59 protein-coding genes, 2 tRNA genes and 1 riboswitch (1 of these 62 only partly in view) are annotated in these 55405 nt (G+C 61.5%); of the genes, 34 read left to right on the top strand and 27 right to left on the bottom strand.

Annotated elements, in window-relative coordinates; all coding sequences use genetic code 11:
• Positions 1-512: 512 nt before the first annotated feature.
• The 11 genes from MUY21_RS06860 to murA form a co-directional block, all read right to left on the bottom strand.
• Complete coding sequence (locus MUY21_RS06860; protein ID WP_191286326.1) at positions 513-1034, bottom strand: hypothetical protein; 522 nt, start codon at positions 1032-1034, stop codon at positions 513-515.
• A 297-nt stretch (positions 1035-1331) separates the two neighbouring features.
• Positions 1332-1406 (bottom strand) — tRNA-Phe (locus MUY21_RS06855).
• A gap of 80 nt (positions 1407-1486) precedes the next feature.
• Positions 1487-1681, bottom strand: coding sequence for a DNA gyrase inhibitor YacG (yacG, locus tag MUY21_RS06850; RefSeq protein ID WP_248409571.1), 195 nt, complete (start codon positions 1679-1681; stop codon positions 1487-1489).
• A complete protein-coding gene (locus MUY21_RS06845) occupies positions 1678-2727 on the bottom strand; it encodes a ribonuclease E/G (protein ID WP_248409570.1) in 1050 nt (349 codons plus the stop codon). The genes yacG and MUY21_RS06845 overlap by 4 nt, the downstream gene beginning before the upstream one ends.
• Complete coding sequence (locus tag MUY21_RS06840) at positions 2724-3311, bottom strand: nucleoside triphosphate pyrophosphatase (protein WP_248409569.1); 588 nt, start codon at positions 3309-3311, stop codon at positions 2724-2726. The genes MUY21_RS06845 and MUY21_RS06840 overlap by 4 nt, the downstream gene beginning before the upstream one ends.
• A gap of 14 nt (positions 3312-3325) precedes the next feature.
• Positions 3326-3544 carry a translation initiation factor IF-1 gene (infA, locus tag MUY21_RS06835; protein WP_021101650.1) on the bottom strand — a complete coding sequence of 73 codons (219 nt, stop codon included), beginning with the start codon at positions 3542-3544 and terminating at the stop codon, positions 3326-3328.
• A gap of 93 nt (positions 3545-3637) precedes the next feature.
• A complete protein-coding gene (locus MUY21_RS06830) occupies positions 3638-4114 on the bottom strand; it encodes a low molecular weight phosphatase family protein (protein WP_248409568.1) in 477 nt (158 codons plus the stop codon).
• A 2-nt stretch (positions 4115-4116) separates the two neighbouring features.
• The gene (locus MUY21_RS06825; RefSeq protein ID WP_248409567.1) at positions 4117-4599 is read right to left on the bottom strand and encodes a UPF0262 family protein; all 483 of its coding nucleotides are present in this window, start codon (positions 4597-4599) and stop codon (positions 4117-4119) included.
• A gap of 16 nt (positions 4600-4615) precedes the next feature.
• On the bottom strand, positions 4616-5917 hold the full coding sequence (gene hisD, locus MUY21_RS06820) for a histidinol dehydrogenase (protein WP_248409566.1): 1302 nt from the start codon (positions 5915-5917) through the stop codon (positions 4616-4618).
• A 3-nt stretch (positions 5918-5920) separates the two neighbouring features.
• Positions 5921-6409, bottom strand: coding sequence for a DUF2948 family protein (locus MUY21_RS06815; protein WP_248409565.1), 489 nt, complete (start codon positions 6407-6409; stop codon positions 5921-5923).
• The gene (gene murA, locus MUY21_RS06810) at positions 6406-7671 is read right to left on the bottom strand and encodes a UDP-N-acetylglucosamine 1-carboxyvinyltransferase (protein ID WP_248409564.1); all 1266 of its coding nucleotides are present in this window, start codon (positions 7669-7671) and stop codon (positions 6406-6408) included. Before murA ends, MUY21_RS06815 begins: the two co-directional genes overlap by 4 nt.
• Positions 7672-7936: 265 nt before the next feature.
• On the opposite strand from murA, the gene MUY21_RS06805 reads away from it, so the two are divergent.
• From MUY21_RS06805 to MUY21_RS06785, 5 genes are all read left to right on the top strand, one after another.
• Positions 7937-8011 (top strand) — tRNA-Thr (locus tag MUY21_RS06805).
• Positions 8012-8116: 105 nt separating this feature from the next.
• A complete protein-coding gene (locus MUY21_RS06800) occupies positions 8117-10282 on the top strand; it encodes an FkbM family methyltransferase (protein WP_248409563.1) in 2166 nt (721 codons plus the stop codon).
• A 238-nt stretch (positions 10283-10520) separates the two neighbouring features.
• Positions 10521-11132 (top strand): autoinducer binding domain-containing protein, encoded by a 612-nt coding sequence (locus tag MUY21_RS06795; RefSeq protein ID WP_248409562.1) that lies wholly within the window; start codon positions 10521-10523, stop codon positions 11130-11132.
• A 55-nt stretch (positions 11133-11187) separates the two neighbouring features.
• A complete protein-coding gene (locus MUY21_RS06790) occupies positions 11188-11775 on the top strand; it encodes an acyl-homoserine-lactone synthase (protein ID WP_248409561.1) in 588 nt (195 codons plus the stop codon).
• Positions 11776-12012: 237 nt separating this feature from the next.
• Positions 12013-12597, top strand: coding sequence for an outer membrane beta-barrel protein (locus MUY21_RS06785; RefSeq protein WP_248409560.1), 585 nt, complete (start codon positions 12013-12015; stop codon positions 12595-12597).
• 100 nt (positions 12598-12697) lie between these two features.
• Here MUY21_RS06785 and MUY21_RS06780 read toward each other — a convergent pair whose 3' ends face one another.
• The gene (locus tag MUY21_RS06780) at positions 12698-14590 is read right to left on the bottom strand and encodes an acyl-CoA synthetase (protein ID WP_248409559.1); all 1893 of its coding nucleotides are present in this window, start codon (positions 14588-14590) and stop codon (positions 12698-12700) included.
• A 136-nt stretch (positions 14591-14726) separates the two neighbouring features.
• Positions 14727-16523, bottom strand: coding sequence for an ABC transporter transmembrane domain-containing protein (locus tag MUY21_RS06775; RefSeq protein WP_248409558.1), 1797 nt, complete (start codon positions 16521-16523; stop codon positions 14727-14729).
• A gap of 191 nt (positions 16524-16714) precedes the next feature.
• On the opposite strand from MUY21_RS06775, the gene MUY21_RS06770 reads away from it, so the two are divergent.
• On the top strand, positions 16715-17107 hold the full coding sequence (locus tag MUY21_RS06770; protein ID WP_248409557.1) for a hypothetical protein: 393 nt from the start codon (positions 16715-16717) through the stop codon (positions 17105-17107).
• Positions 17104-17598 carry a YdcF family protein gene (locus MUY21_RS06765; RefSeq protein ID WP_248409556.1) on the top strand — a complete coding sequence of 165 codons (495 nt, stop codon included), beginning with the start codon at positions 17104-17106 and terminating at the stop codon, positions 17596-17598. The genes MUY21_RS06770 and MUY21_RS06765 overlap by 4 nt, the downstream gene beginning before the upstream one ends.
• Here the strand turns inward: MUY21_RS06765 and MUY21_RS06760 are convergent.
• The 5 genes from MUY21_RS06760 to MUY21_RS06740 all read right to left on the bottom strand — a co-directional run bounded on the left by MUY21_RS06760 (position 17576) and on the right by MUY21_RS06740 (position 20096).
• A complete protein-coding gene (locus MUY21_RS06760) occupies positions 17576-17998 on the bottom strand; it encodes a hypothetical protein (protein WP_248409555.1) in 423 nt (140 codons plus the stop codon). The two genes, MUY21_RS06765 and MUY21_RS06760, sit on opposite strands and share 23 nt — an antisense overlap.
• A gap of 147 nt (positions 17999-18145) precedes the next feature.
• On the bottom strand, positions 18146-18733 hold the full coding sequence (locus MUY21_RS06755; RefSeq protein WP_248409554.1) for a rhodanese-like domain-containing protein: 588 nt from the start codon (positions 18731-18733) through the stop codon (positions 18146-18148).
• Positions 18734-18754: 21 nt separating this feature from the next.
• Positions 18755-19075, bottom strand: coding sequence for an antibiotic biosynthesis monooxygenase family protein (locus MUY21_RS06750; protein WP_191286308.1), 321 nt, complete (start codon positions 19073-19075; stop codon positions 18755-18757).
• Positions 19076-19202: 127 nt separating this feature from the next.
• On the bottom strand, positions 19203-19595 hold the full coding sequence (locus MUY21_RS06745) for a zf-TFIIB domain-containing protein (RefSeq protein WP_248409553.1): 393 nt from the start codon (positions 19593-19595) through the stop codon (positions 19203-19205).
• 93 nt (positions 19596-19688) lie between these two features.
• A complete protein-coding gene (locus MUY21_RS06740) occupies positions 19689-20096 on the bottom strand; it encodes a universal stress protein (RefSeq protein ID WP_191286306.1) in 408 nt (135 codons plus the stop codon).
• Between the two features lie 325 nt (positions 20097-20421).
• Between MUY21_RS06740 and ffh the strand changes: the two genes are divergently transcribed.
• The 22 genes from ffh (at position 20422) to MUY21_RS06630 (ending at position 37965) form a co-directional block, all read left to right on the top strand.
• Entirely contained in the window at positions 20422-21930 is a 1509-nt protein-coding gene (gene ffh / locus MUY21_RS06735) for a signal recognition particle protein (protein ID WP_248409552.1), read from the top strand.
• 1 nt (position 21931) lies between these two features.
• Complete coding sequence (locus tag MUY21_RS06730) at positions 21932-22495, top strand: GNAT family protein (protein WP_248409551.1); 564 nt, start codon at positions 21932-21934, stop codon at positions 22493-22495.
• A 29-nt stretch (positions 22496-22524) separates the two neighbouring features.
• The gene (locus MUY21_RS06725) at positions 22525-22821 is read left to right on the top strand and encodes a chorismate mutase (RefSeq protein ID WP_191286348.1); all 297 of its coding nucleotides are present in this window, start codon (positions 22525-22527) and stop codon (positions 22819-22821) included.
• 48 nt (positions 22822-22869) lie between these two features.
• A complete protein-coding gene (gene rpsP / locus MUY21_RS06720) occupies positions 22870-23271 on the top strand; it encodes a 30S ribosomal protein S16 (protein WP_191286304.1) in 402 nt (133 codons plus the stop codon).
• 24 nt (positions 23272-23295) lie between these two features.
• Positions 23296-23925 carry a 5,6-dimethylbenzimidazole synthase gene (gene bluB / locus MUY21_RS06715; protein WP_248409550.1) on the top strand — a complete coding sequence of 210 codons (630 nt, stop codon included), beginning with the start codon at positions 23296-23298 and terminating at the stop codon, positions 23923-23925.
• A 21-nt stretch (positions 23926-23946) separates the two neighbouring features.
• Positions 23947-24096, top strand: coding sequence for a hypothetical protein (locus tag MUY21_RS06710; RefSeq protein ID WP_177179290.1), 150 nt, complete (start codon positions 23947-23949; stop codon positions 24094-24096).
• Entirely contained in the window at positions 24093-24605 is a 513-nt protein-coding gene (rimM, locus tag MUY21_RS06705) for a ribosome maturation factor RimM (protein WP_248409549.1), read from the top strand. Before MUY21_RS06710 ends, rimM begins: the two co-directional genes overlap by 4 nt.
• Complete coding sequence (locus MUY21_RS06700) at positions 24602-25408, top strand: hypothetical protein (RefSeq protein WP_248409548.1); 807 nt, start codon at positions 24602-24604, stop codon at positions 25406-25408. The genes rimM and MUY21_RS06700 overlap by 4 nt, the downstream gene beginning before the upstream one ends.
• A gap of 97 nt (positions 25409-25505) precedes the next feature.
• A complete protein-coding gene (gene trmD / locus MUY21_RS06695; RefSeq protein WP_248409597.1) occupies positions 25506-26312 on the top strand; it encodes a tRNA (guanosine(37)-N1)-methyltransferase TrmD in 807 nt (268 codons plus the stop codon).
• Between the two features lie 328 nt (positions 26313-26640).
• The gene (locus tag MUY21_RS06690) at positions 26641-26808 is read left to right on the top strand and encodes a hypothetical protein (RefSeq protein WP_248409547.1); all 168 of its coding nucleotides are present in this window, start codon (positions 26641-26643) and stop codon (positions 26806-26808) included.
• A 334-nt stretch (positions 26809-27142) separates the two neighbouring features.
• Complete coding sequence (gene rplS / locus MUY21_RS06685) at positions 27143-27517, top strand: 50S ribosomal protein L19 (protein ID WP_191286298.1); 375 nt, start codon at positions 27143-27145, stop codon at positions 27515-27517.
• An 11-nt stretch (positions 27518-27528) separates the two neighbouring features.
• Positions 27529-27750, top strand: coding sequence for a 50S ribosomal protein L31 (gene rpmE, locus MUY21_RS06680; RefSeq protein ID WP_191286297.1), 222 nt, complete (start codon positions 27529-27531; stop codon positions 27748-27750).
• Positions 27751-27863: 113 nt separating this feature from the next.
• Positions 27864-28562 (top strand): DUF4336 domain-containing protein, encoded by a 699-nt coding sequence (locus MUY21_RS06675; protein ID WP_248409546.1) that lies wholly within the window; start codon positions 27864-27866, stop codon positions 28560-28562.
• 146 nt (positions 28563-28708) lie between these two features.
• Positions 28709-29521, top strand: a complete 813-nt coding sequence (locus tag MUY21_RS06670) for a division plane positioning ATPase MipZ (protein WP_191286295.1) — start codon at positions 28709-28711, stop codon at positions 29519-29521.
• 60 nt (positions 29522-29581) lie between these two features.
• A complete protein-coding gene (locus MUY21_RS06665) occupies positions 29582-30529 on the top strand; it encodes an ABC transporter permease (protein ID WP_248409545.1) in 948 nt (315 codons plus the stop codon).
• A complete protein-coding gene (locus MUY21_RS06660) occupies positions 30526-31350 on the top strand; it encodes an ABC transporter permease (protein ID WP_248409544.1) in 825 nt (274 codons plus the stop codon). Before MUY21_RS06665 ends, MUY21_RS06660 begins: the two co-directional genes overlap by 4 nt.
• On the top strand, positions 31347-32939 hold the full coding sequence (locus MUY21_RS06655) for a dipeptide ABC transporter ATP-binding protein (protein WP_248409543.1): 1593 nt from the start codon (positions 31347-31349) through the stop codon (positions 32937-32939). Before MUY21_RS06660 ends, MUY21_RS06655 begins: the two co-directional genes overlap by 4 nt.
• Position 32940: 1 nt before the next feature.
• Positions 32941-34380: an aldehyde dehydrogenase family protein gene (locus tag MUY21_RS06650; RefSeq protein WP_248409596.1), complete on the top strand. Its 1440-nt coding sequence runs from the start codon at positions 32941-32943 to the stop codon at positions 34378-34380.
• A 3-nt stretch (positions 34381-34383) separates the two neighbouring features.
• Positions 34384-35541 carry a crosslink repair DNA glycosylase YcaQ family protein gene (locus tag MUY21_RS06645; protein ID WP_248409542.1) on the top strand — a complete coding sequence of 386 codons (1158 nt, stop codon included), beginning with the start codon at positions 34384-34386 and terminating at the stop codon, positions 35539-35541.
• Between the two features lie 55 nt (positions 35542-35596).
• The gene (locus MUY21_RS06640) at positions 35597-36337 is read left to right on the top strand and encodes an SDR family oxidoreductase (RefSeq protein WP_248409541.1); all 741 of its coding nucleotides are present in this window, start codon (positions 35597-35599) and stop codon (positions 36335-36337) included.
• Between the two features lie 73 nt (positions 36338-36410).
• The gene (locus MUY21_RS06635; protein ID WP_248409540.1) at positions 36411-37397 is read left to right on the top strand and encodes a P1 family peptidase; all 987 of its coding nucleotides are present in this window, start codon (positions 36411-36413) and stop codon (positions 37395-37397) included.
• A gap of 10 nt (positions 37398-37407) precedes the next feature.
• On the top strand, positions 37408-37965 hold the full coding sequence (locus MUY21_RS06630) for a hypothetical protein (protein WP_248409539.1): 558 nt from the start codon (positions 37408-37410) through the stop codon (positions 37963-37965).
• Between the two features lie 3 nt (positions 37966-37968).
• Here the strand turns inward: MUY21_RS06630 and MUY21_RS06625 are convergent, their stop codons facing one another.
• Entirely contained in the window at positions 37969-38751 is a 783-nt protein-coding gene (locus MUY21_RS06625) for an alpha/beta hydrolase (RefSeq protein WP_248409538.1), read from the bottom strand.
• Positions 38752-38814: 63 nt separating this feature from the next.
• Here MUY21_RS06625 and MUY21_RS06620 point away from each other — a divergent pair, with 63 nt between their 5' ends.
• The 4 genes from MUY21_RS06620 to MUY21_RS06605 all read left to right on the top strand — a co-directional run bounded on the left by MUY21_RS06620 (position 38815) and on the right by MUY21_RS06605 (position 44070).
• Complete coding sequence (locus tag MUY21_RS06620) at positions 38815-40293, top strand: NAD-dependent succinate-semialdehyde dehydrogenase (RefSeq protein ID WP_248409537.1); 1479 nt, start codon at positions 38815-38817, stop codon at positions 40291-40293.
• Between the two features lie 107 nt (positions 40294-40400).
• Positions 40401-40940 (top strand): RNA polymerase sigma factor, encoded by a 540-nt coding sequence (locus MUY21_RS06615; RefSeq protein WP_248409536.1) that lies wholly within the window; start codon positions 40401-40403, stop codon positions 40938-40940.
• Positions 40937-42898, top strand: a complete 1962-nt coding sequence (locus MUY21_RS06610; RefSeq protein WP_248409535.1) for a VWA domain-containing protein — start codon at positions 40937-40939, stop codon at positions 42896-42898. Before MUY21_RS06615 ends, MUY21_RS06610 begins: the two co-directional genes overlap by 4 nt.
• Before the next feature lie 61 nt (positions 42899-42959).
• A riboswitch (FMN riboswitch) is annotated at positions 42960-43118 on the top strand.
• Positions 43119-43191: 73 nt separating this feature from the next.
• Positions 43192-44070, top strand: coding sequence for a DMT family transporter (locus MUY21_RS06605; RefSeq protein ID WP_248409534.1), 879 nt, complete (start codon positions 43192-43194; stop codon positions 44068-44070).
• 57 nt (positions 44071-44127) lie between these two features.
• Here the strand turns inward: MUY21_RS06605 and MUY21_RS06600 are convergent, their stop codons facing one another.
• From MUY21_RS06600 to MUY21_RS06580, 5 genes are all read right to left on the bottom strand, one after another.
• On the bottom strand, positions 44128-44580 hold the full coding sequence (locus tag MUY21_RS06600) for an Hsp20 family protein (protein ID WP_248409533.1): 453 nt from the start codon (positions 44578-44580) through the stop codon (positions 44128-44130).
• A 120-nt stretch (positions 44581-44700) separates the two neighbouring features.
• Entirely contained in the window at positions 44701-45528 is an 828-nt protein-coding gene (locus MUY21_RS06595; protein ID WP_248409532.1) for a trypsin-like serine protease, read from the bottom strand.
• 86 nt (positions 45529-45614) lie between these two features.
• On the bottom strand, positions 45615-46898 hold the full coding sequence (gene glcF, locus MUY21_RS06590; RefSeq protein WP_248409531.1) for a glycolate oxidase subunit GlcF: 1284 nt from the start codon (positions 46896-46898) through the stop codon (positions 45615-45617).
• Position 46899: 1 nt separating this feature from the next.
• Positions 46900-48024, bottom strand: coding sequence for a glycolate oxidase subunit GlcE (gene glcE, locus MUY21_RS06585; protein ID WP_248409530.1), 1125 nt, complete (start codon positions 48022-48024; stop codon positions 46900-46902).
• Positions 48021-49454: an FAD-linked oxidase C-terminal domain-containing protein gene (locus tag MUY21_RS06580; RefSeq protein WP_248409529.1), complete on the bottom strand. Its 1434-nt coding sequence runs from the start codon at positions 49452-49454 to the stop codon at positions 48021-48023. Before MUY21_RS06580 ends, glcE begins: the two co-directional genes overlap by 4 nt.
• A gap of 89 nt (positions 49455-49543) precedes the next feature.
• Here MUY21_RS06580 and MUY21_RS06575 point away from each other — a divergent pair, with 89 nt between their 5' ends.
• Positions 49544-50242 carry a DUF599 domain-containing protein gene (locus tag MUY21_RS06575; RefSeq protein ID WP_191286277.1) on the top strand — a complete coding sequence of 233 codons (699 nt, stop codon included), beginning with the start codon at positions 49544-49546 and terminating at the stop codon, positions 50240-50242.
• A gap of 15 nt (positions 50243-50257) precedes the next feature.
• Here MUY21_RS06575 and MUY21_RS06570 read toward each other — a convergent pair whose 3' ends face one another.
• The 3 genes in view from MUY21_RS06570 to MUY21_RS06560 are tightly spaced (each overlapping or abutting the next) and all read right to left on the bottom strand, a layout consistent with a single transcriptional unit that may run on beyond the window.
• Positions 50258-52342 carry a hypothetical protein gene (locus MUY21_RS06570; protein WP_248409528.1) on the bottom strand — a complete coding sequence of 695 codons (2085 nt, stop codon included), beginning with the start codon at positions 52340-52342 and terminating at the stop codon, positions 50258-50260.
• Positions 52339-55113 (bottom strand): DUF4159 domain-containing protein, encoded by a 2775-nt coding sequence (locus MUY21_RS06565; protein ID WP_248409527.1) that lies wholly within the window; start codon positions 55111-55113, stop codon positions 52339-52341. The genes MUY21_RS06570 and MUY21_RS06565 overlap by 4 nt, the downstream gene beginning before the upstream one ends.
• On the bottom strand, positions 55110-55405 hold the final stretch of the coding sequence (locus MUY21_RS06560) for a DUF58 domain-containing protein (protein ID WP_248409526.1). Its footprint extends 562 nt past the window's final position; the window shows 296 of its 858 coding nt (coding positions 563-858); the start codon falls outside the window, past its right edge; it ends in the stop codon at positions 55110-55112. The genes MUY21_RS06565 and MUY21_RS06560 overlap by 4 nt, the downstream gene beginning before the upstream one ends.

Raw genomic sequence — 55405 nt, 5'->3', positions numbered from 1 at the left:
CGGAACACCTCCGCCATTGCACCTTCCAGAACAGCTGTTTGTTCATCTTTAGCCATAGATACACAGACTATACTGATAGTGTACCTCTTCGCCCAACAATGTTGGACGCATGACAAGTCCGGTTCAAGAAATCAAAACACGTTTCACCAATTATATTTTATAAGAGAAAGAATGATGACCATGGAGATGTTGATAACCAGTTGTTATGCATTTTTCTCAAAAGACATGGTATAGATTTAGCAATAAACGCTCTGCGCTGCACTCGGCTTCGCCTCGACGCTTGAGCGTTTATTAGTCGACGGGAAGCTGGATTTCAACGGTCCTGCGGACCGTCTCACCGCATCCCGCCGACAGGCGCCCTTCGGGCGCAATTGAATTCGGGAACTGGGTTGATATGATTAAGTTTCTGTTTGGCAATAGAACACAATTGCCACCTATTGGTAGCTTTCAGCGCTTCTGAATAGTCAAACATGGTTTACCCTTAGCGTTGCACAGGGCTCCGGTGATTTGACCTATAGCTTAAAGTACTCCCGCGACATAACAAAAGACTCGAGATTGGGTTCAAATCCCAAAGACTTTGTTACGTATCTGGCAGCCCCATCCCTGCGACACATACCACTCCCGATCCGTTGAACATCAACGGTCCCGCTTGGAACGAGCCGGGTCCAGATGTGTTTCACATCATCTTCAAAGGACCAATCACAGACCCCCTGCCGATCTTCATCTTCTTCGATCTGTTCTGGCAACAGCTGCAAAAGCAAATGCCAATGAGGATTTACATCTGCTTTTTCCGGAAACGCTATCCAATAAATCCGTTCGTCGACTCGCTTTTGCCATTTTGGACCAACAAGATTGCGATTCACCCGGGCATCCCAAGCTCTCAATCGCGCTGCCATATCATGACGAGTGAACATTTGGTTATTGGACGTCAGTGTGATGAAGTGCGTGAACCACATTCTGTTCAACCATTCGCGAACAGCTTCGCGTTCACTGGATCTCGGGGGACTACTACGTTGAAAGTCGGTCTTCATCATGTTCAGGATTATAGCACATCGACCAAGTTCCGAAAAGCAACTTCCCTTTTTATCAATAACTTATCCATGCCAAGTCTTTGACCGAAGGTATACTCTATAGCCAATAAGCATCTCATTCAGTGAACCCAGACCTGAAAAAACTTATTTCCGTTTTAACAACACAAATATATCAAACCTAATGACTAACATAATCAACACGGCGCAAGCCCAAGTCATAAGCACAAAACCCACAGCTCCTAAAAGCGCCGACCACTCAAGACAGCGTTTCACAACGAACTATATCTCATAGGTTTGAAATGGTGCCCGGGGGCGGAATCGAACCACCGACACGAGGATTTTCAATCCACTGCTCTACCCCTGAGCTACCCGGGCACGGGTGAACGGTTCATCGTTCGGGTGGGCGGGTTGTAGACGGGGGGGATAGTGGTGTCCAGAGGGAAAATGCAGGTTTTTCAGTGCGGGCCGTGACTTTCCGATGACGGCGTTCGGGCCAGTGCCTCTGCCGCGTTTTCCAGGTCTTCCGGGTCGCTTGACGCCACGGCATAAGTGCCATTCAGCCAGCGTCCCAGATCCACATCTGCGCAGCGGCGCGAACAGAAAAGACCATAGGTCGGATCGGTCTTTTTCTGGCAAATAGGGCAGCTCATGTCAGGTCCTTCAGACAGGCGCTCAGGCTCATCCGTTCGCGTTTGCGCTGGAGTTCGAAATTGCCCAGCGTGGTCCAGCCCACCAACGAGGTCTCGATCCCGTCGGCACGAAACGCCTTGCGCAGGGCCTGTTCGATCTGGCGGCGGTCCTTCTTGGGGCTGGGGGCGAAATCGACGACGATCTGGCCGCCCAGACCGCGGCAACGCAAGGCGCGCGGCAGGGCTTGCGCGGTGGCGATATTGGCTTTCAACCCGGCCGCCGGGCTGGTGTCGCCACCGGTGTTCACATCCACCGCCACAAATGCGCGGGTCGGTTCGACAAAGGCAAACGCGCCGCCCGACAATGGCACGCGCGCATTGGCCAGATCGGCAATCATGTCTGTAACACCGTGGCGGTCAAAGGCCCCCGCGTCCTGATCCAGCTGATCGGGCGTCGGCCATTCGCGCCAGGCCTGATGATGCGGGTCGGCGCCGTCCAGCAGCAGTTCGGTCGCCTGCCCCTGCCCATCCCCATCCGCGCGCACCGTGCGCGAGAGCTGCAACATCTGCGCGATGTCGTCGGCAATCTCGTCATCCGTACCGGTGACTGCCACGGACCGCAGGATCAGCCCTTCCTCCGCATCCTCCATCACCTCGTGGGCGATTTCAAGCAGGCGCACGCGTTCGTCATCGTCGCGAATGGCGCGGCTGACATTGATACCGGGGGCATCGGGGGTCACGATGGCGAAGCGGCTTTTGAACAACAGCTTTTGCGCCACCGGCACGGCTTTCCCATCCTCGGCAAACCCCGTGACTTGCACCAGAACGGGCTGGCCGGGTTTCAGCCCCTTGCCTTGGCGCAAAAAACCCGTCTCGCCATCAGGCAGGCGCAGCATCATGCCGCCCTGCCCCTTTAGCGGGCGGTCGCAGATCGCACGAAAGATTGCACCGGGCAGTGTTACGTCATCGGGTGGCTCGATCAACAGATCTTCCAGCCGTCCATCCACGATATGGGCGGCTGCCAATCGGCCCTTGTAGCGGTCAAGCGCGATCACACTGCCCTTCATGTGCATTCTCCATAGATCGGGTATCCTGCTGCCACCAAAAGGTTGGCAGTTTCGGCAACCGGCAGGCCGACAACGGCGGTATAGCTGCCCTGAAGCCAGGTCACGAAGGCCCCGGCCGGACCCTGGATGGCATAAGCACCAGCCTTGCCGCGCCAGTCGTCAGAGGCAAGATAGGTGTTCAGCTCCGGGTCGGACAGGCGCTTGAATTTCACGGTGGTCACGACATCGCGCGCCCAGGTCCGGCCCGCATTGCGCACAACAACCGAAGTGATGACCCGGTGCCGCCGCCCGGACAGGGCCAGCAGAAACTCCGCCGCCTGCGCTGCATCCTGGGGCTTGCCCAGAATGCGACGGCCCAGCGCCACTGTGGTATCGGCACAGAGCACGATTTCATCCGAAGCCACATCCATCGCTGCGGCCTTTGCCCCGGCGATCCGGCGACAATAGGTCAGCGGCAATTCACCCTTCTCGGGCGTTTCATCCACATCAGGCGGGCGCACGTCATCTGCAACAAGGCCGAGCTGCCCCAGCAACTCGGCCCGTCTTGGGCTGCCAGAGCCCAGAATCAGTTTCGGTCGGGTCATGCCCGGCGGACCGCTTACTTGAAGCGATAGTTGATCCGACCCTTGGTCAGATCATAGGGGGTCATTTCGACCTGTACCTTGTCGCCCGCCAGAACGCGGATGCGGTTTTTCCGCATCTTTCCTGCCGTGTGCGCGATGATCGTATGGCCGTTTTCCAGCTCGACCAGGAATGTCGCATTCGGCAGGAGATCCTTCACGACACCGGGGAATTCGAGCAGTTCTTCCTTGGCCATGTTCACTCCATTATTTACACCCACCAACTGTAGGCGCTCCTTAAATGGGGCCAAACTTTCAGTTTTTCAAGGGAAATCCGGCGTGGCGACCGTTTAGACCGTGGTTTCATCGCCTTGCGGCTGCGGTTCGCCAAAACGCTTCAGGATATGGCCGCGAATCTGGTCGCGAGTCTGGCGATATGCGGCCAGTTTTTCCTCGCGCCGTGTGCCCAGCCCGGTGGGGTCGAGGATCGGCCAGTATTCCACATCCAGATGGAACAGTCGGGTCAATTCCAGGGCACGACGCTGGCTGGCGGGGGACAGGGCCACGACCAGATCGAAGCTGGACAGGTCGTCGCCCCATTCTTCCATCTGGTCGAAGCTGCGCACGCGGTGATTGGTCAGGGCGATGTCAAGTTCGGCGCAGACCGCCACGGAAAAGCCGTCAACCTCCATATCGCTATGGACACCGGCGGATTGCACATAGATGTCATGGCCATAGAAGGCTTTCATCATCCCCTCGGCCATCGGCGATCGCACGGCATTGTGGTCGCAGCAGAACAGCACCGATTGGGGACGATCTGCGGACATGCTCAGCCCCAGTGCAGGACACAGATCAGGGTGAACAGGCGGCGCGCGGTGTCAATGTCGACATTGGCCTTGCCTTCCAGACGTTCCTGCAAAACCCGCGCACCTTCGTTGTGAATACCGCGTCGGGCCATGTCGATGGCCTCGATCTGGCTGGGCGGCAGTTTCTTCACGGCATCAAAATAACTTTCACAAATGGCAAAGTAATCTTTCACCACCTGCCGAAACGGGCCGAGAGACAAATGAAACTCCGCCGCCTGAGCGCCGTCTTCGGTCTTTGCATCCACGACCAGCCGCTTTTCACGGATCGACAGCCCCAGATGATATGGACCGTCCGGCACAGCCTGCCCATCGCGCCCGGCCAGTTCGAAACTGTTGTCTTCCAGCAGGTCGAAAATTGCGACTTTTCGTTCCTGTTCAATCGCGGGCGTGGGCGCGGCAAGCCCGCTGTCGTCGATCTGGATGTCGTTGATGCGGTTGGTTGTCATCGGGATGCTCTGTGGATCAATCGTTCAAGGCGTCAAGCCGGGCGCGCACGGACAAGCCATGCGCTTCCAGACTTTCGGAAATGGCAAGGGTTTCGGCGGCGGGGCCAATGGCCGACAGCGCCGCAGGGGTCATTCGGGCCAGCGTGGTGCGCTTCAGGAAATCCATCACCGACAGGCCGGAGCTGAACCGGGCCGAGCGCGCCGTGGGCAGAACATGGTTTGGCCCGCCGACGTAATCGCCTATGGCTTCGGGCGTCCATTGACCCAGGAAGATCGCCCCGGCATGGGTGCATTTTTCTGACAGGGCTTCGGGATCGGCCACGCAAAGCTCCAGATGCTCGGGCGCGATGCGGTTGGACAGGATCGCGGCCTCGTCCAGATGGCGCACCGTGATCACGGCACCGAAGTCGCGCCAGCTTGCGCCCGCAATCTCACGCCGCTCAAGCGTTTCGAGCCGCTTTTCAACGGCCTGCGCAACTTTGCGTCCGAACGCCTCGCTCGTGGTGATAAGGATCGACTGCGCGCTTTCGTCATGTTCAGCCTGACTGAGCAGGTCCAGCGCCAGCCAATCCGGGTCATTGTCGGGGTCGGCAATCACCAGAATCTCAGACGGCCCGGCAATCATGTCGATGCCCACCTTGCCGAACACCCGGCGTTTGGCGGCGGCGACAAAGGCGTTGCCCGGCCCGGTGATCTTGTCGACAGGCGCAATGGTTTCGGTGCCGTAGGCCAGTGCCGCAATCGCCTGCGCGCCGCCGATGCGATAGACCTCGTCCACGCCGGCAATCCGGGCTGCCAGCAGCACAAGCGGATTGACCACTCCGTCCGGCGTCGGCACAGTAATCGCCAGACGCCCCACCCCCGCCACCTTGGCCGGGATCGCGTTCATCAGGACCGATGAGGGATAGCTGGCCAGCCCCCCCGGCACGTAAAGCCCCGCTGCCGAGACCGCCGACCAGCGCCAACCCAGATCGGCCCCGGCATGGTCCGTCCACCGTTGATCTTCCGGCATTTGCTGCGCGTGATAGGCGCGGATGCGATCCGCCGCCAGTTCCAGCGCCGCGCGGTCCGTGTCCGACACCTTGGCGCATTCGGCATCAATCTCAGCCGTCGAAAACCGCAAGCGGTCAGGCGTCAGGTCCAGCCGGTCAAACTTCGATGTGAGCTCGATCACCGCCGCATCGCCACGGGCACGCACATCCGCGATGATCCCGGCGACAATGTCATCGACCTCGGGGCTGTCTTCGCGTTTCATGGACAAAAGGGCCGCAAACCGCGCTTCGAAATCAGCATCGGTCGCGTTCAGAAACTGGGGCATGGTCTATTCCGGGTGTTCAGGCGTGTGGCGGGACGGGGCGATATACGGACGGGTGACATCTTGCAGGGTGACATCCAGTGTTTCGACCTCAAGCGCAATCGCACCATCGCCAGCAAGCACCAGTTCCAGACGCCCCATGCCATCTTCTGCGGGAACAAAAGACAAGGACAAAAGCGACAAAACCAGATCCTTGTCACCCCGCTCAAAGCCTTGGCTTTGAACTTTTAGAACATCCGAAACAGACAGAACCGCCTGCACCCGCTCAACCGGCCGTTGGCGGCGTTTGGCGGCGGGCATATCTTCCCACCGGAAGCGATTGAGCAGGAGCGCAAAGCGCCGGTGGCGTGCGTCCCACGCGATTTCGGATGCCGGGAACACCGCGTCCTGCACCAGCGCGCTGATCACCTGAAGATCCTCGTCATCCATCGCCATCAGGCGCAGCGGGGCTTCTGCCCCATCCTCGAACCGGGCGTCTTGGTCTGAATTGCTCATTCTTTGATCCGTTCGATTTTGGCCCCGATCGAGGACAGTTTGCGCACGACCTTCTCGTACCCGCGGTCCAGGTGATAGACGCGGCTGACAACGGTTTCGCCTTCCGCCGCCATGCCCGCCAGTATCAGCGACACCGAGGCCCGCAAATCCGTCGCCATGACCGGAGCGCCCTTCAACTTCTCGACCCCATGAACCGTGGCTGTGCCACCATGCACTTCGATATTCGCCCCCATGCGCGTGAGTTCAGGTGCGTGCATGAAGCGGTTTTCAAAGATGGTTTCGTGCAATACCGACGTGCCATCCGCCGTGCACAGCATCGCCATCATCTGCGCTTGCAGATCGGTCGGGAAACCGGGGAACGGCTCGGTCGTGACATCCACCGCCGACACACGCCCGTTCTTGCGCGCAACTTTCAGTCCGCGCTCGGTTTCCTCAACGTGGATGCCCGCCGCGTCCAGCTTTTCAACAAAACTTTTCACCAGATCAATGCGACCGCCCAGACACTCGACCTCACCCCCCGCAATCGCCGGGGCCAGCATGTATGTGCCAAGCTCGATCCGGTCGGTGACAACCGGGTGCGTGGCGCCATGCAGGCGGTCAACGCCCTGAATGACGATCTCGGACGTACCGTCGCCCTCGATCTGCGCGCCCATCTTGCGCAGGCAGTCGGCCAGGTCGACAATCTCAGGCTCGCGCGCCGCATTCCGAATAACAGTGGTGCCCTTGGCCAGCGTCGCCGCCATCAGGATATTTTCCGTGGCCCCGACCGAGGCAAAGGCCAGTTCGATCTCGGCCCCCTTGAGGCCCCGCGGCGCCTTGGCGTGCAGATAGCCGTCTTTCAGCTCGATCTCGGCGCCCAGCTTTTCCAGCCCGAAAATATGCAAATCCATCGGCCGCGCGCCGATTGCACAGCCCCCCGGCAGCGACACCACGGCATGGCCCAGCCGCGCCAGCATCGGCCCCAGGACCAGGTTCGAAGCGCGCATCTTGCGCACGATGTCGTAATCTGCAACGTGGTTGTTGATGTCGTGCGACGACATCGCCAGCACCTGCCCGTCCTGCATCGACGTGGCCTCGGCCCCAAGGGACGCCAGCAATTCGGTCATTGTCTTGATGTCCGACAGGCGCGGTGCGTTGGTCAGGGTCAGCGGTTCTTCCGACAACAAGGTCGCCGGCATCAGGGTCAGACACGCGTTCTTCGCCCCCGCAATGGGTATTTCGCCGTGCAGTTCACCACCACCGGTCACAACTATCGAATCCATCTGCCCGCCTTTGCTATTGGTCTTTTTCTGTCTGCGACCGATTAGCCCCATGATCCGCCCGCGCCCGCGCCTGAGATTTGCGCCGCGCCATATTGGCCTTCAGCGCAGCCTTCAGCCGCTCGTCACGATCTGCCCCTTTTTTCTGGGGTTTTTGGGGTGTCTTCTTACGCTCCATATCCCCTTCTGTAACGCAGGTTCAAAAAAGGGTCCAGAATGCGCTTGCGTCGCGCACGGATTAGAGCTAATCAGCCGCCCACGACAGGACGCTGCTGTAGCTCAGAGGTAGAGCACTCCCTTGGTAAGGGAGAGGTCGAGAGTTCAATTCTCTCCAGCAGCACCATGTTTCCATCTGAAAAACAATGATCTAGCCTTCAGTCACGGGTTAATGGCCTCGGGCTATCCACTGATGCTTTAAAAATTCTGCCTGTGAATGCTGCGCTCATACATGCGCCAAACTCCCGGCGTTCGCTGCGTTTTCTATCGAATCCTCGCCTCTTTAAGCCCAAACCCATCACCACCGTCCATCTGCGCTTATTGCGCCAGGCACCGCCCTGGCTTTAGACAAAGTGCAGCACCACCTCTGTTTACTCATGTTAGGCGACCCGCTAGTTTTCGGCACCGGCTTCGATCTGCAGAAGTCATTACGATACTGAGCGAGTTTTTCATGGTTGATGCCCCCTTGATCCAAACAAAATCCGATGATCCACACCCGAAAGTGGTCGCGACGATCAAGGGGGTTGATGTCCTTGAGGCACCTCATCTCAAGCCTGCGATCCTGCGTCGGATCCGCAATGGCGATTATGAACGCCCAGAGGTCGAGTTCGGGCTTGCCAATCTGAGGCCAGGTGATCGAATCCTCGAAATGGGTGCGGGCGCGGGCATTGTTGGGTCCGTGTTCGCCAAGAACATCCGGGACATTGAACTGCGTTCCTTTGAAGCCAATCCGGACCTGATCGAACATATTCGCATGATCTATGCGCATAATCAGTTGGATGCGGTCGCATCGGTCACGAACAGGATCGTAGTGACCGGACAGGACCAGCCGGACCATATGGATTTTCACGTTCGGACCAATTTCCTGGGATCACGCTTGTCCGGGGAAAACAACGAACCCGAAGCGCGTCGGATCAGGGTCGCGACCTCGCACTATGACGACATAACAAAAGACTTCCCCCATAACGTCCTGATCATGGACATCGAGGGAGGTGAGTTGGATTTCCTGACTGGAGCCGACCTTTCTGATGTCGAGCTGGTCATGCTTGAACTGCACCCGAACGTCTATGGCGCGGAAGGTCGCGAACAGATTTTCACGCTGATGCAAGCCAAGGGATTTGAGCTGGATCGCACGACATCCAAAGGGCAAGTGGCATCATTCAAACGGCCCGAAAGGTTGAAGTTCCAACCTGATTATTCACAGATCAGCAGTGGTCCAACTCAGCAGCAAAGCTATGACCTCGACCCCCACCGGGCTCTGGCAGAAGGTATTGTTACGAAAAAGAACGCCGTGCTTGCCAAGACGCCGCGAAGTCAGGGGCATCAGATTGCTGCGTCGGTTTTTGATCAACATCGCAATCAGGTGCCTGAAGCGATCTGCTGGTTGACTCACCAAAAGCCGGCCACGACCTTGCGTTCACATCCACGTCGCAACAGGATCAGGACACTGGAGGGAACCTGGTTGTTTGGTGGGCGCTTCAACCCGCATTTCGGGCATTTTCTGACGGAAACCATCGCTCGGCTGTGGGCGCTGGACCACATTTCGCAACCGCTTGATGGCGTGCTTTTCTTCCCGACCTACAATGATCACGAAGACAGCGCGGCCGATATGTTTTCGAACCTGTCAAAAGTGTTGGATGTCGACATCAAGTTCAAGATTTGCGACGAATTCTATCGCGTGGACAAACTTGTCATCCCGCCGCAGGGAAACGGGCTGGGGCGGCTTATGCTGTCTTGCCCCGAGATGCGCGCTTTCATCAAACGGCATATCAGACGCGATTTCGAGCCGACGCCGCATAGAAAACTCTACATCTCTCGGTCTGGTCAATTTGACAAGCTGGGCCGCATTTTCCTGGGGGAACACTCCCTGGAAACGCTTTTGCGCAACGAAGGGTATTCGATCTTCCATCCTCAAGATCATTCCTGGGAGGATCAGTTGAGACACTACCTGTCGGCAACGCATATCCTTGGCCCGGATGGAAGCCCGTTTCATTTGGTCAACTTCACGGGGCGTTCTGATCTTTCCGTTGGAATTATCCAACGTCGTCCGGGGCATGATTCCAAGCAAATGGCGCAACAAGGGCGGCTTTATGGGGTGACCGACACCGTGGCACTCTCGCATCTTGGACGGTTCTGGGCACGGTCCGGCGATCGTCGTGCAGGCCTCACGTTGGTCAGTGAGGTTCAGTTGGCGCCATTATGTGAAGACCTGAAATCACGTGGCTTCATCAGCCCCAAAGCTGATTGGCAAAACCTGAGTGACGCCGAGTTGCAAGCGTCGCTGCAATTCATCGCCGATGCGACGCGGGCAGACTTCAGACCTGTTTCAAATGCGAACGAGTCTTTGGCGGGCTTTCCTCAACTTGCCATACCCGATCAACCCACCGTGTTCATGTGACCTGCAAAGGGCATCTGATGCTGTGCTATGCGTGCCGTGTGGCGGCATTGTTCGCAAAGGAATGACAATCAGCAACCATAGGTTGATTGTCCTGACCAGGTCGTTGTTAAGACTTGCATCCGCTTTTGATCGGTGAGAGCTTAGCGCGCCAAGGTTTTGCGACACATTTACAGATTGTTTCGCAATCCTTTGCACAATTTAGGGTTGTTTTTCTCATCGGTGTAACCAAGATTTAACCATGAGCCGGAATCAAGCGATCGACTCGCTGTTGAACGAATTGGGACCAATGGCCTCGGCGGGGTATTTCGTCGGGCTGCATATTCGTTTTGCCGCACCTCTCTTGACCTTCCAGACCTACCCGCAATCCTGGTCCGATCATTACACGCGCAATGCATTTGCGTTGCGCGACCCAATGATCGCCTGGGGCATATCGCGCACCGGTGCCACCCGCTGGAGCGATATTGACCTGCCCGACCCGTTCGGCATTTTGCAAGATGCCGCGCGCCACGGGCTGGTCTATGGCGTCTGCGTGTCCTGTGGCGAGATTTCGTCGCGGACGGTCGCAGGTTTGGCCCGGTCAGACCGGGAGTTCACGGATGAAGAGATCGCCGCCATCAGCGGTGTCGTGCTTCGGCTTCACCATGTTTCACAACCCCCTGACACCCTGACCAAAGCCGAGATCGAGGCGCTTCAGGTGCTGGCATCCGGCGAACGCTATGCGGCCGGCGCGGTTGTGCTGGGCATCTCGGAAAGCGCGTTGAAGGCGCGCCTGTCCTCTGCCCGCAAGAAGTTATTTGCACGCACCTCGGCCGAGGCCATTCAGAGAGCCAAGGATTATCGACTGATCTAGACCCGGCTGTCGCCTGGGCGTGCTTCCCGTTTTCTTAACCAAACTGGAGGATGTCATGCAGACGACCACACTTTCTTTCGCCAATCTACACAACCATGGCGAGTTATTTGCAAATTTACTTCGCGCTAGGAGGCAAAGCTTCATCGTGCAGAACCGCTGGGATCTGCCCGAAGCCCTGGGGATGGAGTTCGACCAGTACGACACCCCGGCCAGCCGCTGGGTCGCGGTTCACGAATTTGGCCGGGTTCTGGCAGGCATTCGGCTGACACCCACCACCGCGCGGTGCGGGGTCTATACTTATATGATCCGCGATGCGCAGTTGGGCTTGTTGGATTCGATCCCCTCGGACCTTCTGTATGATGAAGCCCCGGTGGCGGAAAACATCTGGGAAAGCAGCCGCGTGTTCGTGGCCCATGACACCCCGCAGCGCGCGCGGCGTCTGGTCCATGCGCATCTGATCTCGGAAATGACGAAATCCGCCCGTGATCTGGGCGCAACGCAGGTTCTGGGATTGATCCCAGCCAGTTGGCCACGCTGGTCCAAACGCGTCGGTCTTGACACCACCGCCGCCGGCCGGGTGATGGAGATTGACGGCATCGACAATCAGGTCGTGTCCATCGACCTGTCGGGCAAGCTGCACTGATCGGGTCATTCACACCGGTTTCACTGCTACAAATTTCTGTGATCAGGGCGCGAAAACCGCGCCCTTTTCGCCTTATCGGCAAAGATCGACCGACCGTTCAGGTCGCTGGGCAAAACCTCGCCACGAGGGCGTGACAGGCGGCCACACCCCCTTCCATCCGTACCTTTTGAACCTAAATATGAACCAGAAGGACCTAAGCCTCGTATTAGGGCCATATCAAACGAGAGGATGGAACAAATGTTGAAGACGTTTTCCTACACTGCAGCGGCAATAGCGATGACGGCGACGACCGCCCTTGCTGGCAGCTTGTCCGAGCCCACGCCCGAGCCGACCATTGCCTATACCCCTGCCCCTGCCGCCACACCGGATTGGACCGGTGCCTATGTTGGTGGCCAGATCGGGTTTGCCGATGTTGGCACCACTGCCGCAGGCATTGAAGGTGACGGCGTGATCGGCGGTCTGACCGCAGGTTACGATTTCGATATGGGCAACTGGGTTGCCGGTGTCGGAATTGACTATGACTGGGCCGATGTCGATCTGGCCGGCGCCGCGACGCTTGAAAACGTTCTGCGCGTGAAGGCGCGCGGCGGTTACAAGATGGGTGATGGTCTGCTTTACGCGACCGCAGGCTACGCCAATGCCTATACTGACACACTGGGTGACAGCGACGGCTATTTTGTCGGCGCAGGCTATGAGCAGCGGGTGACCAGTTCGTTCAACATCGGTGCCGAAGTTCTGTATCACGAGTTCTCCGATTTCAACGGCAGCGGCATTGACGTCGACGCCACCACGATTCAGTTGCGCGGCACCTTCCGCTTCTGATCCTTGGTGCATCTCAGAACAACAATGGCGCGCCCGTTCGGCGCGCCATTCTTTTTTCAGGTCGTGCCCTTGCCTGAACCGCAGGGCCGGTCTGATATGATCAGTCCATCCACTCGAACGGGCGGGTAAACTCGCCCAGGCAGTGTGCCACGGCTTCGTGATCCACATCGCCCGTGGCTCGCAACCGCGCGACCAGACCGCGTTTCTTGTCGTCGATCACCTCGACCACATGGGCGGCATGGCCTGCATCGGCCAGCGCCTTGTCATAGACGCGGGTGATCGCTGATTTGCGCAGGTCTGGCTTGAACACCTTGCCAACGGCAGTTTTGGGCAATTCGTCCAAGATCTCGATATGTTTCGGCAGGGCGGCTTTTTCGTGGATGTGCTTCTTGGCATAGGCCATCAGTTCGTCCACCGTGACCTGCGCACCGCCCACGAGTTCGACATAGGCGCAAGGCAGCTCCCCGGAATAGCTGTCGGGTTGCCCGATGGCCCCGACCATCGCCACCGCATCGTGCCCGGCCAGAACCTCTTCGATCTCGGCCGGATCAATATTGTGCCCGCCCCGGATGATCAGATCCTTCGCGCGGCCGGTGATCCACAGATACCCATCTTCATCAAGCCGACCCAGATCGCCCGTGCGCAGATGGCTGCCATCGGCAAACAGCCCCTGGTTCTTGGCCTCTTCCGTATAGGTGTTGCCCGCAAACACACCGGGATTGGACAGGCAGATCTCTCCGACCTCGTCCACGTCATGTTCCTTCAGGACATTTCCGCTATCGTCACAGGTCAGGATCTTCACGTCTGTGTAGGGGAACGGCACGCCCACAGACCCGACCTTCTTGTCCCCCGTCGGCGGGTTGCAGGATACAAGGCAGGTGGCTTCGGTCAGTCCATAGCCTTCGACGATGGTCACCCCGGTGGCGGCGACAAAGCGGTTGTAAAGCTCGATCGGCAGCGGGGCCGAGCCGGAAAACGCGGTTTTCAACGACGAGACATCGGCATCCACCGGGCGCTGCATCAGGGCCGAGATTGCCGTCGGCACGGTGATCATGAAACTGACCTTGTAGCGCTCGATCAACTTCCAGAAATTGTCAAACACCCCGTCGCCGCGATAGCCCGCAGGGGTTGGATGCACGAAATGGCTGCCTGCCATCAGAACCGACATCCAGATCACATGTACGGCAAAGACGTGGAACAGCGGCAGGGGGCAGATGATCACATCGTTTTCATCGAACAGCAGGCTCGACCCGAGCCAACCGTTGTAAACCATGCCCGAATATTTGTGCTGCGCCACCTTGGGCGTGCCCGTTGTGCCGCCCGTGTGGAAATAGGCCGCCACGCGATCTTCGGGCGTGTCCGTGAAGTCGAGCGTTTTATTCTGGCGCGACATCTCGGCCACGAAATCCAGCACACGCGCCTTGTGCGTCACCGGGTTCTTGGGGCGAAGCAGCGGCACCAGCCAGCTTTTCGGCGGGCTGAGATAGCGGTTCAGGTCGATCTCAAGCACCGTATGGACATCAGGGGCCATCGCGACGGATTTCGCCGCCAGTTGCGCCACCTCGGATTTCGGGAAGGATTTCAGCGTCACCAGAACCTTCGCCCCGGTTTCACGCAGGATGCCCGAGACCTGTTCGGCATCCAGCAGCGGGTTGATCGGATTGATGATCCCGGCAATCCCCCCGCCCATCAGGGTATAGATCGTTTCGTTGCAATTGGGCAGCAGGAAGGCCACCACGTCCTTTTCCCCGATGCCCAGCGACCGAAACAGGTTCGCCGCCTGGCAGGTCCGTTCCAGCATCTCGCGCCAGGTCACGGTTTCCTTGGCATCCGTCGGGCCAGAGGTCAGCTGATAGGACGCTGCCGGTCGGTCCGGAAACTTCTTCGCCGTCCGCTCCAGCATCTGATACAGCGTGACGGGTTTGTCTCGGGCGTCCCAGTCCATCTCGGCCTCGACCGCATTGCGGTCTTTCATCGAGCCAAAATCATACATTCATCATCCTCCCCTGCGCCCGGTCAGACGGGCGGTCATTTGATCACAAGAATGCGGTCAAATCCCGCCCCCCCGCAAGTGTGACGTGACGTGGCGAATTTGGGTGACGCTGGGGGAGGTTAGCGGGCGCCGACCCTCAGGCCATACCTTCGGTAAACTGCAAGCGGGCCAGACGGGCGTAAAGACCGTCCTGCGCCACCAGTTCGTCATGCGTGCCCTGTGCGACAATGCGGCCCTCGTCAAAAACGACGATCCGATCAGCCTTTTTCACCGTGGCCAGACGGTGCGCCACGATCAGCGTGGTGCGTCCCTGCGCCAGTTCGTCAACGGCTTGCTGCACCAAACGTTCGCTTTCGGCGTCCAGCGCCGATGTCGCCTCGTCCAGAAGCAGGATGGGTGCGTCACGCAGGATCGCGCGGGCGATGGCAATGCGCTGTTTCTGCCCCCCTGACAGCATCACACCACGTTCGCCCACATAGGTGTCATAGCCTTCGGGCAGACGTTCCAGAAACTCGTGCGCAGCGGCGGCGCGGGCGGCGGCTTCAACCTCGGCATCCGTCGCGTCGGGGCGGCCAAAGCGGATGTTTTCGCGCGCCGAGGCGGCAAAGATCACCGCGTCCTGCGGCACCAGCGCCACGTATTTGCGGAACTCGTCCCGGCGCATCTGGCGCAGATCGACTCCATCCAGCAACACCGCCCCGTCTTCGGGATCATAGAAGCGTTGGATCAGTTGAATGATGGTCGACTTGCCCGCGCCGGACGGTCCGACCAGCGCCACGGTTTCACCCGGTGATACGGTCAGCGATACCCCCTCCAGCGCCGCCTGATTGGGGCGCGCGGGATAGTGGAAGGTCACATTATCGAACTCGATCGCGCCTTTCGGCCGTTCGGTGATGGCAATCGGGTTGACCGGATCCTTGACCGCGTCTTCGGCGTTCAAAAGCTCGACCAGTCGTTCGGTGGCGCCTGCGGCGCGTTGCAGTTCGCTCCAGATTTCCGACAGGGCCCCGACGGCGCCGGCGACCATCACAGAATAGATCACGAACTGCACCAGCGCGCCGATCGAGATATTGCCTGCGGTCACATCGCGCATCCCGATCCACAAAACCCCCACGACGCCCGAAAAGATCAGCGAAATGACAATCACCGTCATCACCGCACGGGTGCCGATCCGGCGCTTGGCCGAGATGAAACTTTCCTCGGTCAGCCCGGAGAACTCGCCGCGGCTCAGGTCTTCGTGGGTGAACGCCTGCACGGTTTGGACCGACAGTAACGCCTCGGACGCATTGCCCGAGCTCTTGGCGATCCATTCCTGGTTCTCGCGACCCAACACCCGCAAACGCCGCCCCAGCACGATGATCGGCACGATCACGATCGGCACGATCAGCAGCACCAGCCCCGTCAGCTTGGCTGATGTCAGCAGCATCAGGACCAAACCACCCAGGAAGATAAACACATTGCGCAGCGCGACCGACACGGACGAGCCGATCACCGACAGGATCAACGTCGTGTCCGTGGTGATGCGGCTCAGCACTTCGCCGGTCATGATGTTTTCATAGAAAGCAGGGCTCATCCCGACGACACGGTCAAAGACCGCCTTGCGGATGTCGGCCACGACCCGTTCGCCCAGCCGCGTCACAAGATAGTAACGCAACCCGGTGCCAAGGGCGAGCAAGCTGGCCACCACCAGCGCCGCCAGGAAGTATTTATCAAGCAGTTGCGTGGTGGCTTCGCCAAACCCGTCCACAACCCGGCGCACCGCAATCGGCAGGATCAGCGAGATGCCAGCGGTGAACACCAACGCACAGAACGCCGCCAGTATCCACAACCGATAGGGCTGCATGAAGGGCCACAGCCCAGCCAATGCACCAATGCGTTTGGATTTCTCGCGTTCGTCCATTTCGACGCTGGACGCCCCTGCCTGTCTTGCCATATGACCCGCTCCTTTCGGGCAGAGATAGCTGGGCGCGACGCGACGCACAAGCCGAACTGCGGTTCGGGAATGTCGCAGAGTGGACAAGGTGACCCGGGGTCACCGAAATGTGCGGGTCACGGGTCTTTCATAAAACCGCCCCCGAATGCTATCATCCGGAGCAGAAGCAGGCCGATGAAGGACCGCGTATCATGTTTGTTTTCAATCGTATCCCCACGCTGACCGGCCTTGCGCTCGTGCTGGGCCTGGCCTCTTGTGCGACGCCGCAACAACGCTGCATCGCCGGGGCAAGTGCTGACGTGAGAACGCTCCAGTCCCAGATCGAAACGGCCGAGGCCAACATCGCACGCGGCTATGCGCTGCACCGGCAGTCGATTCCCATTACGAACACGCGGGTGTGTTACGATGCCAAGAAGCGGCCCTATACCTGTCATCGCACCGCGTATCGCCAGATTGAAACCCCGGTCACGATCGACATCGGCAATGAAAAGGCCAAGTTGGCCAGCCTGAAGGCGAAACTTGGCCAGGCGCAGCGCAAGGCTGCCGCCGGGATCAGGGCCTGTCGCCAGACCTATCCGGAATGACCCGTGTCGCCATCGTTCTGGGGGCGGCTGTGCGGCCGGACGGATCAGCCTCGCCCGCCCTTGCGCGGCGGGCACGGGCGGCGGCAGATCTGTATCAGCGTGGACAGGTCGACCAGATCATCGCATCCGGCGGCGTGCCCCGCGCGGGCCATAGCGAAGCCAGCGTCATCGCCCAGATCTGCGTGCAGGCCGGGGTGCCCGCAGCGGCCATCCAGATCGAGGATCAATCCGCCAACACGCTGGAAAACATCCGAAATTCCAAGACCCTTCTGCCGCCCGACGCACAGGTCGTGCTGGTCACGGATCGCTATCACGCCTTTCGCGCGCGCCTGACCGCCCGCGAGTTCGGCTTGTCGCCGGTCAGCGAGTCGCCCTCATTGATGCCCAACAAGGTGCACCGGATCATCCGGGGATATGGCCGCGAGGCGGCGGCGCTGTTGCTTTATGTCCTGCGCCGGGTGGGACGGATCATTTCGCAACCGTCACGGTAAGTGATGTGCCGGTGTTGCCGCTGCCATAGATGCGCACGAACACGGTGGCCCCGCCCTGTACCAGACGTTTCGCGGCCTGCGGATCAATGGATCCGTTCATCACCATGCGCTCCATGATCGCGCGATTGTCAATCGACCCGAAAAACGGATCGAACTCGTCCCCCGGCTGGCTGATGCCGTAGCGGTGGAAATTGGCCCGATCCTGACGCAGAATCTGCCAAGGCTGGCTCAGCCGCGCGCCCTTGGAGTTGAACAGGTCGGGCTGACCGATATAGGCCACATAGGATCCGATCAGGTCTTGCGCCTGTGCGGGGGTGCTGTTCAGGCCAGACAGGGCCAATCCTGCCGCAACCGCGGCAAAGGCCATGCCAAACCGTCGTCTTTGGGTTGTTCGCGCCATAGTCTCACCCTCTGTTCAATGCGTTCAACTTGGGGGGCCTGCGGCGTCGGGTCAATGGGCGGGGCATTTCTTCGCCGGACTGCCCCTATTGTGCAACGCACGGTGGCCGCGCGACACGGGCAGACCACCCGCACCGCGCCACCCGCTTCACTGAGGGTCCGTCACGGTCAGCCCCAACAGGCGCCAGGCTTGCATACCACCGCGATAATAATGGATCTTGTCCGCGGGATACCCTGCTTCGATCATCCGGCGCGCCGCCGTCGGGGACTGGCCACACCAGTTGCCGTTGCAGAACAGGGCCACGGTTTTGGCACCGTCGCAATCGAACCCGTCGAAATCAATCTCGCACCCCAGTTCGTCCAGACGATCCGGTGCCTCGTTATAGGGGATCGAGATGGCACCGGGGATCGTGCCGCCCGCGTGATCGGCCGGCACGCGGCTATCGACCACGATCACCTCGGGGTCTTGCAGCATGTCCAGAAGCTCCAACTCGCCAATCGGGGTCACACCGGGCGCGGGCACCATGGGTTGGACACAGAAATTCGGACACGGGCGCGAGGTCTGCGCCCATTCTCCGGTGATCTGGTTGTCCGGATCGGGAATTCGCGAAATCTCGACCGGGCCAGAAGATGTCTCGACGGTGACCGAGGCGACATCCGGGCGGATGTTCACCCCATCGGCCAGCGCGGGTGTGGCCAGCAACACAGTGGCCAGAACAGCAATCTTGATTTTCATGGGCGTCCCTTTCCACATCGCTCAGTCAAAGGTTTCGAACACGTCATACATGACAGGCTCAAAGCTCTTGCACAGGGTCGCGATGACCCGGTTGCGTTCGCGCATCTCGTCGGTGCGCAGCATGGCCTGAAAGTCCTCGCGCCGTTTCCATTGGGAATAGTTGGCAATCCGCGTCTGCGCGTCGTTGACATGCAGACCGGCGGCGACGAAACCCGGCTGCTTCGAAATGAACTGCTGATAGGCATCCGTCAGTGCATCCAGCAGATCCTGACAGGTGCCGGGCGTCATTTCAAACGTGGTGATAACGGTTTGATAATCGGGGGCTTTGCTGATCTTTGGCATGGCTTCCTCCTGTTGATGGGGAAAGCCTAATGCCTTTCGCGTGACAGATGAACATCAGAATTGAGGGTGGGCGGAAATGGCTCACCCTCAACTCCTGTCGCCAGCCCGTTCGGGTCCCGACTGCGGATCAGTCGAAGTCGAAAATTTCCGACAGGATCGACTTGCCGCGCTTGCGCTTATAGCGTTTCGCATGGCGGTAATCGTCGTCATAATCGTCGTCATCGTCATCATAGCGATACCGATCCTTGCGCGACGGCTTCCGGTGCCGGCGATCTTCGCGATCATCGCTTCGGGCGCTGCGCGGCGCATCTGAGGTGATCGGTCCCGGCAGGTCGCGCGGATCGGCAGGCGCGGGGGCTGGATCGGGATCCGGCAGCACCACGGCGGGGGTCGCCTTTTCAATGATCTTGTCCAATTCTCCGCGGTCCAGCCAGACCCCGCGGCAGTCGGGGCAATAGTCGATCTCGACCCCGTGGCGTTCCGTCATCAAAAGCTCTGTTCCATCAATCGGACATTTCATGTGCTGGCTCCTCCTGCCTTATCGATCAATGATGTAGGCACGAAAAAACGGGCCGCAAGAGCCCGTTTTCCCAACAATCCCGTAATGCGCGGACTATCGCGACACATGCACCGCGCAAGGCGCATGGCGCACGACGCGGGCGGCGGTCGATCCCAGAAAGAAATCGGTCAGGCCGGGCCGGTGCGAGGCAACGACGATGCAATCCACGCCGTGACGCTTTGCATAATCGACAATGGCGTGACCGGCATGGCCCGACACGACCTTGATGGCGATGTTGTCCTCGCCCTTCAGTTCTTCGGCCATGCGACGTTCCAGTTCGTGCACATTGTCTTCCAATTGGCCTTCGGGCAGGTATTGGGCGACGTAAGCCGGCACCTCTTCCATCACATGCAGGGCCGTGATGCTGGCCCCTTTTTCGGCGATGGCCTTGGCGATGCTCAACGCTTCCTTTGTATCCCGCTCATGATCCAGTGCGATCGGCACGAGGACATTCTTGTACATCTCGGCGCTCCTGTGTTTCGAGTGTTCCGTTTCCCATATTGCATATGCCAACCCGCTATGCGCAACCATGATACAGGTCAATTCACGCCGGGCATCGAACAGAGGTGCGGCATTCCTTGACAGCAAGGGTCAAGCGGGCTATCCCCGCCCCAACTCCGGGAGTCGCTAAGCTTCCGGTCCCATGGCTTTTGCCGGGATCGCCCCCTGTCAGCGCGTTGCGCCCACAGGGGCGTTCATCGTTTGGTCGGTTGGCTTGGCTTGGTCCTTGGGAAATGCGCAGCCTGCCCCTATCTGGGGATTAACGGAACGGCAAAGGAGCCGAGATATGTTCGAAAGCCTGTCAGACCGCCTGTCCGGTGTCTTTGACCGCCTGACGAAACAGGGTGCGCTGTCTGAAGATGACGTGAAAACGGCCCTGCGCGAAGTCCGCGTGGCATTGCTTGAGGCCGACGTCTCGCTGCCCGTGGCGCGTGATTTCATCAAGAAGGTGCAGGAACAAGCCACAGGTCAGGCCGTCACCAAATCCGTGACCCCCGGCCAGCAGGTTGTGAAAATCGTCCACGATGCATTGGTCGAGGTTTTGACCGGCGAAGGTGAACCGGGTGCGCTGAAGATCGACAGCCCCCCTGCCCCGATCCTGATGGTCGGCCTGCAAGGGGGCGGTAAAACGACGACGACCGCCAAGCTGGCCAAGCGTCTGAAGGAGAAAGACGGCAAGCGTGTGCTGATGGCCTCGCTTGACGTGTATCGCCCGGCGGCGATGGACCAGCTGGCCATTCTGGGCACGCAGGTGGGCGTTGACACGCTGCCCATTGTACCGGGCCAGAAACCCGTCGACATCGCCAAGCGCGCCAAGCAACAGGCGACGATGGGCGGCTATGACGTCTATATGCTGGACACCGCAGGCCGGTTGCACATCGACGAAGTCCTGATGGACGAGGTCGAGCAGGTCTCGGCCGTGGTCAACCCCCGCGAAACGCTTCTGGTTGTCGATGGCCTGACCGGTCAGGTCGCGGTCGAGGTTGCACAGGAATTTGACGACAAGGTCGGCATTTCGGGCGTGGTTCTGACCCGGATGGATGGCGACGGGCGCGGTGGTGCCGCCCTGTCGATGCGCGCCGTGACCGGCAAGCCGATCAAATATGTCGGCCTTGGCGAAAAGATGGACGCGCTGGAAACCTTCGAGCCTGAGCGCATCGCGGGCCGCATTCTGGGCATGGGCGATATTGTTTCGCTGGTCGAAAAAGCGCAGGAAACCATCGAGGCCGAACAGGCCGAGCGCATGATGAAGCGGTTCCAGAAAGGTCAGTTCAACATGAACGACCTGAAGATGCAGCTGGAACAGATGATCAAGATGGGCGGGATGCAAGGGATCATGGGGATGATGCCGGGCATGAAGAAGATGGCCAAACAGGCCGAGGCCGCCGGCATGGACGACAAGGTGCTGAAACAGCAGATCGCGCTGATCCAGTCGATGACCAAACGCGAACGCGCAAACCCTCAGATCCTGCAAGCCAGCCGCAAGAAACGCATCGCCAAAGGGGCGGGTATGGAAGTGTCCGACCTGAACAAACTTCTGAAAATGCAGCGCCAGATGGGCGACATGATGAAGAAGATGGGCAAGATGGGCAAAGGCAAGATGCTGAAACAGGCCATGTCCGGCATGTTCGGCAAAGGCGGCGGAATGCCGGATATGGGCGGCATGGACCCGTCGTCGATGGACCCCAAGGCGCTGGAAGCCGCCGCGAAGGCGATGGGCGCCAAGGGTGGCCTGCCCGGTCTGGGCGGTGGCGGATTGCCCCCCGGCCTGTCTGGTTTCGGGAAGAAGAAATAAGATGATCGCCCCCGTGACTGTTCCCTGCCCCGGTGCTGCGATCGCCGAAGCTGCCAGATCGGCCCTACCCGTTCTGCGCACCAAGCGGCTTGTGTTGCGGGCACCTGTTCTATCGGATTTCGACGTATTCGAGCGGCTGTTCTCGTCGCCGTCTGCGAAGTTCGTGGGGCAAGAACCGGATGCCGAGGCGATCTGGGCGCAGTTCACCAATTATTCAGCCGGTTGGGTTCTGCGCGGCGATGGCATGTTCACCGTTTGCCACGGCGACACGATTGTCGGCTTCGTCTTTGCGGGTGTCGAACCGGGCGATCAAGCCATCGAGCTTGGCTTCTTCATTGCCCCCGAGGCACAGCGGCAAGGCTTCGCGTTTGAGGCCGCTGAGGCCGCACTGGCCCATCTGCGCAGCCTTGGATCCGAGCGAATCGTCAGCTATGTCGACCCCGCAAATACGGCAAGTCAGGCTTTGGTTGCCAAGCTTGGGGGTGAACAGACTGGCACCTTGGACGGCACGCTGATCTTTGCCTATCCCATGGACGACGATGGCGGGCCGGAGGCTTATTCATGACCGACACACCCAAAAACCGGCCCCCTGCCATGACCGATGATGTGACCCGCGCCGCAGCACTTTTGAAAGATCATCGCCAGTCGATCGACCGGCTGGATGCGATCCTGGTCTACACGCTGGGCGAACGGTTCAAACACACGCAGGCGGTGGGCAAGCTGAAAGCCGAACACGACCTGCCGCCATCGGACCCCGACCGCGAAGCCAAGCAGATCGAACGTCTGGAAGACCTGTCGCGCCGTGCCAATCTGGACCCGGAATTCGCCAAGAAATTCCTGAACTTCATCATTGATGAGGTGATCAGGCATCACAAGAAACATCAGGAATGATTGGGGCAGTGCCCCGCTCAAATAGCTAGAAAAACAGGAGAAACTCTTATGGCTATGAAAATTCGTCTCGCCCGTGGCGGCTCGAAAAAACGTCCCTTCTATCGTGTGGTTGCCACCGACTCGCGCATGCCGCGCGATGGCCGCTTCATCGAAAAGCTGGGTACCTATAACCCGCTTCTGCCGAAAGACTCGGAAGAGCGTGTGAAACTGGACATGGAACGCGTGCAATACTGGCTGGACCAGGGCGCACAGCCGTCCGACCGCGTGTCGCGCTTCCTGGAAGCCGCTGGCGTTCTGGAAAAGAAAGAGCGTGCAAACCTGAAGAAGGGTGAGCCGGGCAAGAAAGCTCAGGAGCGTCTGCAGGAAAAAGCCGACAAGGCTGCCGCTGCTGCCGAGGCTGCTGCCGCCCCGGCCGAAGAGCCTGCCGAAGAAGCCGCTTCGGAAGAATAGACTCCGGCGCGGAGCAGGTCTGACATGCACAGCTTTTCACGTGCGTTCCAGTCGGATCTTGAAGATCTGATGCGTTGGCGGCGCGATGTGCGCCGCTTTCGCAGCGATCCTGTGGACGAGGCACTCCTGCAAGAGTGCCTCGACGCGTTTCTGCTGGCGCCATCGGTGGGGCTGTCCGAACCCTGGCGGGTGATCCGTGTGGAAAGCGATGCGGCGCGTGCCGCGGCGCTGGACAACTTCACAGAAGCAAATGACGATGCCTTGCAGGGCTATTCCGGCGACAAGGCCCGACTGTATGCCGGGCTGAAACTGTCCGGGATGCAGGACGCGCCGGTGCAACTGGCCGTTTTCAGCGACGAGGGGACGGCGAAAGGCGCCGGCCTTGGTGCAGCCACCATGCCCGAGATGCGCCGCTATTCCGTGGTCTCGGCGATCATGCTGTTCTGGCTGGCGGTGCGCGCCCGCGGGCTTGGTCTGGGCTGGGTGTCGATCCTTGACCCGGCGCGGCTGAGCCGTGATCTTGATGTTCCGGCCAACTGGGAACTGGTCGGCTATTTCTGTCTGGGATGGCCGGAAACGGTGGACGACAGCCCGGAACTTGAACATGCGGGCTGGGAGGCGCGGCGCGGGTCGTTGCCCATCGAAACCCGCTGACACCGACGCAGGAGCAGTGACATGGGTTTGCTATTTCGTCCCTTTCGGTTGATCCTGATTGTCGGGGCCGGGTTTCTGGCCGGGTTGCTGTTTGAACGAAATTCGATGACGGACCGCTGTCTTGACCGGGGTGGAGCCGTTGATCGGGGCATTTGCGTAGGTGTGGAATGAGCGAAGATCGGATTTGCGTGGGCGCGATTGCCGGGGCTTATGGCGTGAAGGGCGAGTTGCGGGTGAAAAGCTTCTGTGCCGAACCGGACGCGATCGGCGACTACAGCCCGCTCTGGTCCGAGGATGGCAGCCGCCAGTTTGCCCTGACGCTGGATCGCCCGATCAAGAATGGATTTGCGGCCCGGATCGACGGTGTGCACACGAAGGAAGACGCCGATGCACTGCGCGGCACCCGGCTGTTTGCCGATCGAAGCGCATTGCCCAACCTGCCGGATGACGAATATTACCACGCGGATCTGATCGGTCTGGTGGTGCTGGACACGGGCGGGCGTGAGTTGGGGCGCGTGTCTGCGGTGCACAATCACGGCGCCAGTGACGTGCTGGAGGTGCAGGGACCCGGCCTGAAAACAGGCGCACTTTTGCCCTTCACGCTTGAGGCCGTGCCGACCGTCGACCTTGCGGCAGGACGGATTATCGCCGACCCGCCAAAAGGCGTCTTTCCGGAATGACGCATGTGATCGTCCATGCCGGGTTTCACAAGACTGGCACGACAAGCCTTCAGGATTTCCTTGCCCATAACCGCACAGCCCTTGCACCGTGGCTCGATTACTACGGTCAGCGGGATTTCATGAACGCAGGCGCTGCCGCCCGCCTCTATGCTCAGCGCCCGTTTCCGCATCGCCTTTATGTGTTTCGAAGGGCGTTTCGCACGTTTCTGGCCGCGATCCCCGATCACGACACGATCATCCTGTCGCGCGAAAGTTTCTCGGGCGGAATGCCCGGACACCGGATGTTGGGCGGGCGAATGATCACGTCCTATCTGCCGGCGGCGCGCAGATTGGCGCGCTCTATCGTGAAAGAGCTGCGCCTGCGCTTTGGCCCGGATGTGACGATCACGTTCTTCTACACGACCCGCGAACGCGAGGCGTGGCTGCGCTCCGTCCATGGGCATCTGTTGCGCTCAATCCGTCTGACCGATGATTACGACACCTTTCGCGGGCGGTTCCCGATGGACATAACCCCGATTGAACAGGCGCGGCAGATGGCAGACGCGCTGTCCCCCATCCCGGTCGCCACCGCCGCGCTGGAGGATCATGCCGACGACCCGCATGGCCTGGCCAGCGCGTTGCTGGATCTGGCAGATGTGCCTGCGGCGGTGCGTGCAGACCTCGCCCCTGCCCCGCACAGGAACCGTGGACAGGGTGAAAATCTGCGCGCGACATTTCTGGCTTTGAACCGGCAGCGCCTATCGAAGCAGGAACTGAAAGCGCAGAAAGAACGTCTGCTGGCGCCGCATCGTCGCACGCCCTGACTTCCCCCCCCAACCGAAACCCGGTATGGGAAACGCCATGACGGACAAACCAAAGCGCCCTGAACCAGACACACCCACAAGCCCCAGGGCCCGCGGGATGAAATCGCATGGCAAGATCGCGGTTTCAGCCTCGATCAAACCGCGTGCGTTGATGACTGACACGCCGCGCTATGCCGGGGTCTGGACGGCGAAGGTGATCACCTTGTTCCCAGATGCTTTTCCCGGCGTGCTGGGCGAAAGCCTGACGGGGCGGGCCTTGAAGGACGGGCTGTGGGCGCTGGAGCCCATTGACCTGCGCCCGTTTGGCGAGGGCAGGCATCGCAACGTCGACGATACCCCGGCAGGCGGCGGTGCGGGCATGGTGCTGCGTGCGGATGTGTTGGGCCAGGCCATTGACACGGCCCAATCAGGCGTAACCAGGGATCGCGCCAAGTGGCCCATCCTCTACATGTCGCCGCGTGGGCGTCCGTTGGATCAGGCCATGGCCCGCAAGTTTGCCGCCTGCGACGGAATGACCATCCTGTGCGGGCGGTTTGAAGGCGTCGATGAACGGGTGCTGGAAGAATACGAGGTTGAAGAGGTCAGCCTGGGCGATTTCGTTCTGACCGGAGGCGAGATTGCCGCCCAGGCCCTGCTGGACGCCACGGTGCGGCTTCTGCCCGGCGTCCTGGGCAACGAAGCTTCGGCCGAAGAGGAAAGTTTTTCCGCCGGGCTTCTGGAACACCCGCAATACACCCGCCCCGCAACGTGGCGCGGACGCCCCATCCCCGAGGTTCTGATGTCTGGCCATCACGGCAAGATCGCGGATTGGCGGCGCGAGAAGAGCGAACAACTTACGCGCGAGCGGCGGCCCGATCTGTGGGAATCATTGCGGCGAAACCGCGACGAGGACGGGGCGAACTGACCCGGTTCGTCGCATTTCAATCAAGGCTTTTTTGTGGCTTTGTTTCGAAAAGTGCAACTGTTCGCGATCGGCGCCCAAAACTGTTTCGAAAATCCTTAAAATAAAACGGGTTATATCCTTTTGCACTCGCCATTTATGGGGAACCGAGAAAGGTGAATTTGTGTCATTTTCTGGGCGTGTAACGTTGAATTAACGATAGACCGACCCACCATTGCAAGAGATACCGCAAACCACCACGCGACCATCTTTCTTAGTCTCTTTTCGATTGAAAACAGTTTGTGAACTTCGAACTCTGAACGACCGGATAACGGCAGGAAAGGTAAACGACATGGAACTCTTGATCACCGCCAAGCAGAACCGCATCAACGCGCTGAACGCCCTTGCACAGAAAAAGCGTGCAGCTTGCACCCCGCGTCCAACAGCGGAATTGAAGCGTCGCATCCCGATGTTTCGCACGGCGCGCACCGGGTTTTCGGCCCCCCTCGTCCTAGCTTGACGAACACCACTCACGGACGCCGAAACACAGGAAGCTGCGCCAGGCACAGGGCGCAGCTTCCTCTTTTTTTTGGGGGGCTGCGCACCTTCATTCTGTCCTTGATCCGGGGGGGCAATGCCCCTATACACCGCTCGTCTGCCACTCGTTCGAGTCGCGCGGGCGTTTTTCATTTGGGGTGGTGCGTTCTTCTGCATCCAAAGACCCGGCTGAAAAACAGACAAGAAACGACGGACGACCTCCTGCGGGCGCGATGGCGGACCCGGTGAAGACAAGGAGCTCTTGGACGGCAGCTAACTTTGCGGACCAACCGCAAGCACAGATAGGAGATGGTCAGATGAACCTGATCGCAGAGCTTGAGGCGGAACAGATTGCCGCCCTGGGAAAGGATATTCCCGATTTCAAAGCCGGTGACACCATTCGCGTCGGCTTCAAGGTGACCGAAGGGTCGCGCACCCGTGTGCAGAACTATGAAGGCGTGTGCATCAGCCGCAAGAACGGGTCGGGCATTGCCGGATCGTTCACCGTGCGCAAGATTTCCTTCGGCGAAGGCGTGGAGCGTGTGTTCCCGCTGCACTCGACCAACATCGACTCGATCACCGTGGTGCGTCGTGGTCGCGTGCGTCGCGCCAAGATGTATTACCTGCGCAGCCGCCGTGGTAAATCGGCTCGTATCGCAGAAGATGCCAACTACAAAGCCAAGAAAGCATAAGGAGCGTCGTTATGAAAAAGGATATTCATCCCGACTATCACATGATCGACGTCAAGATGACCGACGGCACGATCGTTCAGATGCGCTCGACCTGGGGCAAGGAAGGCGACACGCTGGCGCTGGACATCGACCCCTCGGCGCACCCGGCCTGGACCGGTGGCGGCACCCGCCTGCTGGACACTGGCGGACGCGTGTCGAAATTCAAATCGAAATACGAAGGGTTCGGCTTCTAAGCCCAACCTTTTTTCAAGACAGAAACGCCGTCCCAACCGGGGCGGCGTTTTTCGTTGCGGGTCGTGACAAGCCCCCCTAGCCTTGGCGACGAACCATCGGCAGGGGGCGCAGGATGATCTCACAATTTGGGCCAGAGATCTGGCTGGCTGACGGCCCCTCGATCAAAGCCGCCGCTGGCTTTCACTATCCGACGCGCATGGTGGTGATCCGGTTGCCGGGCAACGACCTGTTCGTCTGGTCCCCCATCGCACTGACGGACGCACTGAGGCACGAGGTGTCCGCCCTTGGCCGGGTGAAATACCTGATCGCCCCGAACACGCTGCATCACGTTTTCATGTCTGATTGGATCGCGGCTTTCCCAGACGCGGCCCCCTTTGCCGCGCCGGGACTGCCTGCGAAAAGAAGCGACATCGCCTTTGCCGGCACATTGTCCGATACGCCGGAAACCGTCTGGGCCGGTGCCATCGACCAGATCGCCTTTGCCGGAAACGCCATCACCACCGAAATCGTGTTTTTTTACCGCCCCAGTGGCACGATCCTGTTCACCGACCTGCTTCAGCAACTGCCCAAGGGCTGGTTTTCCGGCTGGCGGGCCGTCATAGCGCGCCTTGACCTGATGACCGAGCCTGAACCTGCGGTGCCCCGGAAATTTCGGATCGCCTTTCGGGACAAAGCCGCCCTGCGACGGGCTGTGCACCGGGTGAAATCATGGGAACCGCAAGCGGTCATCATGGCGCATGGATCACCGGTGACGGATAACGCGCGCGCCTTTCTTGACCGCGCCTTCGCATGGGTTCCCGGTGTCGATTAGCATCCAACGCGACAGGGCCGCCGCACCCCACCTATGGCACTGAGGACTCAACCCCGATTTCAATGCGCGCAGCATCTTCCCCCCGTTGGGCTTCGTATCTATAGTCCCCGCACATAAGAAGCTGCACAACAGTCGGGGATACAGGCGTGGCGCATATTATTGTGGTCGGAAACGAAAAGGGCGGGGCTGGCAAATCCACCGTGTCCATGCATGTGGCAACGGCGCTGGCGCGGCTGGGCCACAAGGTCGGGGTGCTTGATCTGGACCTGCGCCAGAAGACATTTGGCCGCTTTGTCGAAAACCGCAAGGCCACCATGGCGCGCGAAGGCGTCGATCTGGCGACCCCTGAATACCATGACTTGCCCGAGGTCGATCCCGCCACATTGAAACCCGGCGAAAACCCCTATGACCGGCGCCTGTCCATGGCCGTCGCAGCACTTGAGGCGGATCGCGATTTCATCATCATTGACTGCCCCGGATCGCATACCCGCCTCAGCCAGGTGGCCCATTCGCTGGCCGACACGCTGATCACGCCGCTCAATGACAGTTTCGTCGATTTCGACCTGCTGGCACATATCGACCCGGACACGAACAAGGTCAAAGGCCCGTCTGTCTATTCCGAGATGGTGTGGAACGCGCGGCAGTTGCGCGCCAAGGCCGGGCTGAAACCGATCGACTGGGTCGTTGTGCGCAACCGTCTGGGCGCGCAAATGATGCACAACAAGAAAAAGATGGGCGATGCGGTCGAAGACCTGTCCAAGCGCATCGGCTTTCGCGTGGCGCCGGGCTTCAACGAACGGGTGATCTTCCGCGAACTGTTCCCGCGCGGCCTGACCTTGCTTGACCTGCGCGACGTGGGTGTTGTGGGGCAGATGAACATCTCGAACGTGGCGGCCCGTCAGGAATTGCGCGAGCTGATGAAGGCGTTGAACCTGCCCGGTGTCGAGGTGAAGATCTAACCGGCCCCCGCCGCGTTTTCCCCCTTTCCGAAGGGCGTGGCCCCGACTACGCTCGCCCTCATGTTGCGTTTCGTCCTGACCCGCGCCTTGTCGCTTGGCCTGAGCCTTGTGGTTGCCTCGCTGGTGATCTTCGCGATGATCGAGGTTATTCCGGGCGACCCCGCGTCTTTCATGCTGGGCCTGAATGCGCAGCCTGAAACGGTGGCGGCACTGCGCAAGGACCTTGGATTGGATGGATCACTGCCCGCCCGCTATCTGGGCTGGGTCGGCGGCATGATCACAGGGGATTTCGGCCTGTCCTATACCTATCGTGTGCCGGTGTCCGAACTGGTGATGGAGCGGCTTCAGGTCTCGTTGCCGCTCGCGCTTTTTGCGCTGTGCCTGTCCACCCTGATCGCCATCCCGGTTGGCCTCGTCGCCGCGGCCCGGCGCGGCAATCCCGCCGATTACACCATCATGGGGGCGACGCAACTGGGCATCGCGGTGCCGAACTTCTGGTTTGCCATGTTGTTGGTGATGGTCTTTGCGGTGCAGCTTCGCTGGTTTTCCGCAGGCGGCTTTCCCGGTTGGGACGAAGGCGTCTGGCCCGCGATGAAGGCGCTGACGCTGCCTGCGGTGGCCTTGGCCCTGCCGCAGGCGTCCATTCTGGCGCGGGTCATGCGGTCGTCGCTGCTGGACGTGCTGCATCAGGACTATATGCGCACCGCCCGCGCCAAGGGGCTGACCATGGCCCAAGCCACCCGCCGCCACGCCCTGCGCAACGCGCTGATCCCGGTTCTGACCATTATCGGTTTGCAATTCAGCTTCCTGCTGGCGGGCGCGATCATCATCGAGAACGTCTTTTTCCTGCCCGGCCTTGGGCGGCTGATCTTTCAGGCGATCACGCAGCGCGATCTTGTGGTCGTCGAAAGTGTGGTGATGCTGTTGGTCTTTGCGGTGATCCTTGTGACCTTTCTGGTCGATGTGGCCTATGCGCTGGTCGACCCCCGTTTGCGGAGGCGCCGATGACCCGCCTGCCCGCCCAGCTTTGGATCGGCGCGGTGCTGAGCACCGTGTTGCTGTCCGCGGCACTTCTGTCCTTCCTCTGGACCCCTTACGACGTGACCGCGCTCAACATCGGTGCCAAGTTGCGCGCGCCTTCTGCCGATTATCTGCTGGGCACCGACCATTTCGGGCGCGACCTTCTGTCCATGCTGATGGAGGGCGGGCGCATTTCCATCGCCGTCGCCGTTCTGGCCGTCGGCATCGGAATGGTGATCGGCGTGCCGCTTGGGCTGATGGCTGCCGCCAACCGGGGTGGCTGGCTGGACGAGGTGATCATGCGCGGAAATGATCTGATCTTTGCCTTCCCCTCGCTGGTTATCGCCATCCTGATCACCGCAACCTTCGGCCCTTCGGCCACCAATGCGATCATCGCCATCGGCATATTCAACATCCCCGTTTTCGCCCGCGTGGCGCGTGGCGGCGCGCTGACGATCTGGACGCAGGATTTCATCATGGCCGCGCGGGTGGCGGGCAAGGGCAAGGCGCGCATCAGCGTCGAGCATATTCTGCCCAACATCGCCAACCTGCTGATCGTTCAGGGCACCATCCAGTTTTCACTGGGTATTCTGGCCGAGGCGGGGTTGAGCTATGTGGGACTTGGCGCACAACCCCCGACCGCCAGCTGGGGGCGGATGCTGGCGGATGCGCAGACCATGATCTATTCCCACCCGCGCCTGGCCATCGCGCCGGGCCTGGCCATTGTCGCGATGGTGCTGGGCCTGAACCTGATGGGCGACGGTCTGCGCGATCTGCTGGACCCCCGGATCAGAAGGGCGCGCCTATGATCCGTGTCGCCGACCTGTCGCTGTCCATTCATGGCGCCCCGATCCTGCACGATGTGGACCTGTCCATCGCGCCCGGGCAGGTGGTCGGGCTGGTTGGCGAAAGCGGGTCGGGCAAGTCGATGACGGCGCTGGCCCTGATGGGGCTTCTGCCGCGCGGCATGACCCGAACAGGGCAGATATGGCTGGACAACACTGACCTTGCCGCGCTGGACGAAGGGGCGATGTGCGACATTCGCGGGCGTCGTATCTCGATGATTTTTCAGGAACCGATGACCGCGCTGAACCCGGTGAAAACCATCGGCGATCAGGTGGCAGAGGCGTTGTTGATCCACGGGCGCGCCAATCGCGACGATGCCCTGCGCATCGCCGCTGAGAAACTGGCACGCGTGGGCCTGCCGCAAGACCGTTTCCCGCTGGATCGTTATCCGCACGAGCTGTCAGGTGGGCAGCGGCAGCGTGTCTGCATTGCCATGGCCATCGCCCTGCATCCCGACCTTTTGATTGCAGACGAACCGACCACGGCGCTGGACGTTACCACACAGGCGCAAATTCTGGACCTGTTGAAAGAACTGGTCGCCGAGGACGGCATGGGGCTTCTGCTGATCACCCATGATCTGGCCGTGGTCGCAGGCATGGCCGATCACGTCGCCGTCATGCGCAAGGGCGAGATCGTTGAGCAGGGTGAAACCGAACCCCTGTTTCGCACCATGTCGCACCCCTATACTCGCCAGCTGCTTGAGGCCTCGGGCCATGTGCCGGATGGTCAGGCCATTCCTCAAGATACCCCGCTGCTTGAGGTCCGCAGCGCGGTGCGTGACTACCCCTTGCCGCGCACGTCCCTGTTCGGCCCAGCCCCGCAATTTCGTGCCGTGGACGGCGTCAGCTTCACGCTGAACAAAGGTGAAAGCCTTGGGCTGGTTGGCGAAAGCGGCTGCGGGAAGTCCACGCTCAGCCGCGCCATTCTGGGGTTGGAGCCGTTGCAGGGCGGGGAAGTCCTGCTCAATGGCACCCCGGTCGCCCCTGACATGCCGCACGCCCGCCGTGCCGGGCTGCAGGTGGTGTTTCAAGACCCTTACGGCAGCTTCAATCCGCGATGGACCGTGGAACGATTGGTCGCCGAGCCGTTTCACCTGCTGGGCAGCCGCCCCCATGACTGGCGCGACCGCGTGCGCGATGCGCTGGCCGAGGTCGGCTTGGACACTGACACCATGACCCGCTATCCGCACGAGTTTTCCGGCGGCCAACGCCAACGCATCGCCATCGCGCGTGCCCTGATCTTGCGACCCGAGCTAATCATCCTCGACGAAGCTGTGTCGGCGCTCGATGTCTCCATCCGCGCCGGTATCCTCGACCTGCTGGCAGACCTGCAGGCGCGTCACGGGATGGGCTATCTGTTCATCAGCCATGACCTTGGCGTCGTGCGCTCGATCACGGATCGGGTTCTGGTGATGAAGGCCGGCCAGATCGTCGAGGACGGCGCCACGGACGCGGTCTTTGCCACGCCCCGACACGCCTATACGCAAACCCTGATCAACGCGGCACCCGCCATCCCGTCCGCGTGGAAGGAGGCCCAGATCAATGAAACATGAGATGAAAGAGCTTTGGTTCGACTCGACGGAAATCCTGATTGGCGGGGACTGGCGCAAGACCGCGCATACGCTGCCCGTCGCAGACCCCTCAACGGGCCAGACCTTCGCGCAGATCGCGCGCGGAGCCGCACCCGAGATCGACGCCGCCGTGTCCGCCGCCAAAGCCGCGTTGGATGGCGACTGGGGCCGCATGACGGCCACCGAACGCGGGCGCATCCTGACGCGGATCGGGCAGTTGGTGGAAACGCGGGTGGAGGAGTTGACCGCGCTTGAGGCGCGCGACGTGGGCAAGCCCCTGACCCAAGCGAAGAACGACGCCGTGGCTCTGGCGCGATACATGGAATTCTATGGGGGTGCCGCCGACAAGGTGATGGGTGAAACGATCCCCTATCTGGACGGCTATACCGTCTATACCCTGCGTGAACCGCATGGCGTCACGGGACATATCGTGCCTTGGAACTACCCGATGCAGATCATCGGACGCTCGGTCGGGGCGGCACTGGCGATGGGCAATGCCTGCGTGTTGAAACCCGCCGAAGAGGCCTGCCTGACCGCGCTGGCTTTCGCGCGACTGGCCGAAGAGGCCGGGTTGCCCAAAGGCGCGCTGAATGTCGTCACCGGGCTGGGCGAGGAAGCGGGTGCGGCCCTGTCCTCCCATCCCGGTGTTCAGCATATCAGCTTCACCGGATCGGTGCCGGTGGGTGGGCTGGTGCAGGCCGCCGCCGCACAGAACGTGGTGCCGGTGACGCTGGAGCTTGGGGGCAAGTCACCTCAGTTGGTGTTCGACGATGCCGACCTTGATGCCGCACTGCCCTTTCTTGTCGGCGCGTGTATCCAGAACGCGGGCCAGACCTGTTCGGCCAGTTCGCGGGTGCTGGTGCAGCGCGCCGTCTATGATGACGTGGTGGCGCGGATGGGTGCGGCCTATGACGCCTTGCAAGTGGGGCCTGCGACTTCCGACCTGAATGTTGGCCCCTTGATCTCGGCACGTCAGAAAGAGATTGTCGAAGGGTTTCTGACACAAGGCGGCGATCTGCGTATCGCGGGACGGGGACAAATCACAGACGCGCCCGAGGGTGGGCATTACGTGGCCCCGACCCTTTTTGCCGATGTAGCGCCCGATCACCCGCTGGCGCGGGACGAGGTGTTCGGCCCGGTGCAAGTCGTCATCCCCTTCGAGACCGAGGGCGAAGCTGTCCAGATCGCAAACGCCACCGATTACGGGCTGGTGGCGAGCATCTGGACCGCCGATGGCGCACGTCAGATGCGGCTGGCCAAACGCCTGCGCGCGGGGCAGGTGTTCATCAACAATTACGGCGCGGGCGGCGGGGTTGAACTGCCCTTCGGGGGTGTCGGCAAATCCGGGCATGGACGCGAAAAGGGGTTCGAGGCGCTTTACGGATTCTCGCAGTTGAAAACCGTCGCGGCGAAACACGGCTAGGGCATGGGCGCGCGGCTGAAACTCTCGAACAAGCAGGCGCGGCATTTATGGCTGTGGACCAACGCCCTGTCGGACACGCCTACCGGCCCGCTGGATCTTGACGCGATCATCTGGCGGCTGGGGTTTGTGCAGATCGACACCATCCGCAACGTGACCCGCGCGCACAATCATATCCTCTGGAGCCGCAATCAGAACGTCCGCGAAGGGATGATCTGGGACCGGCTGGCCAAGCGAGATGTGTTTGAACATTTCACCCATGATGCCAGCCTGATCGACCGGCGCGTTCTGCCCTTTTGGCGGCGGCAATTCGACCGGCTGGGCGCGCGGGCTGGACGGCACGCTTGGTATCAATCGGGGTTGGGGCGGGCCCAGATCGCCGAGATCCGGCGACGCATCACCGATGAAGGTGCCCTGTCCACACATGCCTTTGACACCAAGGCGGAAAGTCGCGAAATGTGGGCGCGGCCACCCCACAAGAAAGCTCTGGACCAGATGTGGTATGCGGGCGAGCTTGCGACCTGCCACCGCAAGAATTTCGTGAAGTTCTATGATCTTGGTGAACGAGTGTTTCCAGCGTATGATCCGGTCGAGGATTCCAAGGCGGTCGACTGGCTGTGCTCTGCCGCAATTGACCGGCTGAGTTTCGGCACAACCGGCGAGGTTGGCCGCTTTTGGGACGCAATGAGTGCGCGCGAGGCGAAACACTGGTGTGACACCGCCGATCTGGTGCCCATCGAGGTTGAAACCGCCGACAAGGGCTGCTTCACCGGGCTGGCCCACCCGGATATCGAAACCCGGCTGGACACTATGCCCACCCCGACCAGCCGCTTGCGTATCCTGAACCCATTTGACCCGGCCATCCGCGACCGCGCCCGGCTGGAGCGCCTGTTCGGTTTTGAGTATCGCAACGAGATGTTCGTGCCAAAACCCAAGCGACGCTGGGGGTATTACGTCTATCCGCTGCTGGAAGGCGACCGCTTCGTCGGGCGGATCGAACTGAAGGCAGATCGCAAGGCAGGGGTGTTGAGCATCGTCGGGTTCTGGCCTGAGCCAAGGGTGCAATGGCCAGTGGCTCGTCACGCAAAGCTTGAGGCCGAGCTTCAGAGATTTGCACGCTTTGCAGGACTGAAGCAGGTGGTGTGGCATACCACGCCGGGTTGACTTGCACCGCCGTTCAAATCGGCGCAAGCTCGGCCCAACAACCAAGGGGGACTGGATGCGGCTTCAAGGGAAAACAGCCATCGTGACCGGAGGCGCGTCGGGGTTCGGGGCGGGAATCGTGCGCAAATTCGCAGCCGAAGGCGCGCGTGTGATGGTCGCCGATGTGAATGACGATCTGGCCCGCGAGATGGCCGCCGAGGTGGACGGTGTGGCCCATCACGTCGATGTCTCAAGCAGCGACAGCGTGGCCCAGATGGCGCGCGCCGCGCATGAGCTTTGGGGACAGATGGATATCATCGTCAACAATGCAGGGATCACCCATCTGCCCAAACCGATGGAAGAGGTGGACGAAGGCGAATTCGACCGTGTGTTTGCCGTCAACGCCAAATCGGTTTACCTGATGGCGCGCTTTTTCGTGCCGGCGATGAAGGCGGCGGGCAAAGGCGCGATCCTCAACGTGGCCTCGACCGCTGGCCTCAGCCCGCGCCCGAACCTGAACTGGTACAACGCATCAAAAGGCTGGATGATCACTGCCACCAAAACCATGGCGGTCGAGCTGGCTCCGCATGGCGTGCGGGTCAATGCGATCTGTCCGGTGGCGGGCGAAACCCCGCTTCTGTCCAGCTTCATGGGCGAGGACACGCCCGAGATGCGGGCGAAGTTCCTGGCGACCATCCCGCTGGGCCGGTTTTCGACCCCTGAAGATATGGGGAATGCGGCATGTTTTCTTTGCTCGGACGAAGCATCGATGGTCACGGGCGTGGCGATGGAAGTCGATGGCGGGCGGTGCATCTGACGGGATGTCAGAACCGGGGGTTTCACACCCCCGGGCCCCCGTGGGATATTTGAGACAAGAAAAAGAGAGTGCGATGAAACCCGGAGCCAGAAATCTGATCACCGATGTCGCCGGTCTTTATGTTGGCAATGCCGGGGATGAGGTTATCAAAACCGGCGCGACCGTGATGGTGGGCGATGCGCCGTTCACGGCGGGCGTTCACATCATGGGTAGCGCGCCGGGCACACGCGAAACCGCACTGCTGGCCCCTGACAAGCTGGTGCAAGAGGTGAATGCGCTGGTGTTGTCGGGGGGATCGGCCTTCGGACTGGATGCGGCATCCGGTGTGGCGGATGGGTTGCGGGCGCAGAGGCGCGGGTTTCTGGTGGGCGATCAGCGGGTGCCGATCGTGCCGGGCGCGATCCTGTTTGATCTTCTGAATGGCGGCGACAAGGCGTGGGCCGAAAACCCTTACAAGGCGTTGGGACGCGCTGCGCTGGAGGCGGCGGGGTCTGAGTTTGCCCTGGGCACGGTTGGTGCGGGCACAGGGGCAACGGTTGACGGGTTGAAGGGGGGGCTTGGGTCGGCCTCGCTGGTGTTGGAGTGCGGGATCACGGTCGGGGCATTGGTGGCCGTGAACGCCTTGGGTGCGGTGACGATGGGTGACGGCCCCGCCTTCTGGGCCGCCCCGTGGGAGATGAATGACGAGTTCGGCGGGTGCGGCATCGGCACCCACGACCCGACCTTCGAACCGCGCCCCGAGGCCCGTCTGGGCGAAAACACCACCATTGCCATCATTGCAACAGATGCGGTGTTGACCCAAGCGCAGGCCACCCGTCTGGCCACCGCCGCCCATGACGGGATGGCGCGCGCGATCCATCCCAGCCACACACCGTTCGACGGCGATCTGGTCTTTGCCGCCGCCACTGGCGCCCGCGCCCTGCCTGACGCAGGTTTTGATGCACTGCGCCTGGGTCATGCCGCCGCCACCTGTCTGGCGCGCGCCATTGCACGCGGCGTTTATGCGGCAATACCCTCGCCAGAAGACACAATGCCCACATGGGCCGAGAAATTTAGCTGAGGAGAGTTTCATGAAGCATCTTATCAAAGCAACCGCTTTGGCGACCCTGATCGCACCCCTCCCTGTCTTTGCCGATGAAGTGACGGACACGCTGAACAGTGCCCTCAAGGCTTATGAAGAGGGCGACATCAAATACACGCTGGAAGAGCTGGAATATGCCAAGCAACTGCTACAGGCGATGAAAACTGCCGATCTTGCCAAGTTCCTGCCCGATGCGCCCGACGGCTGGACGCGCGAGGTGTCGACCGAGATGAATGCGGGACTGGCAATGCTGGGTGGCGGCGCGGGGGCCGAGGCCACCTATTCCAACGGTCCGGATGCGTTTTCGATCACGATCATGGCCAACAATCCGATGGTCGGGGCGTTGTCGGGTATGCTGTCGAACGCCGCGCTGATGGGGATGAAGCTGGAACGGGTGGGGCGGATGAAATACCTGAACCAGGATGGGGAGTTGTCGGGCATCGTGGATGGCCGGATCCTGATACAGGCTGAAGGCGCGGATGTTGCGGTAATGATCCCGGTCCTGGAAACCATCGACCACCGCGCGTTGGAAGATTTCGGACGCTGACGGTCAACCCAACAGATCAGCCACCATGTCGCTGTCCGGATCGCTGAGCGGTTCGATCACATCGAAATGGTGGCGGCCCGGCGCGATGACCAGTTCGGCCTCGGACCAGGCCAGTGCCAGATCACGCGCCTGATCCAGAAAGGCGGGGCGTTCATCTGCCCCCACCCAGATTGTCGTGGGGATGCCCGCGCGCGCGTCGTTCAAGGCGGGGCTTTCGACCTGCGCCTCGGCCGCGTCAATCCGCAGCGTGTCGTTCATTGTGGTCTGCATCAGCGGGTGAAGATCCCCCAGCGGCGAAATGGGAAGGATCCGGGCGATCCGGTCCCGGCATGTCAAATCGACATCAAGGCAGTTCATTCGCGCCACCAGATGCCCCCCTGCAGAGTGACCGACCAGCCGGATCGGGCCGTCTACATATGCGGCCGCCGCCTCGATGGCGCGGGCGACTGTGCGGGTGATCTGGCCAATGCGGGCGTCCGGCGCGAGCGGATAGGACGGCAGCGCCACCGCATAGCCGTGTGCCACGGCCCCAGCTGCCAGGTGGGTCCAGTCGCGTCGTCCGAATGCTTTCCAGTAACCGCCATGCACGAACACCACCAAGCCGTTTGGTGTCGCCTCGGGCAGCACCAGATCAAAGGCATTCGAAGCATCTTCGCCGTAAGGCAGGTCCAGACGAAGATTCTTGTGCGCAGCGCGGAAGTCGCTTGCTGATTTCTTCCATTTCGCCGGGAAATCGTTTCCATTCGGGATGAAATCCGCGTTCGCATAGGCTATGTCGAAATTCATATCAGATGTCCTGTGATTGCTTCGGGTCACCCCCGAACGACACATGAGCTATGGGAGAGTAAAATGGCCGCCAACGCAACCGAGCTGAAGAGCTTGCTGAAAGACCCGTCACTGTTTGAGACCCGCGCCTATGTGAATGGCGAATGGATCGACGCCGATAATGGGGCCACCTTTGATGTGACAAACCCCGCCCGGGGAGACGTGATCGCCAAAGTGGCCGACTTGTCACGCAACGAGGTCGCCCGCGCCATCGACGCCGCCGACAAGGCAGGCCGCGAATGGGCCAAGCGCACCGCGAAAGAGCGTGCCAACATCATGCGCAAATGGTTCAACCTGATGATGGAGAACCAAGGCGACCTTGCCACCATTCTGACCGTAGAAATGGGCAAACCGCTGGCCGAAGCCACGGGTGAAATCGCCTATGGTGCAAGCTTCATTGAATGGTTCGGGGAGGAGGCCAAACGCATCTATGGCGAAACCATTCCCGGCCACCAGCCAGACAAACGCCTGATGGTGATCCGTCAGCCGATCGGGGTCGTTGCCTCGATCACCCCGTGGAACTTCCCCAATGCGATGATCACCCGCAAATGCGGCCCGGCCGTGGCCGCTGGCTGTGGCTTCGTGGGTCGTCCGGCGGCTGAAACCCCGCTGTCCGCCACCGCGCTGGCCGTTCTGGCCGATCGCGCAGGCATCCCGGCGGGCGTGTTCAACATCGTGCCCAGCTCGCGCAGCTCGGACATCGGCAAGGAGTTCTGCGAAAACCCCTTGGTGCGCAAGCTGACCTTCACAGGCTCGACCAATGTTGGCCGCATCCTGCTGCGTCAGGCTGCCGATCAGGTGCTGAAATGCTCAATGGAGCTGGGCGGCAACGCACCCTTCATTGTGTTTGACGACGCCGATCTGGATGCTGCTGTCGAGGGCGCCATCGCCTGCAAATTCCGCAACAACGGCCAGACCTGCGTCTGTGCCAACCGGATTTATGTGCAGGAAGGCGTCTATGACGATTTTGCCAAACGCTTCGCCAAGGCCGTGTCCGCCCTGCCCGTCGGTGACGGCTTGAATGAAGGCATCGCCCTTGGCCCGTTGATCTCGCAAGACGCGGTGGACAAGGTGCGCGAGCACGTGGCCGACGCGACATCGAAAGGCGGCGAAGTGATCCTTGGCGGCAAGGAGCACGAGAAAGGCGGGTTGTTTTTCGAACCCACGATCATCAAGAACGCCACGCGTGATATGGAGGTCGCCACGGACGAAACTTTCGGCCCCATGGCGCCCTTGTTCAAGTTCAAGGACGAAGATGACGTGATCGCACAGGCCAATGACACGATCTTCGGGTTGGCGTCGTATTTCTATGCCAACAACCTCAGCCGCGTTTACAAAGTGGCCGAGGCGCTGGAATACGGAATCGTTGGCGTGAACACCGGCATCATCTCGACCGAGACCGCACCGTTTGGCGGCGTGAAACAATCGGGCCTTGGCCGCGAGGGCTCGCGCCACGGGATCGAGGATTTCCTTGAGATGAAATACATCTGCATGTCGGTGTAAACGCGTGAAAACCGAATGAATTGAAGGCGGTGGGGCAACCTGCCGCCTTTTTTCGTTTTTCCGCCAAGGATTGACCTCTGGGCCGCGTCTTACTCTATGTGAAGATGATGACCGATCAGGACGAGGAACTGGCCGCAGCGGCGGCGACAGGAGACAGGACCGCCTTCGCGGCCCTGCTGTCGCGTCATTATGATCGGCTGTTTGCCTTCACGTTCCGCCTGACCGGGAACCGGGCTGACGCCGAGGATTTGACGCAGGACATATGCGCCGCCCTTCCCGCGAAACTGGCGGGGTTTCGGGCGGATGCGCGGTTCACAACGTGGCTCTACCGCGTGGCTGTGAACGCCGCGCATGACCGCCGCCGACGCGCCGCAACCCGCGCGAAAGCTGCAGATGGTTGGGGTGACTGGGAAGTGAACCGGCGCGAAGCGATCCGTGAGGAAGCCGCGGCGCAAGACTGGCTGGCCCAAGCCATGACCGCTCTGCCCGACGAATTACGCGACACCGTGGCGCTGGTACTGGGCGAGGAATTGACGCAGGCGCAAGCCGGCGACGTTCTGGGCCTGTCCGAGGGCACAATCGCCTGGCGGATGTCCGAAGTGAAGAAACGCCTGCGTGCAATGCGGGCAGAGGAGGACGCGATATGACCGACGATCTTGACGATCTGAAGGCCGCCCTGCGCTCGGCCCCGCCTGCGCCGGACCCTTCGAAAAAGGATGCCGATCTGGCGCTTGCGATGAAAAATTTCGATGACCTCCAAGGATCGCGACCTGACGCGCGTCCTATGTCTGACGCTCCGAAATTCGGGGTGATTGGAAAAGGAGTATCGAAAATGTTGAACGCTTTGAACACACGCGGCGGGTTGGCTGCGACGACGGCAATGGTTGCTGTCGGGTTTGCCGTGCTTGTCGTGATGCCGAATGTGGATCAGGTGGAATTGCCGGGGGTAACGGTGATACCAACGCCAAGCGTCGATGACACGCCAATGGAACGCGAGACCATCGTTGCACGTCCTGCCCCCGCCCCATCTGATAAGATCAAACAGCATACTGCGCGGACGCGCTCTCAAGCGCAGGAAGTGTTGCGCGTGCAGTCGGGTCAGGTTGCGCCATCGGTCGCGTCGGACCCGATGATGGAGGCCGATATATCTTCGTTCTCGGACAACGAGAACCGCATCGCTGTTGACGACATGCCCGGCATCTTGCCGATGCCACCCGAAGCCCGGAGCGAAGAATATGCGAACGCCGCCCCCTCGCCCTTGAAAATCACATCCGAAGACCCGGTTTCGACCTTCTCGATCGACGTGGACACGGCCAGCTATGCGGTGGTGCGGCGCGATCTGAAGTTGGGCCGTCTGCCCAACCCGGACGCGGTGCGGGTTGAGGAGATGGTGAATTATTTCCCCTACACCTACCCCACGCCCGAAGGTCCACACCCCTTCGCGCCGACAGTCACCACAATGCAGACCCCGTGGAACGCGGGCACTCAGTTGGTGCAGATCGGCATTCAGGGCGAGATGATCACGGACCGCCCGCCGCTGAACCTCGTGTTCCTGATCGACACATCCGGGTCTATGTCCGATCCCGACAAGCTGCCGCTGTTAAAGCAAAGCCTGCGGCTGATGCTGTCCGAATTGGAGCCCGAGGACGAGGTCGCCATCGTCACCTATGCCGGCAGCGCGGGCGAGGTTCTGGAACCGACCAAAGCCGCCGACCGCGCCACCATTCTGTCAGCACTCGACCGTCTGGATGCTGGCGGATCAACCGCCGGGGCGCAAGGGATCGAGCTGGCCTATCAGGTCGCCGAGCGCATGTATGACGACGGCGAGGTTGGCCGCGTGCTGCTGGCCACGGATGGCGATTTCAACGTGGGCATCCACGACCCGGATCAGCTGAAAGATCTCATCGCCAAGAAACGCGACAGCGGCACCTATTTGTCAATCCTCGGCTTCGGGCGCGGCAATCTGGACGACGCGACCATGCAGGCCTTGGCGCAGAACGGCAACGGACAAGCCGCTTACATCGACACGTTGAGCGAAGCGCGAAAAGTGCTGGTTGATCAGCTTTCCGGTGCCCTTTACCCCGTTGCCGATGACGTCAAAGTGCAAATTGAGTTCAACCCCACACAGATCGCCGAATACCGTCTGATCGGCTATGAAACCCGCGCCTTGGCACGCGAGGACTTCAATAACGACAAGGTGGACGCAGGCGAGATTGGTGCGGGCCATCAGGTCACGGCGATCTATGAGGTGACGCCGGTTGGCTCGGATGCTGTCCTGACAGACGCACTGCGTTACGCTCCCGCCCCCGAAACGGACGGGTCGGACGAGCTTGGATACCTCAAGCTGCGCTACAAGCGGTCCGGCGAAGACAGCAGCACGCTGATCGAGGCACCGATCATCACCGCGCAAACGGCCGGGACCGAACAACGGTTCGCCGCCGCCATCGCGGGCTTCGCCCAGCTTCTGCGCGAGGATAAATATCTTGGCGACTGGACCTATTCGGACGCCATCGCGCTGGCCAACGGGGCGAAGGGCGCCGACCCTTACGGCTATCGCGCCGAGGCGGTCACGTTGATGCGTTTGGCTGAAAGCCTGTCGAACTAAGGCCGCTTGACCGCGCCTCATCCCAACCCTATCTTCCCTGTCGCTGCCCCTGCCGGGGTGGCGACATTCTCAGGGCGGGGTGAAATTCCCCACCGGCGGTAAAGAGGCACGGCCATCGGCGGCGTCTCAAGCCCGCGAGCGGCCTCTTGCGAAAGGGGTGTCAGCAGACCCGGCGAAATTCCGGGGCCGACGGTTACAGTCCGGATGGAAGAGGATGGTCTGAGGTGCGCAGATAACGCGCGCCTTGTCCTTCTGCCTTGGGTCAACGCGTAAGGAAGAAAGGACACTGCGCAATGACTCATCAATTGACTCTGACCACGCCTGTGAAGGCGGCGGGTCTGATGGTTCTGGCAGGCGCGAGTTTCGCTGTCGTGAACACGGCCCTGCAAGGGGCCACCATGAAGCTGGGGGCGTCCGCACCGTCGGTCACCTTTTGGCAATATCTGATCGCATTGGGGTTTTATCTGCCATGGGTGTTTCGCCACCTGGCGGCGGTGATGAAAACCGGGCAGGTCTGGCTGCATGTGTTGCGCGTCGCCTTGGCGGCGGGCGGTGTGCAGCTTTGGACGCTGGGGCTGGCCCATGTGCCGATCTGGCAAGCGATTGCACTGATCCTGCTGTCGCCGTTTTTCGTGACGTTGGGCGCGGGGCTGGTCTTGCGCGAAACCGTATCCGTCCATCGCTGGGGCGCGGTCGTTCTGGGCATCATTGGCGGTGCGGTGATCCTTGAACCATGGTCGGACCGGTTCGAAGTGGTTGCCCTCCTGCCGGTTGGCGCGGCCGCCCTTTGGGCTGCCAGTTCGGTTGTGACAAAGCTTCTGACGCGCGCGGACGGTCCGGAAACGGTAACGATCTATCTGCTGGTCCTGCTCAGCCCGATCAACGCCGGCCTGGCGCTCGGGTCGGGGTTCAGCCTGCCCATGGGGGCGATCTGGCTGGTCGTGGGTGCGGGCCTTCTGACCGCCTTGGCGCAACATGTGCTGGTGCGCGCCTACTCACTGGCAGACGCGGCCTTTCTGCAACCGTTCGATCACCTGAAACTGGTGTTCAACGTGGTGCTGGGCTTTGTGGTGTTCGGCTTCCTGCCCACCGGGTCGATGTGGCTGGGAACGGCGATTATCCTTGCCGCCAGCTTTTACCTGCTGGAACAGGAGCGGCGCCAGCCGGTGTAAAACAAAAGCGCGGAGGTTGCCCTCCGCGCCCATCTTACCGGGTGATCACACCTGTGGTCAGGCTTCGATCGCCTTCTGTTCCACGTCCTTGGATTTTGCAATCTCGATCCGACGCGGTTTCAGGGCCTCGGGCACCTCGCGCACAAGGTCGATATGCAACATGCCATGTTCGTGGGCAGCCCCGGTCACGCGCACATGATCGGCCAGGTGGAAGCGGCGTTCAAACGCACGGGTGGCAATGCCACGGTGCAGATAGGTCCGCTCGTCTTCGTCCGCCTTCTTGGCCGAGATGACCAGCGCGTTTTCACGGACTTCCACGGCAAGCTCGTCTTCGGTAAAGCCCGCCACGGCCACCGAAATGCGCCAACCGTCGTCGGCGATCTTTTCGATGTTGTAGGGCGGATAGCTTTCGCGGCTCACGTCATTGGTCAGCACCCGGTCCATCAGGTCGGCAATCTGATCGAAACCGACGGTGGCACGATACAGGGGCGAAAGGTCAAAGTTACGCATTGTGTCCTCCTAAAAGCGACAGGTTTGGGCCTTCCCTTCACTGGGACAGGCAGGTTTGCGGGCCCGATCCTTCGGCGCCCGTGTCACAGATTTATGGAGGATTCCCGCCCCTTCAAGAGGTCAGGGGCGCAGAAATTTCGCACCGCCCGGCCCGGCAGCCCCTGTCCCGAATGTGCCGACCGGTGGGCGCGATACGGGTTGGGTGCGGGTGAATACCCCATTGCCATCGGTCAACATCTGCATCAGCTCTGCCAGAGGCTGTTCAAGGCTCGTGCCCAGTGACACCGGGATGTCCCGCACCATTGCTTTTGCTGATATCACCGAAACGATGGCGGGTTTTCCGTCCTGCACCACGAACACCGGCGCGCCGGATGATCCGAAATCAACCGAGCAACTCATCACCAAGGCTCCGCTTTGCCGCGCCAGCACCTGACACATTTCCTGAAGCGCCGGGCTGTCGGCGCGATTATGGGCATAGGACACGACCCCGATCTCGGCCCCCTTGCGCGGGCGGGAATGGACGGCAAACGGCCGGACCGAGCTTTTGCGAATGGGTTGATCCAGTTCCAGCAGCGCCAGGTCGTTGACGACCCGCGCAGCCTTATCCCCAGCGGCAAACGAGAAATCGGGATGCACCACGGCCCGCCGCACCCCGCGATAGGCCGAGGCCCGTCCGTTGCGCCACCCCGCCAGAAACTCGATCTCCTTCGGTGGCACCCGCGCACCGGTGGATTGTTCGAACAAGCAGTGGGCGGCGGTCAACACCAGGCTCTCGCTGATCATCGCGCCGGTGCACAATCCGCCCCTGCCGATATTCAACCGCCCGACCCCTTCCCATCCCCGGCTTTCATCCCCCGTCATCAGGGTGCGCAGCGGTGATGGGTCGGATGCGACCAAGGGGCTGGCAAGCCACAAGCCCACCGCCATCATTGCAATCAATTTCTTCATATCTCTGCCTTTGGTGGGGCGGTTCTTCCACCCTCTGAACATATGTTTAGGGCGAAAATGGGGGCAGAAAAAAGAAAAAACGCTCATCAACGGGTCAATTTGCGCGGCTGTGGCCCGCCGGTGGCCCAATCCAGAAGCTCGACCGTATGGACCACGGGAATGCCGGTGCCGGACCCGATCTGCATCATGCAGCCTATATTGCCCGCCGCAATGATCTCGGGCGTTTTGGCTTCCAGATTGGCGACTTTGCGGCGTTTCAGCTCCTGCGAGATGGCAGGCTGCATCAGGTTATAGGTTCCCGCCGACCCGCAGCACAGATGGGCATCGACAGGTTCGATCACCTCGAACCCCGCCTTTTTCAACAGGGTTTTGGGGTGGGTCTTGACCTGCTGGCCATGTTGCAGGCTACAGGCCGAATGATACGCGACCCGCTTGTTCATCCGGCCTTCGGGCAGGTCGAGCTTCATCAGAACTTCGCTGACATCCATCGCCATCGCCGACACCTCGGCGGCATCGTCAGCCAAAGCGTCATTGCGAAACATGTGGCCGTAATCCTTGACCGTCGTGCCGCAACCCGAGGTGTTGATGACGATCGCATCCAGCCCGTCCACCCGTTTCTCGGTCATCCAGGCGTTGATATTGGCCGCTGCCTGGACGTGGCTTTCATCAATCTTGCCCATGTGATGGGTCAGCGCCCCGCAACAGCCCATGCCCTTGGCCACCACAACTTCGCAGCCCAGCCGGGTCAGCAGGCGGATGGTCGCATCGTTGATGTCCGTGTCCAGCGCCTTTTGTGCGCAGCCCGTCAGCAGCGCCACCCGCATCTTGCGGGCGCCTTTCGCCGGGAAGGTCTGCGGCTTGTCGTTTGCGCTGGGGCGCGGCAGCTTGGGCGGGGCCATTTCCAGCATCGCCTCCAGCCGCGGGTCCGGCATGAACTTGCGCAGCGGTCGCCCCAGCCGGGCAGCTTGCATGGCCAGTCGGAACCGCCCCGGATAGGGGATGATCCGCGCCAGCGTCCAGCGCAGCAGCCGGTCAAACAACGGGCGCTTGTAGGTCTGTTCGATATGCGCGCGGGCGTGGTCCACCAGATGCATGTAATGCACACCCGACGGGCAGGTGGTCATACAGGCAAGGCACGACAGGCATTTGTCGATATGCTCGACAGTTTTCTTGTCGGCAGGCCGACCGGCCTCGAGCATATCCTTGATCAGATAGATGCGCCCGCGCGGGCTGTCCAATTCATCGCCCAGCACCTGATAGCTCGGGCAGGTCGCCGTGCAGAACCCGCAATGCACGCAGGAGCGCAAGATCTCGTTGGCACGTTGGATCGCCGGGTCTTTCAACTGCTTGTCGGTGAAGTTCGTCTGCATGTCAGGCTCCCATCAGGCCGGGGTTCAGAATGCCGCGCGGGTCGAACTTCGCGCGCAGCCCGCGGGAAAGCGCCGCAAGCGGCGCGGGTTCCGGGTGAAACACCGGCACGGCGGCGCGGGTCGCGGCGCTGGCCCGCACAAGGGTCGCATGGCCGCCCATATGGGACAGATCGTTGCGGATCATCTGCGCCCCTGCATCCTCTTCATCGGCTATGCGCAGCCAGACCAACCCGCCCCCCCAGTCAAAGATCGCCTCGGGCGACAGCGCGCCCAGTTCCCTCACCAAAGCCGGTCCGTCAGACGGCTTGACCGAGATGCGCCAGACTGCCCCTTCCTTGCCCGCAAAAGGGGTCAGATCGCGCAGGTCGGCCCACATCCTGGCCGACGCTGCTCCTTCGACAATGTCGAACCCCTGCAAGACACCGTCCTGCAAGGCTTTCGCGCGGTAGGCGACGGATTGTTCCAGTCCTTCGACCCGGATCATCGTTTGCCCGTTCATCATCGCCGCGCCTGTGACATCGAAGGGCGACCCAAGGGCGGCGGCCATGGACGCGACCGCCGTTTCCGCGCTTTTATCGGCGCAGACCAGCGTGGCTTCGGTTTCCGGGATGGCCAACACCTTCAGGCTGACCTCGGTCATCACGCCCAGCGTGCCCCAGCTTCCGGTCATCAGCTTCACAAGGTCATAGCCGGTCACGTTCTTCATCACGCGACCGCCGTTTTTCAACACCTGCCCCTGACCGTCCACGAAGCGAACCCCAAGGCAGAAATCACGCGCGGCCCCGGCCTGTATCCGGCGCGGGCCAGAAGCATTGGTGGCGATCACGCCGCCGATGGTCGGGGTGCCTTCGGTGCCCAGAAGCGCACGCATGTCACCGGGTTCAAAGGCCAGCCGCTGTCCTTCGGCGGCGAGCAGTGCTTCAACCTCGTCCAACGGAGTGCCCGCCTGCACAACCAGCGTCAGCGCGCCGGGTTCGTAAAGCGTGACGCCCGTCAGCCCTGCGGTCGTCAGCGTGGCGCCATCCACCGGCGCGCCGATGTCGCGGGTGCCACCGCCCCGTATGCGCAAGGGACCGTTGGCCGCAGCAATCGCTTCGGCCAGCTCTGTTTCTGTGGTCGGGGTCATGACGCGCGCCTTGTTTCCGTGGTGGAGAGGGGGAACACCTTTGCCGGGTTCAGAAGCCACTCGGGATCGAACACGTCTTTCACGGCCAACTGAATCTCAAGATCACTTTGATTGTATTGTGAAACCATCAAGTCTCTTTTTTCCACTCCAACCCCGTGTTCACCGGTCAGACAGCCGCCGACTTCGACACACAGTTTCAGGATATCCGCCCCAAACGCCTCGCATTTCTCAAGATCGCCGGGTTTGTTGGCGTCAAACAGGATCAAAGGGTGCATGTTGCCGTCGCCCGCATGGAAGACATTGCCAACGTCCAACCCATACTCTTTTGACATTTCACCAATCCGCCGCAGCACCAAGGGCAGTTCCGACACCGGAATCGTGCCATCAAGGCACATATAGTCGTTGATTTGCCCCATCGCACCAAAGGCCGATTTGCGCCCCAACCAGATCTTCGCGCTTTCCTCGGCGGATGTGCTTTCGCGCAGCTCGACCGGGTTATGAGTGCGCGCGATCCTGATGATGCGCGACAGTTGATCGTCAATCTCGGCGTCCGAGCCTTCGACTTCGATGATCAACAGCGCCTCGCAATCGGGATAGCCCGCGCCTGCGAAAGCCTCGGTCGCGCGGATGCAAGGGCGGTCCATGAACTCGATCGCGACGGGCAGGATGCCGGATTTGATGATGTCGGACACGCAAGCGCCCGCGACCTCGTTCGAATCGAACCCGATCAGGACGGGCCGCGCGCCTTCGGGTTTGGCAAGGATGCGCAAGGTGGCTTCGGTCACGATGCCCAACTGGCCTTCGGAGCCGCAGATCAGGCCCAAAAGGTCCAGCCCGCCCGCATCCAGATGCGCGCCGCCTATGTCCACGACCTCGCCATCCGCCATGACCATGGTCACACCCAGCAGGTTGTTGGTGGTCACACCATATTTCAGGCAATGCGCACCGCCCGAATTCATTGCAATGTTTCCCGCAATCGCGCAGGCCAGTTGGCTGGACGGGTCGGGAGCATAGAAAAAGCCTTCGTCCTCGACCGCGCCGGTGACGGACAGGTTTGTGCGGCCCGCCTGCACCCGGATGATCCGGTTGGCAAAATCGGTTTCCAGCACGTCGTTCAACCGGGCCACCCCCAGGATCACGCTGTCCGCCGTGGGCAGCGCCCCACCCGCAAGCGAGGTGCCCGCCCCACGTGGGACGACCGGCACGCCTTCTTCATGGCAGATGCGCATGACCGCCGACACCTCAGCCGTCGAGGCGGGCAGCACCGCGCAGAGCGGCGGGCATTTATAGGCGGTCAGTGCGTCGCATTCATAGGCGCGTGTTTCAAACGGATCATGTACCACGGCGCCCTCGGGCAACACGGATTGCAGACGTTTCACGATCTGATCCTTGCGGGCAAGGATGGCGGCGTTGGGGGTCGGCATCTGCATCTTGGGCCCTCCGGCTTTGGCAATTGGTAAAAAGATATTACCAATTTTTCGATTTGGCAACCGAAAGGAATCGTCTAAGCGTGCGGACCATGACCCTGACCGAACGCCTGTCGCTGTTTTCCCCACTGGATGGGATCGCCGTCTGCCTGATCATTCTGGCCTGGGCCATGATCGGCTGGCGGATCGAATATGCCTCAAGCTCGAAGCCTTCGGTATCGGGGTTGGTGGCGCAATACCGGCGCGACTGGATGGTGCAGTTCGTCGCCCGAGACCCGCGCATCTTCGACAGTGCCATCCTGTCGACCCTGCGCCAGGGGGCAAGCTTCTTTGCCTCGGCTTCGATGATCGCGATCGGGGGTGGCATGGCGCTTCTGGGCAATACTGAACGGTTGCGCGGGGTGGCACAAGACCTGACCCAAAGCAGCGCCCCCGAACTGGTGTGGGAGGTCAAGATCCTGCTGGTCGTTCTGTTTCTGGCCAATGCCTTTCTGAAATTCGTCTGGTCACATCGCCTGTTCGGCTATTGCGCCGTGGTCATGGCATCGGTGCCAAACGACCCAAGCGATCCCACCGCCCTGCCCCGCGCCGGCAAGGCCGGAGAACTCAATATCTCGGCGGCGCGCAGCTTCAATCGCGGCCTGCGGTCGGTCTATTTCGCGATGGGATCGCTGGCATGGTTGCTTGGACCCGTCAGCCTGATCGTTGCAACCGTTCTGACCGTATTGGTCCTGTATCGGCGCGAATTTGCGTCGCAGTCCCGGGCGGTGCTGATGAAACCGGACGCCTGATCCGGCACCGGGCAATCAACCTTCCTTGCGCCGCGCCCCACCGCGCCCCTCGATCAGCCAGGCCCCGATCAGGGACAGCGCGGCGATGGCCAGCATCAGCCAGGCCGGCGCCAGCGGAATGACCCGGATGGCTTGTGTGACATAGGCATTGCGCGGCGTGTATCCGATCCAGCCGCGCCCATGAGCCAGTTGCCCCATTCGCACCGGGCGCAGACCGGGAAGTCCGTCTTCGATCCGCGTTACCGTGCCGTTGGTGGCACGTCCAAGGGGGGTCAGGGGGGCGGCGTCCGCGACGGGCTGTTCGAACTCGCGCAAGGCCGCAAGTCCGCGCACCACCACCGTGGCCAGATCACCCTGTGTCACGCGATACAATCCCTGCTCCGGGGCCGCGATTTCACCGTCAAACAGGCCCGGCGTGCGGTTTGACAGACCCAGGACGGTTTCGGTGCCGTCCGGGAAGGTCACAGTGGCCTCGGGCGTCGTGTCCTCCATCGTGCGACGTTCGATCCGCAACCCCGTCTCGGTGGCGGTGGCGGACAGGGCTTCTTCCTCAAGTTCGGGTTCGCGCATCAGCCAGTGCGCCAGACGGCGCAGCAGCTCCAGCTGTGGTCCGCCCCCTTCAAAGCCCCGCGCCCAGAGCCAGGCATGATCCGACCCCAGCAGCGCGACACGCCCGTCACCGACACGATCAAGGGTCAGCAGCGCCGCGTCATCGGGTCCGTTCAGGATGGTGTGGCCGCTGGTCGGCTCAAGCTCGACCCTTCGCAGCCACGGGCCCCAGCCGCCTTCGGGCGCGAAATCCTCCAGATCGCGCGAGATGGGATGGCGCCGGCCGGCATCGCTTATGGCAGGTCGAAAGGCACCTTCGATCAGCCGACCGGACGGGAAAGCCGGCAGCATCGCGGCCAAGCCGGAGCGCGCGATGCTTTCCGCCCCGGCCAGTGCCGGGCCTGCGGCAATCAGCACCGCACCGCCCCGTTCGACATAGGCCCGGACACTGTCCAGATAGCCGCCGGGCAGGATCCCCCGCAGCCGGTAGCGGTCAAAGATGATCAGGTCGAACTCGTCGATCTTGTCGACAAACAGCTCTTGGGTCGGGAAGGCGATCAGGCTGAGTTCATTGACCGGCACACCGTCCTGCTTTTCCGGTGGGCGCAGGATGGTGAAATGCACAAGGTCTACCGCGCCATCGGATTTCAACAGGTTGCGCCAGGTGCGGGTGCCGGGATGTGGCGTGCCCGAGACGAGCAGCACCCGCAACCGGTCGCGCACGCCGTTTACCTCGATCACCGCGGCATTGTTGCGGTCGGTCAGTTCGCCTTCGGCAGCGGGCAGCGTGATATGGATCAGATTGCGACCCGCATGGGTAAGTGTCAGGGGCAGAACGATGTCCGTCCCCACCCGGGCCAGGGCAACCTCGGGCATGGCACCATCGCGGGACACGGACAGTTCGATGATGTCACCGTCGGCACGGGGCGCACCAAGGGCATCGACCCGCAGACGAATCTCGGTCTGCTCGCCAAGGATGGCAAAGGCGGGGGCGTCGATGACCGACAGGCGCAGATCCCAATCAGGCGCGCGCCCGGTCAGAAGAGCCTGAAAGGGGGCGGGCAGGTTTGGTGCAAGCTCGGTATCGTGCACAACGCCATCGGTGATTGCCACGACACCGGCCACGCGGTCGCGCGGCAGATCGGCCAACGCCGCCGTGACCGCGCGCATCATGTGGGTGCCGTCCGGCGTTGCGGGGTCGGCAAACTCGGACAGGCGGCGGATTGTCAGGTCCAGCCCTGTTCGACTGGCGACCTGCGCCTCAAGCGAAGCCAGCGCCGCAGCGTTCTGATCCGGGCGGTCCGACAGGGTTTGCGAGGCGCTGTCATCCACGATCGCCAGCAGAATGTCGGTCAGCGGATCGCGCTCCTCCTGCTGCAAGGACGGGCCTGCAAGTGCCACCAATACCGCCAGCGCCGCCACCGCCCTGAGCGCCCAGCCCGACAAGCCGCGCCACAGCGCCACCAGAAGCGCCACCAGCGCGAGCGCGGCCAGGATCGCAATCACCGGCCATGGCAGACCGGGCGAGAAGATCAGGTCGGACGCATTCATTCCCCCAACCTTTCCAGCAAGGCAGGCACATGCACCTGATCGGATTTGTAGTTGCCCGTCAGCACATGCATCACCAGGTTCACGCCAAACCGGACCGCCATTTCACGTTGCCGCTCGCCCGCCTGACCGCGCCCCACCGGAAACATCGGCGAACCGTCAGACCGGATCGCCCAGGCCCCGGCCCAGTCATTGCCGCCGATGATCACCGGGCTGACCCCGTCGTTCAGGTTGCGAAAGGGCATCCCTTCGGCACGTTCTGCATTCGGGGGGGCGGCCTCGACCCAGGCGGGGCCTCGGGCGCGCCCGGGAAACTCCTCCAGCAAATAAAAGGCGCGGGTCAGAACGTGGTCGTGCGGCACCTGCTCAAGCGGTGGCAGGCCCAGCGGCAAGGCAATGGCGCGCAACCGGCGCGACGGGGCGCCCTCGCCGCCAAAGCCCGCATCGCGGGTGTCAAACAGGATGAACCCGCCCGTCGCCAGATAGGTTTTCAGCCGGGCATAGGCGGCGGGGCTGGGTTGCGGGGTCGTGTCGCTGATCGGCCAATACAGGATCGGGTAAACCGACAATTCATCGCGTTCGACATCCACGCCCACAGGGGGGGCAGGTTCGACCGAGGTGCGGGAAAACAATTGGTCCGACAAGCCCATCAGCCCGGCATTGGCAACTTCGTCCGTGGCGGCGTCACCTGACAGCACATGCGCCAGCGTCACCGTGCTGGCCGCCGCGATCACCGCCTCGGGGGTGTCTGCGTCCTGCGCGCGCCCGTAGCCCGGCACGATCATCAGCGCCAGCAGGACCAATGCCCCCGCCCGCGCGGCACCAGCAACCACCCGTTTGCGCAGCCGCCCGGAAATCCAAAGACTGGCCACAATGTCCAGCTCGCCCAGAATCAGCGCCGCCGCCAACAGGTACGGGGCAAGGCTGCGGCTCGCGCTTTCATCCTGCCATCTTGGGGTGATGCGGACAGGCCAGGCGGCCGGGGCCAGTTGCGCATCCTGCCCCAGCGTATTCACCGCTAGGCGACGATCACCATCGGCATACAGACCTGGCGGCACTGCGGCGCGGGCACCGTCCAGAAGGTCGGGGCCATCGACACCCGCCTGCGCCCCTGCCGGGCCAAGCTGACCGAAAGCATCCAGCACGCGTTCAGCGACCCATTGGGTGCCGTCCAACGACTGCGCCTCGACCTGACCGGGCCGGGTCGATACCGCCAGACGCTCCAGCATCTGCACAAACAGCCCGGACAGCGCCAGCGATGACCATTCGGCATTGGCCGAGATGTGAAACAACACAACTTGCCCCTGCCCCAGCGCCTTGCGGGTCACAAGCGGCGTGCCATCTGCCAACGACGCCAAGGTGCGGTCGGCCAGGTCCGGGCTGGGTTCGGCCAGGATTTGCGCCCGCACCAGCACGTCATCCGGCACCGGCAGCCCGAAGAAGGGCGAGGTTTCGGGAAACGGGGCCAATGCACGCGGGGCGCCCCAGCTCATCGCGCCACCCACCACACGCCCGCCTGATCGCAGACGCACGGGCAGCAAGATGTCTTCCACGCCACGCCCGGTATCGGTCGCTGCCAGACGCGGCCCGGCAAAGCGCAGAAGCATCCCGCCCTGCGCCACCCATTCAGCCAGCGCCCGTTGGTCCGGTTCGGCCAGACTGGGCACATCGGGCAGGATCAGCACCTCAGGCCCGGCTTCGATCAATGTGTCGATGGCGGCATCCTCGATCACCTCGGCAGAGGGCACCAGAGCCTCGCGCAGGTAGTGCAGGGGCGACAACAGCTCCAGCCCCTCGCGCGATTGGGTGCCGGTCAGAAGCGCCACGCGACGGCGGCGCAGGCTGTCATCGGCCAGCGTCACCGCCCCGGCGGCACGCATGTCCCGCAACTGAAACCGGGTGATCCTGTTGCGTAATTCGGGTGGCAACGGCATGTGCACCTGAGCGCGGGGGGCGCCTGCCGAGAAATCGAACGTGGCGGACGCCAACACCCGTTCGACCCCCGACGGATCAGGGCCGATGCCTTGCACCATAAGCTCTGCCCCCGCCGTCACGCCGCTGCGCAGCGCCTCAAGCACCAGTGCACCATCTTCGGCCCGCGCGGGCAACAGGCCATATCGCGGCCATGTAGGTTGCAACACGTCGACGCGGCCTTTCGCCTCGAACGCGGCCAGCAGGTCAAGCCGTCCGGCGCGCGCCAACCCGTCCGAGATCCAGATCGTGTCGGCATCCTGAAGCCCGGCAGCCCAGTCCGATGCCTCACCATAAGGCACCTCCCACGCGACCGGGGCAAGGCCGGGAAGCCGTTCCCGCCAATCACCCGCGCTTTGCCATTGGGGGGCAGCGGCGCCGATTTCGGCCACCTCATGCGACAGGGCAATGGCAACGGGTCGCCCGGCTTGCGCCGCGGCGTCCAGCTGATCCTTGATTGCACCCATGCGCTGCGGCCAGTCCGATGCAGCCGTCCACCCGGCATCGACGAAGATCAGAAGCGGGCCACGCCCCGCCTGACGTTGTTCAGGGTTCAGGATCGGCCCCGCAAAGCCAAGGATCAGCGCCGCCACTGCCAAGAGCCTGAGAACCAGCAACCACCAGGGCGTGCGGTCGCTTTCCGCATCACGGTCTTCCAACCCCAAAAGCAGCACCACCGCCGGAAACCTCTGGCGCAAAGGCGCGGGGGGGATGGCGCGCAACAGCCACCACAGGACCGGAAGCGCCACCAACCCGGCCAGCAGCCAGGGGGTCGTGAAGGCGATGGGCAGGCCAAACATCATCTGTGCCCCTCGATCGCGTGGTACAACCACAGCAGAGCGGCACTGTCGGCGTCCCCGCTGTGATGGGTGTGAAACTGCCAGCCAGTGCGTCGCGCCAGTTCGGCAAGTTCGGACTTGCGGGCGGCAAGCCGGTCAAGATACCGGTCGCGCAGATCATGCGCCTCGGTCGTGTCATGTTCCAGATAACCGGTCATATCCTCGAAGATCATGCGGCCACGGAACGGAAACGCCTCTTCAACCGGGTCGAGCACCTGGAACAGCACACCCGTGACGCCCCGGTCGGCCGCGCGGG

This window comes from Aliiroseovarius sp. S2029 (assembly GCF_023195575.1).
In the GTDB taxonomy this organism is placed as follows: Bacteria; Pseudomonadota; Alphaproteobacteria; order Rhodobacterales; family Rhodobacteraceae; genus Aliiroseovarius; species Aliiroseovarius zhejiangensis.
The sequence above is the reverse complement of the archived record's forward strand: the minus strand, read 5'-3'. Positions and strand labels throughout refer to the sequence as shown.

What these genes read in the sequence shown, in the direction of transcription:
- glcF (WP_248409531.1), bottom strand. Translation starts at nt 46,898, where the DNA reads ATGCAGACGAACTTCACCGACAAGCAGTTGAAAGACCCGGCGATCCAA.
- MUY21_RS06630 (WP_248409539.1), top strand. Translation starts at nt 37,408, where the DNA reads ATGAAGCATCTTATCAAAGCAACCGCTTTGGCGACCCTGATCGCACCC.
- MUY21_RS06655 (WP_248409543.1), top strand. Translation starts at nt 31,347, where the DNA reads ATGATCCGTGTCGCCGACCTGTCGCTGTCCATTCATGGCGCCCCGATC.
- MUY21_RS06765 (WP_248409556.1), top strand. Translation starts at nt 17,104, where the DNA reads ATGACCCGTGTCGCCATCGTTCTGGGGGCGGCTGTGCGGCCGGACGGA.
- trmD (WP_248409597.1), top strand. Translation starts at nt 25,506, where the DNA reads ATGAAATCGCATGGCAAGATCGCGGTTTCAGCCTCGATCAAACCGCGT.
- MUY21_RS06730 (WP_248409551.1), top strand. Translation starts at nt 21,932, where the DNA reads ATGATCGCCCCCGTGACTGTTCCCTGCCCCGGTGCTGCGATCGCCGAA.
- MUY21_RS06580 (WP_248409529.1), bottom strand. Translation starts at nt 49,454, where the DNA reads ATGCAGATGCCGACCCCCAACGCCGCCATCCTTGCCCGCAAGGATCAG.
- murA (WP_248409564.1), bottom strand. Translation starts at nt 7,671, where the DNA reads ATGGATTCGATAGTTGTGACCGGTGGTGGTGAACTGCACGGCGAAATA.
- MUY21_RS06860 (WP_191286326.1), bottom strand. Translation starts at nt 1,034, where the DNA reads ATGATGAAGACCGACTTTCAACGTAGTAGTCCCCCGAGATCCAGTGAA.
- yacG (WP_248409571.1), bottom strand. Translation starts at nt 1,681, where the DNA reads ATGAGCTGCCCTATTTGCCAGAAAAAGACCGATCCGACCTATGGTCTT.
- MUY21_RS06755 (WP_248409554.1), bottom strand. Translation starts at nt 18,733, where the DNA reads ATGAAAATCAAGATTGCTGTTCTGGCCACTGTGTTGCTGGCCACACCC.
- rpmE (WP_191286297.1), top strand. Translation starts at nt 27,529, where the DNA reads ATGAAAAAGGATATTCATCCCGACTATCACATGATCGACGTCAAGATG.
- MUY21_RS06605 (WP_248409534.1), top strand. Translation starts at nt 43,192, where the DNA reads ATGACTCATCAATTGACTCTGACCACGCCTGTGAAGGCGGCGGGTCTG.
- rplS (WP_191286298.1), top strand. Translation starts at nt 27,143, where the DNA reads ATGAACCTGATCGCAGAGCTTGAGGCGGAACAGATTGCCGCCCTGGGA.
- MUY21_RS06620 (WP_248409537.1), top strand. Translation starts at nt 38,815, where the DNA reads ATGGCCGCCAACGCAACCGAGCTGAAGAGCTTGCTGAAAGACCCGTCA.
- MUY21_RS06675 (WP_248409546.1), top strand. Translation starts at nt 27,864, where the DNA reads ATGATCTCACAATTTGGGCCAGAGATCTGGCTGGCTGACGGCCCCTCG.
- bluB (WP_248409550.1), top strand. Translation starts at nt 23,296, where the DNA reads ATGCACAGCTTTTCACGTGCGTTCCAGTCGGATCTTGAAGATCTGATG.
- MUY21_RS06825 (WP_248409567.1), bottom strand. Translation starts at nt 4,599, where the DNA reads ATGACAACCAACCGCATCAACGACATCCAGATCGACGACAGCGGGCTT.
- rimM (WP_248409549.1), top strand. Translation starts at nt 24,093, where the DNA reads ATGAGCGAAGATCGGATTTGCGTGGGCGCGATTGCCGGGGCTTATGGC.
- MUY21_RS06650 (WP_248409596.1), top strand. Translation starts at nt 32,941, where the DNA reads ATGAAAGAGCTTTGGTTCGACTCGACGGAAATCCTGATTGGCGGGGAC.
- MUY21_RS06775 (WP_248409558.1), bottom strand. Translation starts at nt 16,523, where the DNA reads ATGGCAAGACAGGCAGGGGCGTCCAGCGTCGAAATGGACGAACGCGAG.
- glcE (WP_248409530.1), bottom strand. Translation starts at nt 48,024, where the DNA reads ATGACCCCGACCACAGAAACAGAGCTGGCCGAAGCGATTGCTGCGGCC.
- MUY21_RS06750 (WP_191286308.1), bottom strand. Translation starts at nt 19,075, where the DNA reads ATGCCAAAGATCAGCAAAGCCCCCGATTATCAAACCGTTATCACCACG.
- MUY21_RS06690 (WP_248409547.1), top strand. Translation starts at nt 26,641, where the DNA reads ATGGAACTCTTGATCACCGCCAAGCAGAACCGCATCAACGCGCTGAAC.
- MUY21_RS06570 (WP_248409528.1), bottom strand. Translation starts at nt 52,342, where the DNA reads ATGAATGCGTCCGACCTGATCTTCTCGCCCGGTCTGCCATGGCCGGTG.
- MUY21_RS06640 (WP_248409541.1), top strand. Translation starts at nt 35,597, where the DNA reads ATGCGGCTTCAAGGGAAAACAGCCATCGTGACCGGAGGCGCGTCGGGG.
- MUY21_RS06770 (WP_248409557.1), top strand. Translation starts at nt 16,715, where the DNA reads ATGTTTGTTTTCAATCGTATCCCCACGCTGACCGGCCTTGCGCTCGTG.
- MUY21_RS06760 (WP_248409555.1), bottom strand. Translation starts at nt 17,998, where the DNA reads ATGGCGCGAACAACCCAAAGACGACGGTTTGGCATGGCCTTTGCCGCG.
- MUY21_RS06725 (WP_191286348.1), top strand. Translation starts at nt 22,525, where the DNA reads ATGACCGATGATGTGACCCGCGCCGCAGCACTTTTGAAAGATCATCGC.
- infA (WP_021101650.1), bottom strand. Translation starts at nt 3,544, where the DNA reads ATGGCCAAGGAAGAACTGCTCGAATTCCCCGGTGTCGTGAAGGATCTC.
- MUY21_RS06840 (WP_248409569.1), bottom strand. Translation starts at nt 3,311, where the DNA reads ATGACCCGACCGAAACTGATTCTGGGCTCTGGCAGCCCAAGACGGGCC.
- MUY21_RS06595 (WP_248409532.1), bottom strand. Translation starts at nt 45,528, where the DNA reads ATGAAGAAATTGATTGCAATGATGGCGGTGGGCTTGTGGCTTGCCAGC.
- MUY21_RS06740 (WP_191286306.1), bottom strand. Translation starts at nt 20,096, where the DNA reads ATGTACAAGAATGTCCTCGTGCCGATCGCACTGGATCATGAGCGGGAT.
- MUY21_RS06660 (WP_248409544.1), top strand. Translation starts at nt 30,526, where the DNA reads ATGACCCGCCTGCCCGCCCAGCTTTGGATCGGCGCGGTGCTGAGCACC.
- MUY21_RS06785 (WP_248409560.1), top strand. Translation starts at nt 12,013, where the DNA reads ATGTTGAAGACGTTTTCCTACACTGCAGCGGCAATAGCGATGACGGCG.
- MUY21_RS06710 (WP_177179290.1), top strand. Translation starts at nt 23,947, where the DNA reads ATGGGTTTGCTATTTCGTCCCTTTCGGTTGATCCTGATTGTCGGGGCC.
- MUY21_RS06610 (WP_248409535.1), top strand. Translation starts at nt 40,937, where the DNA reads ATGACCGACGATCTTGACGATCTGAAGGCCGCCCTGCGCTCGGCCCCG.
- MUY21_RS06815 (WP_248409565.1), bottom strand. Translation starts at nt 6,409, where the DNA reads ATGAGCAATTCAGACCAAGACGCCCGGTTCGAGGATGGGGCAGAAGCC.
- MUY21_RS06800 (WP_248409563.1), top strand. Translation starts at nt 8,117, where the DNA reads ATGCGCCAAACTCCCGGCGTTCGCTGCGTTTTCTATCGAATCCTCGCC.
- MUY21_RS06565 (WP_248409527.1), bottom strand. Translation starts at nt 55,113, where the DNA reads ATGATGTTTGGCCTGCCCATCGCCTTCACGACCCCCTGGCTGCTGGCC.
- MUY21_RS06615 (WP_248409536.1), top strand. Translation starts at nt 40,401, where the DNA reads ATGACCGATCAGGACGAGGAACTGGCCGCAGCGGCGGCGACAGGAGAC.
- MUY21_RS06700 (WP_248409548.1), top strand. Translation starts at nt 24,602, where the DNA reads ATGACGCATGTGATCGTCCATGCCGGGTTTCACAAGACTGGCACGACA.
- MUY21_RS06780 (WP_248409559.1), bottom strand. Translation starts at nt 14,590, where the DNA reads ATGTATGATTTTGGCTCGATGAAAGACCGCAATGCGGTCGAGGCCGAG.
- MUY21_RS06625 (WP_248409538.1), bottom strand. Translation starts at nt 38,751, where the DNA reads ATGAATTTCGACATAGCCTATGCGAACGCGGATTTCATCCCGAATGGA.
- ffh (WP_248409552.1), top strand. Translation starts at nt 20,422, where the DNA reads ATGTTCGAAAGCCTGTCAGACCGCCTGTCCGGTGTCTTTGACCGCCTG.
- MUY21_RS06790 (WP_248409561.1), top strand. Translation starts at nt 11,188, where the DNA reads ATGCAGACGACCACACTTTCTTTCGCCAATCTACACAACCATGGCGAG.
- MUY21_RS06830 (WP_248409568.1), bottom strand. Translation starts at nt 4,114, where the DNA reads ATGTCCGCAGATCGTCCCCAATCGGTGCTGTTCTGCTGCGACCACAAT.
- MUY21_RS06635 (WP_248409540.1), top strand. Translation starts at nt 36,411, where the DNA reads ATGAAACCCGGAGCCAGAAATCTGATCACCGATGTCGCCGGTCTTTAT.
- MUY21_RS06795 (WP_248409562.1), top strand. Translation starts at nt 10,521, where the DNA reads ATGAGCCGGAATCAAGCGATCGACTCGCTGTTGAACGAATTGGGACCA.
- MUY21_RS06745 (WP_248409553.1), bottom strand. Translation starts at nt 19,595, where the DNA reads ATGAAATGTCCGATTGATGGAACAGAGCTTTTGATGACGGAACGCCAC.
- MUY21_RS06600 (WP_248409533.1), bottom strand. Translation starts at nt 44,580, where the DNA reads ATGCGTAACTTTGACCTTTCGCCCCTGTATCGTGCCACCGTCGGTTTC.
- MUY21_RS06575 (WP_191286277.1), top strand. Translation starts at nt 49,544, where the DNA reads ATGACCCTGACCGAACGCCTGTCGCTGTTTTCCCCACTGGATGGGATC.
- hisD (WP_248409566.1), bottom strand. Translation starts at nt 5,917, where the DNA reads ATGCCCCAGTTTCTGAACGCGACCGATGCTGATTTCGAAGCGCGGTTT.
- MUY21_RS06665 (WP_248409545.1), top strand. Translation starts at nt 29,582, where the DNA reads ATGTTGCGTTTCGTCCTGACCCGCGCCTTGTCGCTTGGCCTGAGCCTT.
- rpsP (WP_191286304.1), top strand. Translation starts at nt 22,870, where the DNA reads ATGGCTATGAAAATTCGTCTCGCCCGTGGCGGCTCGAAAAAACGTCCC.
- MUY21_RS06645 (WP_248409542.1), top strand. Translation starts at nt 34,384, where the DNA reads ATGGGCGCGCGGCTGAAACTCTCGAACAAGCAGGCGCGGCATTTATGG.
- MUY21_RS06845 (WP_248409570.1), bottom strand. Translation starts at nt 2,727, where the DNA reads ATGAAGGGCAGTGTGATCGCGCTTGACCGCTACAAGGGCCGATTGGCA.